We start from the raw sequence: 43,928 nt of genomic DNA on the forward strand, positions 1-43,928 counted from the left end.
CGCAGCCTTCGGCAGCGGCTACACGGCTACTTTTTGCCTAGCGCGAAATTCGGCAGGCTGCCGATGGGCTGGTTGAACTGATAGGGAATCGACACCAGCCCCAGCCCCGTATTGCGCTGCACCACGAAGTGCAGGTGCGGGCCGCTGCTGTTGCCGGTGTTGCCCGACAGCGCCAGCGGGCTGCCCACCACGACCCGCTGGCCTTCACGCACGCATACCGAGCCGCGCTTGAGGTGCAGGTACACCCCCATGGTGCCGTCGTTGTGCAGCACCCGCACGAAATTGCCGGAAGGGTCGGTGCCGCGCCCGCTCTGGCGGTTCTCGGTCTTCACCACCACCCCGCCCCGCGCCGCGATGATCGGCGTGCCCTCGGGCATGGCGATGTCCATGGCATACCGGCTCTTGGGGCCGAAATGGCTGTACCGGCCGTTGGCGCCCTGGGTCAGGCGAAAGGGGCCGCCACGCCAGGGCAGCGGGTAACGATAGGCCTGGGCGGCGCCTGCAGGGTCGCCCAGGGAATAACGGAACTGCGGGACATAGATCAGCGGCTTGCCCGCCTGCATCGCCGTGAGCTGCGCCAGGCGCTGTCGGCTGCGGGCCGGCAGTACCCGGCGAATCGGCTGCCTGGGGGCGCTGCGGATGTTCTTCAGGCCGGTAAACCCCAGCTCGATCTCCACCGGCGCATACAGGTCGTTACGCACAAAGACGCTGTCCACCCCCCAGCTCTTCTCGACGTCCAGACGCACCTGGCGCTCCAGGTGCTCGACCATGCGATCGCGAAACACGAACACCTGGGCGCCCGGCGACGGACGGTCGCTGTAGGACACCACGCCGTTGGCGTCGGTGGACTTGTAGATGGTCATGGCCATGGCCGAGGTGGCAGCCAGCAACAGACCACAGGAAATCAGCAAGTGCGTGAACATGGGCAAGATTCTGAAGAAAGCCTGAAGTCAGGCTAGCAGCCCGACGTGGACTTTGTATGAATCAACCCTGCACCAGAGGTTCCGCTGCCGACGAACTGAAACTGATATCGACACCCAGTTGCGCGGCGTCGGAGAGATTGACCAGCGCATCCAGGGAAAACTTGTTGATCTTGCCGCTGAGCACGTCGTTGAGTCGCGGCTGGGTGATATTGAGCCGCCGGGCGGCCTCCTTCTGCGAAACGCCCCAGGCCTTGATGGTCTTGCCCAGTTCCAGCATGAGCTTGGAGCGCAGGCGCATATTGGCGGCTTCCTGCGGCGAACCTTCGAGCGCGTCCCAGACACTGGCGAAACGCTCGGTATGCATGTGATCGGTCATGGCGTGCACTTATCTCCTGAAGTCTGGCCCGAGCCAGCTCGATGTCCCGCGCTTCGGTCTTGCGGGTGGTCTTGCGCATGGCGTGCAGCACATAAATGGCCGCGGGCCGGTTGGCCACGTAAAACACCCGAAACGCCCCTGAATCCTCACTGATCCTGATCTCGAACACTCCCGGCCCCACGGTTTTCATCGACCGGCAGTCATAGGGCTGCTCGCCCTGCTGCAACAGATCCAGTTGAAAACCTGCGGCCCTTCGCGCATCCAGCGGAAAAGCCCGGAGGTCCCGGAGCGCGCTCCCGACAAACACCACATCCTTGTGCCTAGGCATCGAACCTCTCCCGTGACTGACCCCGGAGAGGTTAAACAACCCGACCGCCACAGCGCGCGGCCGGGTTGTTTCAAAGCGTGGCCAGGCACAAGAAAAGCCGAAAGCACAGACCACAACCTATATCAGTACAGATATAAATCAACCTGAAAAACCGAGAATCGGACACACGGCAGCAAACTACCGTCTCTCCCCCAACACCTTGTGCTGCGTGGCCTGCAAGACATCACAGCCATCCTCCAGCAACGGATGCAAGGCCTGGGTGACACGCCCCAGATCACCTTCGTCAGCGTGCAGAAGCGTGGTACAGGAAAGTGTTTGCAGCAGGTTTCGCTCCGCATTCAAACGCGGACTGGTGCTGGAGTGGGACAGCACTCCGACGAAACGGGCGCAGGGGTTTGAGATCGTTGAAGGCCTTCGGCCTTATCGCAGCCTGCGGCAGCGGCTACAGGGGGCGGGCCAGCAGTCCGGAGAATGTAGCGTCAGAGCGGACGCTATCGCGGGCAAGCCTCGCTCCTACAGAGGCGTGGTTGCCCGTGAAATAGTGGTCAGGAACAGGGCTGAGAGGACTCAGGCGCCGGGGACGAAGTGTTTCTGCGCCGTGCCGCGGGCGATCAGGCGGGAGATGTAATCGAGCTTCTGCGCATCCTGGTCGACGAAGCGGAAGGTCAGCTGCAGCCACTCGCTGTCCGGCTTCGGCTCATACGCCACCACTGCATGCAGGTAGCCGTTCAGGCGCGCCACTTCGGCATTGTCACCCTGCTCCAGGTCCAGCACCGCGCTGTCGAGCACCTGCGGCAGCGTATCGGTACGCTTCACCACCAACAGCGCCTCCTTGATGCTCAGCGCCTTGATCACGCACTGCTGGGTACCGCTGGGCAGGCGCAACTGCCCCTGGCCGCGACCACTGGCAGGCGCAGCGGCGGCAGGAGCCGGCGCCTTCACCGGCGGGCTGTTGAGCAGGCCACGGGACGGCGCAGCAGCGGGAGCAGGAGCAGAGACGACAGCAGGCTTGGCAAACGGATTGACCGCCGCAGCAGCCGGCGCGGCGCCGATGACTTCGGCCTTGCCGCCGGTCAGGGCACTCAGGGAGTCGTTGCCGAACGCCGAGTTCATCTTGGTCGGCGCGCTGTTCATCAGGGTGTCGAGCTTGCCGACCTTGTTCAGCGCCTGCTTGACCTTGGTCAGCAACTGCTCGTTGGTGAACGGTTTGCTGACGTAGCCGGAGACGCCGGCCTGGATCGCCTGCACCACGTTCTCCTTGTCGCCGCGACTGGTGACCATAATGAACGGCATGGCCTTCATCGCTTCCTGGCCGCGGCACCAGGTCAGCAGCTCCAGGCCGGACATTTCCGGCATTTCCCAGTCGCACAGGACCAGGTCGAAGGCTTCACGGGCCAGCAGGGCCTGGGCTTTACGGCCGTTGATGGCGTCCTCGATCTTGATGCCAGGGAAGTAGTTGCGCAGACACTTCTTCACCAGGTCACGAATGAACGAAGCGTCATCCACCACCAACACACTTACCTTACTCATCGACCACCCCTTTAAAAATCCCGGCTAGCATAACGCTTTACTGATGGCACTTTGCCAAAACTCTTCAGTCACGCCAGGACTTTTCGTTCGCGGGCGCTGCTTTTCAAGTTCAATCCCCATAAACGAAAACGCCCGGCCAAAAGGGCCGGGCGCTTCTCTCGGGCAACCTTACTTATCGTCAGCTTCACCCGGAACATTAGCGCTTTCGGCGCTTGTGCCTTCAACTTCTTCCTTCATCCGCTTGAGCCCCAGATGGCGTACATCGGTGCCGCGCACCAGGTAAATCACCAGCTCCGAGATGTTGCGCGCGTGGTCGCCGATCCGCTCCAGGGAGCGCAGCACCCAGATGATGCTCAGAACGCGCGAGATCGAACGCGGATCTTCCATCATGTAGGTGGCCAGCTCGCGCAGCGCGGTCTTGTACTCACGGTCGATGATCTTGTCGTACTGGGCCACCGACAGCGCCAGGTCGGCGTCGAAACGGGCAAAGGCGTCCAGCGCATCGCGGACCATGTTGCGCACCTGGTCGCCGATGTGCCGCACTTCCACGTAGCCGCGCGGGGCCTCGCCTTCTTCGCACAGTTGGATGGCGCGGCGGGCGATCTTGGTCGATTCGTCGCCGATGCGCTCCAGGTCGATCACCGACTTGGAGATGCTGATGATCAGGCGCAGGTCGGAAGCCGCCGGCTGGCGACGGGCGAGAATGCGCAGGCATTCTTCGTCGATGTTGCGTTCCATCTGGTTGATCTGGTCGTCGATCTCGCGCACCTGCTGGGCGAGCCCCGAGTCGGCTTCGATCAGCGCGGTGACGGCGTCGTTGACTTGTTTCTCGACCAGCCCGCCCATCGCCAGGAGGTGGCTGCGCACCTCCTCGAGTTCGGCGTTGAACTGCTGGGAGATGTGGTGAGTAAGGCCTTCCTTCGAAATCATCTTGTTCACTCCGCGAAAGTTGCAAGCTTCAAGCTGCAAGCTTCAAGCAGTTAAATATTGATCCGGTACCGCACCATTTCTGTCTTGCCGCTTGAAGCTTGCGGCTTGCAGCTGCTTCCTAGCCGTAACGACCGGTGATGTAGTCTTCGGTCTGCTTCTTCGCCGGATTGGTGAACAGGGTGTCGGTGTCGCCGAATTCCACCAGTTTGCCCATGTACATGAACGCCGTGTAGTCGGAGACCCGCGCGGCCTGTTGCATGTTGTGGGTCACGATCACGATGGTGAACTTCGATTTCAGTTCGTAGATCAGTTCTTCGACCTTCAGGGTGGAAATCGGGTCGAGTGCCGAGCAGGGTTCGTCGAGCAGCAGCACTTCCGGCTCCACGGCGATGGTCCGGGCGATCACCAGACGCTGCTGCTGACCACCGGACAGGCCGAGCGCCGAGTCGTGCAGGCGGTCCTTGACCTCATCCCACAGCGCCGCGCCCTTGAGGGCCCACTCGACGGCCTCGTCGAGGATGCGTTTCTTGTTGATGCCCTGGATACGCAGGCCGTAGACCACGTTCTCGTAGATGGTTTTCGGGAACGGGTTGGGCTTCTGGAACACCATGCCCACGCGGCGACGCAGCTCGGCCACGTCTTCGCCCTTGCGGTAGATGTTGTTGCCGTAGAGGTTGATCTCGCCTTCCACGCGGCAGCCGTCCACCAGGTCGTTCATCCGGTTGAAGGTGCGCAGCAGGGTCGACTTGCCGCAGCCGGACGGGCCGATGAAGGCGGTCACGCGCTGCTTCGGAATGTTCATGCTGACGTCGAACAGCGCCTGCTTCTCACCGTAGAACAGGCTCAGGCCCGGGACTTCGATGGCCACGGTTTCCTGCTCCAGGCTCAGGCTCTGCTTGTCGCGGCCCAGGGCCGACATGTTGATGCCGTGGGTATGTGCTTCTTGTTGCATGGGTAACTCCCTACGCTAACAAATTCGTTTCAGTGAGCCGCTGGCCTCACAGAATGGGCCAGAGGTGTTGCCGTTTGTAGGAGCGAGGCTTGCCCGCGAAGGCGTCGGCACATTTGACAATGATGCGACTGACAGACAGCTTTCGCGAGCAAGCTTCGCTCCTACAGGGGCGGTGTTAACTATCCAAAGCCTTGTATTTCTCGCGCAGGTGGTTGCGAATCCACACTGCCGACAGGTTGAGCGTCGCGATCACCAGCACCAGCAGCAGCGCCGTGGCGTACACCAGCGGCCGCGCGGCCTCGACGTTCGGGCTCTGGAAGCCGACGTCGTAGATGTGGAAGCCCAGGTGCATGATCTTCTGGTCCAGGTGCAGGTACGGGTAGTTGCCGTCCACCGGCAGCGACGGCGCCAGTTTCACCACACCCACCAGCATCAGCGGCGCCACTTCACCGGCGGCGCGGGCCACGGCGAGGATCATGCCGGTCATCATCGCCGGGCTGGCCATCGGCAGCACGATCTTCCACAGGGTTTCCGCCTTGGTCGCGCCAAGGGCCAGGGAACCTTCACGCACGGTGCGGGGAATCCGCGCCAGGCCTTCCTCAGTGGCCACGATCACCACCGGCACCGCCAGCAGCGCCAGGGTCAGGGAGGCCCAGAGCAGGCCCGGAGTACCGAAGGTCGGCGCCGGCAAGGCTTCCGGGAAGAACAAGCGGTCGAGGGAACCACCCAGCACATAAACGAAGAAGCCCAGGCCGAACACGCCGTAGACAATGGCCGGAACGCCCGCCAGGTTGTTCACCGCGATGCGGATCACCCGGGTCAGGGTGTTCTGCTTGGCGTATTCGCGCAGGTACACCGCCGCCAGCACGCCGAACGGGGTCACGATCATCGCCATGATCAGGGTCATCATCACCGTACCGAAAATCGCCGGGAAGATGCCGCCTTCGGTGTTAGCTTCACGCGGGTCGTCGCTGAGGAATTCCCAGACCTTGCTGAAGTAGAAACCCATTTTGGTCAGGGTGCCCATGCCGTTCGGCTGGTAGGCGTGCACCACCTTGCCCAGGCTGATTTCCACTTCCTTGCCGTTGGCGTCCCGGGCAGTGAGGCTGTCGCGGTTGAACTGCGCATGCAGGTCACTGAGGCGGGCCTCGACGTCCTGGTAACGGGCGTTCAGCTCGGCGCGTTCGCTTTCCATGTCGGCCTGGGCGGCGGCATCGAGCTTGCCGTCCAGTTCCAGTTTGCGACCGTGCAGGCGGATACGCTCGAGGCCGGCGTTGATCGCGCCGATGTCGACTTTCTCCAGGGTCTTGAGCTGGGCAGCCAGCTTGTTCACCCGCTCGATCCGCGCCTGCAGTTCCGGCCAGGCCGCTTCGCCTTCGGCGATGACCTTGCCATCCTGCTTGACGTTGACCAGGTAGCCGTAGAAGTTGCCCCACTCGCGCCGCTCGATGGCCATCAGCTCCGGCGGCGTGGTCTGGTTGGTCAGCCAGTCGCCGACGATCCAGGTGAAGTCGTTGCCGTTCAGGTCACGGTTGCCGACCTTGATCAGCTCGCGGGTCATGAACTCGGGGCCTTCGTCCGGCACCGGCAGGCCGGCGCTCTTCAGGCGTGCCCGCGGCACTTCTTCTTTCTGTACCACTTCGCCGATGACCAGGTGGTTGGCCTGGCCCGGTACGTCGTAGTGGGCATGCACCAGGTCCGCCGGCCAGAAGTGGCCCAGGCCGCGCACGGCGATCACCGCCAGCAGGCCGATGGTCATGATGACCGCGATGGACACCGCGCCACCGCTGATCCAGACGCCCGGGGCGCCGCTCTTGAACCAGTCTTTTAGGGAGTTCTGTTTCACAGACTTCTACCTTTCTTAAAGCGACGAGTATTTCTTGCGCAGACGCTGACGGATCAGCTCGGCGAGGGTGTTCATGACGAAGGTGAACAGCAGCAGCACCAGCGCCGAGAGGAACAGCACGCGGTAGTGGCTGCCGCCGACTTCCGACTCCGGCATTTCCACCGCGACGTTGGCCGCCAGGGTGCGCAGGCCTTCGAACAGGTTCATTTCCATGACCGGGGTGTTGCCGGTGGCCATCAGCACGATCATGGTTTCGCCGACCGCGCGGCCCATGCCGATCATCAGCGCCGAGAAAATGCCCGGGCTGGCAGTGAGGATCACCACGCGGGTCATGGTCTGCCACGGGGTCGCGCCCAGGGCCAGGGAGCCCAGGGTCAGGCCGCGCGGCACGCTGAACACGGCGTCTTCGGCGATCGAGTAGATGTTCGGGATCACCGCGAAACCCATGGCCAGGCCGACCACCAGGGCGTTGCGCTGGTCGTAGGTGATGCCCAGGTCGTGGGAGATCCACATGCGCATGTCGCCGCCGAAGAACCAGTTCTCCATGAACGGGCTCATGTACAGCGAGAACCAGCCCACCAGGATGATCACCGGGATCAGGATCGCGCTTTCCCAGCCGTCCGGCACCTTGAGGCGCACCGACTCGGGCAGGCGGCTGAAGACGAAACCGGCCACCAGGATGCCGATCGGCAGCAGCATCAGCAGGCTGAAGATGCCCGGCAGATGGCCTTCGACATAAGGCGCGAGGAACAGGCCGGCGAAGAAGCCGAGGATCACCGTCGGCATCGCTTCCATCAGCTCGATCACCGGCTTGACCTTGCGGCGCATGCCCGGGGCCATGAAGTAAGCGGTGTAGATCGCCGCGGCAACCGCCAGCGGCGCCGCCAGCAGCATTGCGTAGAACGCTGCCTTGAGGGTACCGAAGGTCAGGGGCGAGAGGCTCAGCTTGGGTTCGAAGTCGGTGTTGGCCGCGGTCGATTGCCAGACGTATTTAGGCTCGTCGTAGTTCTCGTACCAGACCTTGCTCCACAGCGCGCTCCAGGACACTTCCGGGTGCGGGTTGTCGAGCACCAGCGGTTGCAGCTTGCCGCCGGCTTCGACGATCACCCGGTTGGCCCGTGGCGACAGGCCGAACAGGCCTTCGCCCTCGACCACCTGGTCCACCAGCAGGGTGCGGTGCGCGGTGCTGTGGAACACGCCGAGCTTGCCCGAGGCGTCCAGCGCGACGAAGCCTTTGCGGCGCTCTTCGGCGGTGATTTCGATGATCGGCGTGGTGCCCATCTGGAAGGTGCGGATCTGCTTCAGGCGCAGTTCGCCGTCCGGATCGCGGGCCATGAACCACTGGGCCAGGCCGCCCTTGGAGGTACCGATGATCAGCGAGATGCCGCCCACCAGCTGGGTGCTGGCCGTCACTTCGGCATTGGCATCCTCCAGCAGCTTGTAGCGACCGTTGAGGCTCTTGTCGCGCAGGCTGAACACGTCGGCCTGGGCACGCCCGTTGATCACGTACAGCCACTGTTGGCGCGGGTCGATGTACATGGCCTTGACCGGTTCGGTCATCTGCGGCAGCTCGATGCGGTTCTGCTCGCTGGTGACCTCGCCGGTCATCATGTTTTCTTCGCGGGTCAGCTGCAGCACGTGCAGTTGCGCGCCGCTGGAACCGGCCACCACCAGCGCCGAATCGGTGGCGTTGAGGTTGACGTGCTCCAGGGCACCGCCCTGCTCGTTCAGCACGATCGGGGTTTCACCGTAGGGGTATTCGATGGCCGGCGAGATGGTCTTCTTGCCGTCCGGGTAGCTGACCTTATAGGTGTGACGGAACACCAGCGCCTGGCCGTTGGACAGGCCAACCACCACCAGCGGGCTGCCCGGCTGATCCTTGCCGATGGCGGTCACGGTGGCGCCAGCCGGGATCGGCAGGTCGACGCGACGCAGCTCGGCACCGTTGTCGATGTCGAAGAACAGCGCCTGGCCCTTGTCGGAAACCCGCATGCCGACCTGGTTCTGCTCTTCCAGGGAGAACATCAGCGGCTTGCCGGCGTCCTGCATCCAGGCCGGGGTCAGCGGGTCCTTGGCGGTCAGGTCGGCGCCCTGGAACAGGGGCAGCACGACATAGGCGAGGAAGAAGAAGATCAAGGTGATCGCGGCCAGCACGGCCAGACCGCCGACGAGGACGTACCAACGGGTCAGGCGATCTTTCAGCGCGCGGATGCGGCGCTTGCGTTGCAGCTCAGGCGTATTGAAGTCAATGCGCTTGGGGGGAGAAGTCGGAGTCATGGTGGAGTTGGCCAGATCATTCATGCGCACACCCTAGCGATCCTGTATGACAGAAAGATGACAATGCAGTGACGCAACAAATCCGCCGCGTAGCAGAGCTGGCAGCGGATCGAAAATTGGGGGGTGTAGGAGCGAGCCCGCTCGCTCCTACAAGGTCCGGGACTGGCCCGGACCTAGGGTGTTACTTCTTTACGACAGCAGAGCCTTCCTGCAGGCCCAGGTCAGCCAGTGCCTTGGCGGCGACTTTGGCTGGCAGTGGGATGTAGCCGTCTTTCACCACGACTTCCTGGCCCTGTTTCGACAGAACCAGTTTCACGAACTCGGCTTCCAGCGGGGCCAGAGGCTTGTTCGGGGCCTTGTTGATGTACACGTACAGGAAGCGGGACAGCGGGTACTTGCCGTTCAGGGCGTTTTCTTCGGTGTCTTCGATGAAGTCGCTGCTGCCTTTCTTGGCCAGGGCCACGGTCTTCACGCTGGCGGTCTTGTAGCCGATGCCCGAGTAGCCGATGCCGTTCAGCGAGGAGCTGATGGACTGGACCACCGAAGCCGAACCTGGCTGTTCGTTGACGTTAGGCTTGTAGTCGCCTTTGCACAGGGCTTCTTCCTTGAAGTAGCCGTAGGTGCCGGATACCGAGTTACGACCGAACAGCTGGACCGGCTTGTTGGCCAGGTCGCCGGTCACGCCCAGGTCGCCCCAGGTCTTGACGTCGGCTTTGGCGCCGCACAGGCGGGTCGAGGAGAAGATCGCGTCAACCTGTTCCATGGTCAGGTGCTGGATCGGGTTGTCCTTGTGCACGAACACCGCCAGGGCGTCCACGGCAACCGGGATGGCGGTTGGCTTGTAGCCGTACTTCTGCTCGAAGGCCGCCAGTTCGGTGTCCTTCATCTTGCGGCTCATCGGGCCCAGGTTGGAGGTGCCTTCGGTCAGCGCAGGTGGCGCGGTGGCGGAGCCAGCGGCCTGAATCTGGATGTTTACGTTCGGGTATTCTTTCTTGTAGTGCTCAGCCCACAGGGTCATGAGGTTGGCCAGGGTATCGGAGCCGACGCTGGACAGGTTGCCCGACACACCAGTGGTCTTGGTGTAGCTCGGGATAGCAGGGTCAACAGCGGCAACCGCGTGGGCAGTCGCAACGCCAGCAGCGACAAAAGTCATTGCCGCCATCAAACGCTTCAGTTTCATGCCTTACTCCTAGCAGATAGGGTGTGTTAAGTCGGGCCAAGTATCTGTAGGCCGTGTGAACACTCTATGGCTGAAATATGACAATTAGATGAAAGGCCAGCATTCGCGATGGAAGGCTGGCCTTTTTTTATAGAGGGTTTTGTAGCCGCTGCCGAAGGCTGCGATCGACCCGAAGGGTCGCGACGATCGTCAGCGCGCAGAAGGGCCTGCGGCCTTGCGGCAGCGGCTACAGGAAGGCCCGGATCAGCGATCCTTTTTCCACAGGTACAGGCCGACCAGGATCCCGATGCTGCAAATAATTGCAACATAATAGGCCGGGCCCATCGGGCTCTCCTTGAGCAGCGCGGTCACCACCATCGGCGTCAGGCCACCGAAGATCGCGTAGGCCAGGTTGTAGGAAAACGACAGGCCACTGAAGCGCACCACCGCCGGGAACGCCTTGACCATCACATAAGGCACCGCGCCGATGGTGCCCACCAGCAGGCCGGTCAGCGCGTACAGCGGGAACAGCCAGTCTGGATGATCCAGCAGGCTGTGGTAGAAGGTCCAGGAAGTCGCCAGCAGCAGCGCACTGCCGAACACGAACACCCGGCCCGCGCCAAAACGGTCGGCCAGCGCACCGGACGCCACGCACCCCAGGCTGAGGAACACGATCGCCAGGCTGTTGGCCTGCAACGCGGTGGTCGGGCTGAAGTGATAGACCGTCTGCAATACGGTCGGGGTCATCAGGATCACCACGATGATCCCGGCGGACAGCAGCCAGGTCAGCAGCATCGAGAGAATGATCGCGCTGCGGTGGTCGCGCAGCACTGCGCGCAGCGGCACTTCCTCGGCCAGGGCCTTGCGCAGTTGCAGCTCGGCGAACACCGGGGTTTCGTGCAGCCAGCGGCGCAGGTACACCGAGAACAGACCGAACACGCCGCCCAACAGGAAAGGAATCCGCCAGGCGTAATCGGCGACTTCGCCCGGGGTGTAGATGCTGTTGATCGCGGTGGCCACCAGCGAACCCAGGAGGATGCCGGCGGTCAGGCCCGAGGTCAGGGTGCCGCAGGCGTAGCCGATATGCCGCTGCGGTACATGCTCGGAAACGAACACCCAGGCGCCCGGCACTTCACCGCCGATGGCCGCCCCCTGGATCACCCGCATCAGCAGCAACAGGATCGGCGCCCACATGCCGATCTGCGCGTAGGTCGGCAGCAGGCCCATGATCAGGGTCGGCACCGCCATCATGAAAATACTCAGGGTGAACATCTTCTTGCGCCCGAGCAGGTCGCCGAAGTGCGCCATGACGATCCCGCCCAGGGGCCGGGCCAGGTAGCCGGCGGCGAAGATCCCGAAGGTCTGCATCAGGCGCAGCCACTCGGGCATGTCCGCCGGAAAGAACAGCTTGCCGACCACCGTGGCGAAGAACACGAAAATGATGAAATCGTAGAACTCCAGCGCGCCGCCCAAAGCGGACAGCGACAGGGTCTTGTAGTCATTGCGGGTCAACGGACGAGCCGGTTGCGCGGGCTGCGCGACGCTCGAAGGCACAGTGGTCATGGCAAGGGCTTCTCTTATAGTCGGTTCTGGAAGCCGCAACAGCGCTGGTTGTGGCCTGGCAGGTTCGGCACGATAGCAAATTGTTCGAAAAAGCACATAGATGTGCACAATTGACAGTCAAAATCAGAACCGGATGGTCGTCGCGGAGCCTGTCGACCGATATACTCGCAGGCATTGGAGCAAAGCCGCCCCGGCAAGGGTTGCTGTGCGAAAACGCCGCTGGGCGCCCCAGGCGCCGACTCGGCCAGCCGGTTTCGCAGAGTTTCCCTTTAGTACGCCTTACGAAGAACGTGACGAACGTAGTATGTTCGGGCTGAATCGTTTTTCCTCAAGACGGCTATTCACCTGAAGTACCAATGAAGAGTCACGGGTCAGAGGCACCCCCGGCATGATAGAGCTCGAACAAGAAGATCCGATCCCGCAAGGCGACCTGGCCCTGCAAATCACCGCGCTTCCCCGCGAAACCAACGGCTTTGGCGATATTTTCGGCGGCTGGCTGGTGGCCCAGATGGATCTGGCGGGCACCGCAATGGCCAGTCGCGTGGCCGGCGGACGTGTCGCCACCGTCGCCATCGACCGCATGGCATTCCTGGTGCCGGTAGCGGTCGGCGCGCAGCTTTCCTTTTATACCCAGACCCTGGAAATCGGACGCAGCTCGATCCAGATGATGGTCGAGGTCTGGAGCGACGATCCGTTGTCCAGCGAATGGCGCAAGGTCACCGAGGCGGTGTTCGTGTTCGTTGCCATCGACGGCAGCGGCCGCACCCGCTCGGTTCCGCCCAGAGCCCGCTAAATTCGGCGAGGGTTAAACCCGGCGGCTGTTACGTGGTCCATAGCAGCCCTGCTTTTGAACGAGAACAGCACCATGCCTACCCCTCACGTTGAAACGGTGAAACTGGATGAACTGAACTGCTGGCGCATCCGCCACGGTCAGGCCGAACTGCTGGTGGCCCAGCAAGGCGCGCACATCCTCAGCTATCAATTGGCCGGGCAACCGCCGCTGATCTGGCTCAACGACGAGGCCGTGTTCAAGACCGGCAAAAGCATTCGCGCCGGCGTTCCGGTGTGCTGGCCGTGGTTTGGCAATTTCGCGCGCAACCCGCAAAGCGTCCAGGCCATGCGCCAGAGCAGCGAGCCAGCCGGAGCCCACGGCCTGGTCCGCGCCACCGACTGGGAACTGCTGGGCATCCAGAGCGAAGGCGAAAGCCTGCTGGTGGAACTGCAACTGCCGATCCCCGAAGGTGGGCTGCCAGGCTGGCCGCATCAGGTCGAGCTGAAGCTGAGCATCCGTCTCGACGACCAGCTGCACATCAACCTCACCAGCCACAACCTGGGCGACGACAGCGTCACCATCAGCCAGGCGCTGCACAGCTACTTCGCGGTCAGCGATGTGCGCAAGGTGCATGTCGAAGGGCTGGATGGCCTGAACTACATCGAGACCCTGGATGACTGGAAGACCCGGCAGCAGTCCGGCGACCTGCATTTCACCGGCGAGACCGACCGCATCTACCTCGATCCACCACCACAGCTGAGCATCGTCGACCCGGCCTGGGAGCGACGCATCCAGCTGACCAGCAACGGCTCGCGCTCGGCGGTGATCTGGAACCCGTGGATCGCCCGCGCCGAGCAGTTCAGCGACATGGCCAACGATGGCTGGCAACGCATGCTGTGCATCGAGACCGCCAACGTGATGGATGACGTGGTGACCCTGGCGCCGGGCGCCAGTCATACCCTGGGTGTGAGCGTTACCAGCGTGCCGCTGTAACGTCGGGTTCTTTCTGCGCGAGCAGTCGGGTCGAGGCTCGATTGCTCGCGATGAATGACCCACATTGATTCAGTGAAACCGCGTAATCGTTGACGTCCATCGCGAGCAAGCTTCGCTCCTACAGAAGCAAGTATTGCGCCTTACAAATCCGACTCCTGCACCACCCGCACTTTCTGTGCATCCAGCGCATAGGCCGCGTCGGCCAGGTCGTTGCTGACCGTCTCGATCTTCAGGTGGCCGGTCACCCACAGCGGCGTGTAGATATCGTCCAGCTTCACGCCCTTGGGGAAACGCACCAGCACCAGCTGGTTGGGCGGCGGTGGCGGCACATGGATGCAGGCGCCCGGGTAAGGCACGAGGAAAAACAGGGTGCTGCGCCCCTTGGCGTCGGACTCCAGCGGCACCGGATACCCCCCTATGCGGATGTCCTTGCCGTTCATGGCCGGCACGGTCTTGGTCGAATACATCACCGCCGGCAACCCCTTGCTCTGCTTCAGGCCGCCCTTTTCGGTAAAGGTGCCATTGGCTTCGGGGGAGTTGTGATCGATTTCCGGCATTTGCTCGAGGGCTTTCTGGTCCGACTTGGGCATCAGTTCGAGCCAGTCGGTTTCCGGCAGTTCGCCGGCATGGGCCAGGCCTGAGCCCAGCAGAACAAGAGTCAACAGAAGACGGCGCATGGAGGAGCTCGGCAAGAAAGGGACAAGACAACGCCGGGCATTCTAGCCCTCTCTACCTGCGCAGCAGAGAGGGCTTTGTCGCTAAATCAGTTCTTTTTGACCAGGCCGTAGATCACCAGCAGCACGACCGCGCCAACCAGCGCGCCGATGAAGCCCGCGCCCTGGCCCGCCTGGTAGATGCCCAGGGCCTGGCCGCCGTAGGTGGCTGCCAGCGAACCGCCGATACCGAGCAGGATGGTCATGATCCAGCCCATGCTGTCATCGCCCGGTTTCAGGAAGCGAGCCAGCAGGCCAACGATCAAGCCGATAAAGATGGTTCCAATAATTCCCATGGCATTTCCCTCTGTATGAGTTAGGTATGCCAAAGCCTAGTTAGCGCATTGGCATCCTGCCATCAGAGAACGGCGGCCCCGATTGGTTCCACCGCAGCCCCAGGAAGTTATTCGGCGATCAGCGCCTCGACCTTGAGGATCTGCGCCTCGAGGGTCGCCTTGTCCTTGCAGCGCAAGTTGGCGTGACCGACCTTGCGCCCGACCTTGAAGGCCTTGCCGTAGTGATGCAGGTGGCAATCGTCGATGGCGATGACCTTCTCCACCGCCGGCACTTCGCCGATGAAGTTGATCATCGCGCTCTCGCCGACCTTGGCGGTCGAACCCAGCGGCAGGCCGGCGACGGCCCGCAGGTGGTTTTCGAACTGGCTGCACTCGGCGCCTTCGGTGGTCCAGTGCCCGGAGTTGTGCACCCGCGGTGCGATCTCGTTGGCCTTGAGGCCACCGTCGACTTCAAAGAACTCGAACGCCATCACACCGACATAGTCCAGCTGCTTGAGCACGCGGCTGGAATAGTCTTCGGCCAGGGCCTGCAGCGGGTGATCGCTGCTGGCCACGGACAGCTTGAGGATGCCGCTGTGGTGGGTGTTATGCACCAGCGGGTAGAAACGGGTTTCGCCATCGCGGGCGCGCACGGCGATCAGCGAGACTTCGCCGGTGAACGGCACGAAGCCCTCCAGCAGGCAGGCCACGCTGCCCAGCTCGGCAAAGGTGCCGGCCACGTCTTCAGGGCCGCGCAGGACTTTCTGGCCCTTGCCGTCGTAACCCAGGGTGCGGGTTTTCAGCACGGCCGGCAGGCCGATGCTGGCCACGGCGGCTTCCAGGTCGGCTTGCGACTGGATGTCGGCGAACGCCGGGGTGGGAATCCCCAGGTCCTTGAACATGCTCTTCTCGAACCAGCGATCGCGAGCGATGCGCAGGGCTTCGGCGCTCGGGTAGACCGGGACGAACTGCGACAGGAAGGCCACGGTTTCCGCCGGCACGCTTTCGAACTCGAAGGTCACCAGGTCCACTTCGTCAGCCAGCTGGCGCAGGTGATCCTGATCGCCGTAATCGGCTCGCAGGTGTTCGCCCAGGGCAGCGGCACAGGCATCTGGCGCCGGGTCGAGGAAAGCGAAGTTCATCCCCAGCGGAGTGCCCGCCAGAGCCAACATGCGACCCAGCTGGCCGCCACCGATTACACCGATCTTCATCGTCAAAAACCTCAGGCGACGCGTGGGTCTGGATTGTCCAGGACGCTGTCTGTCTGCTCAGCGCGGAATTTTTTCAGCACGGTATGAAATTGCGGATGCTTGGCGCCGAGGATGCTCGCCGACAGCAGCGCGGCGTTGATCGCGCCGGCCTTGCCGATGGCCAGGGTGGCGACCGGAATGCCCGCGGGCATCTGCACGATGGAGAGCAGCGAGTCCACGCCCGAGAGCATCGACGACTGCACCGGAACGCCCAGCACCGGCAGGTGGGTCTTGGCCGCACACATGCCTGGCAGGTGGGCCGCGCCACCGGCACCGGCGATGATCACCTCGATGCCACGCGATTCAGCCTCTTCGGCGTACTGGAACAGCAGGTCCGGGGTGCGGTGGGCAGAGACCACTTTCACCTCGTAAGGGATGCCGAGCTTTTCCAGCATATCGGCGGTGTGGCTAAGGGTGGACCAATCGGACTTGGAGCCCATGATCACGCCAACCAGTGCACTCATCGTCGTGCCTCTTCTCTCTGGGCGCCCGCAGGCGCGTCAAAAAACAACAAGCCACGCAGTATGCGTGGCTTGTTGTACGAATTAGTTTCGGTCCAGAACTGCCTACGCTCGATCAGGCTGCGTTAAAAACAAACTCGGAATGCTCATTGACTGACGTCAACTCCGCTTCCTCGCTTGTTTTTGCCTTGCCTGACCTTCGCTCGGCGAGTTCTGAACTCGAAACGTGACCGGACGAACCGGCCGAAGGCCGCGCAGTATACCGAAAAAGGTGAGCTAAACGCACTTTTGCCGACCATCTGTCATACACCATGTTTCAGGCGCAAAGCGGCGGTTTTATTGACTTCGGGGTCAGTCAGCATGGGCCAGGATCGTTGCCAGATTCCTGTAGCCGCTGCCGCAGGCTGCGATCGACGGCGAAGCCGGCGCAAAGGCGGTATTCCCAATCCTTCAGACAGACCGCGTCGCCAGGTTTTGCGCACCCTGCGACGGAGTGCCGCCCAGAGCGAGCGCAGCCTTCGGCAGCGGCTACAGGTCAGGTGTTGCCTGTGCCCTGCGCCGCGCCACCTTCCAGCTTGCGCCACAGCAACCGGACGTTGGCCTTGCGCACCAGGGCGCAGCGGTACAGGCGGATCTCCAGCGGCACATGCCATTGCGCGCCGCCGCAGACCACCAGTTCGCCGCGGGCCAGTTCGGCGCGCACGCTCAGGTGCGGCACCCAGGCAATCCCCAGGCCTTCCAGGGCCATGCTCTTGAGGCTGTCGGCCATGGCGGTTTCATACACCGTGGTGAACCGCAGGTTGCGCTGGCGCAGCAACTGGTTCACCGAACGCCCGAGAAACGCCCCGGCGCTGTACGCCAGCAGCGGCACGCTGGCCTCGCCTTCCAGGTCGAACAACGGCTTGCCGGCGGCATCCGCCGCGCACACCGGCAGCATCTCGGTCTGCCCCAGGTGCAGCGAAGGAAAAATTTCCGGGTCCATCTGCATCGCCGAATCCGGGTCGTAGAAGGCCAGCATCAGGTCGCAGCCGCCTTCGCGCAGGGCATGCACGGCGTCGCCGACGTTGGTCGCCACCAGCCGCGTGGCGATGTTCAGACCTTCGTTACGCAGTTGGGCGATCCAGCGCGGGAAGAAGCCCAGGGCCAGGGAGTGCGCCGCGGCGACCTGCATCACTTCGCCCTGCCCGCCTTCGAGGTGATGCAAGTGCCGCAGCACTTCACCCAGTTGCTCGACCACCGTGCGCGCGGTCACCAGGAACAACTGCCCCGCCGCCGTCAGTTCGATCGGCGTGCGCGAGCGGTTGACCAGGGTCAGCCCCAGCGCTGCTTCCAGGCTGCGGATCCGCCGGCTGAAGGCCGGCTGGGTCACGAAGCGCCGTTCGGCGGCCTGCGAGAAGCTGCGGGTGGCAGCCAGGGCACTGAAGTCCTCGAGCCATTTGCTTTCCAGATTCATCACGTCCTCCCGGGGAGCGCACCATTTTAGGTCACACGCTTGCCATGCAAGCGGCGTCACATGGGCATTATGCCGTTTATGCATAGGCCAGTGTTTAACAGCATTGGCCCAAATTTTCCCACAGGCCTAGGATTCGCAGCGTTCCGGCACAGACCGGGTCCATATCGAGATGATTTCTATCATGTCCTCCGCTGCATCTTTCCGCACAGAAAAAGACCTGCTTGGCGTACTCGAAGTACCTGCTCAAGCGTATTACGGCATCCAGACCCTGCGAGCGGTGAACAACTTCCGCCTCTCCGGCGTTCCGATTTCGCACTACCCAAAACTGGTCGTGGCCCTGGCAATGGTCAAGCAGGCAGCTGCTGACGCCAACCGCGAGCTGGGTCACCTGAGCGAAGCCAAGCACGCTGCCATCAGCGAAGCCTGTGCTCGTCTGATCCGCGGCGATTTCCACGAAGAATTCGTGGTGGACATGATTCAAGGCGGCGCTGGCACTTCGACCAACATGAATGCCAACGAAGTCATCGCCAACATCGCGCTGGAGGCCATGGGCCACAGCAAGGGCGAATACCAGTACCTGCACCCGAACAACGACGTGAATATGGCGCAGTCGACCAACGACGCCTACCCGACCGCGATCCGCCTGGGTCTGCTGCTGGGCCACGACGCGCTGCTGGCCAGCCTCGACAGCCTGATCCAGTCGTTCGCCGCCAAGGGTGAAGAATTCAGCCACGTCCTGAAGATGGGTCGTACCCAGCTGCAAGACGCCGTGCCAATGACCCTGGGTCAAGAGTTCCGTGCCTTCGCCACCACCCTGAGCGAAGACCTGGCCCGCCTGAAGACCCTGGCGCCTGAAGTGCTGACCGAAGTGAACCTGGGCGGTACCGCCATCGGTACCGGCATCAACGCCGACCCGCGTTACCAGGCCCTGGCCGTTCAGCGCCTGGCCACCATCAGCGGCCAGCCGCTGGTACCGGCCGCCGACCTGATCGAAGCCACCTCCGACATGGGCGCCTTCGTGCTGTTCTCCGGCATGCTCAAGCGCACCGCGGTCAAGCTGTCGAAGATCTGCAACGATCTGCGCCTGCTGTCCAGCGGCCCACGCACCGGGATCAACGAGATCAACCTGCCAGCGCGTCAGCCAGGCAGCTCGATCATGCCCGGCAAGGTCAACCCGGTGATCCCGGAAGCGGTCAACCAGGTGGCGTTCCAGATCATCGGCAACGACCTGGCCCTGACCATCGCGGCCGAAGGCGGCCAGCTGCAACTGAACGTGATGGAGCCGCTGATCGCCTTCAAGATCTTCGACTCGATCCGCCTGCTGCAACGCGCCATGGACATGCTGCGCGAGCACTGCATCACCGGCATCACCGCCAACGAGCAGCGCTGCCGCGAACTGGTCGAGCACTCGATCGGCCTGGTCACCGCGCTGAACCCGTACATCGGCTATGAAAACGCCACCCGTATCGCCCGCATCGCCCTGGAAAGCGGCCGCGGCGTACTGGAACTGGTGCGTGAAGAAGGCTTGCTCGACGACGCCATGCTCGCCGACATCCTGCGCCCGGAAAACATGATTGCCCCGCGTCTGGTCCCGCTCAAAGCCTGACCAACGCCCGCCCTGGCCACAGGGCACCGCTCACCAGGTCGAGGGACTAGACACCTCTCACCTTTTGAGGGCTTGGAGATTCTTCTCCAAGCCCTTTTTTTTGCCTGCTGGAAAACGGCAGGCCGTTTCCATCGATGCTCTTTGCCCTTGAAATCGCCACGCCCGCTTCGTCGGAGTGCCGCCCAAGCCGATCGCAGCCTGCGGCAGCGGCTACACCAACGAGCGTCATCAGCATTAAGATCGCCGCATCCCTCCGACCGATCACAACCCGCGACACCATCGATCCTGGATCGACATTGACCCGTAGCCGCTGCCGAGCCTGCGAGGCTGCGATCGGCACCGCAGGGGCCGCAAAACCTGACAGTACAATCTGCCTGGCAAACCGACTCAACGGTCTCGGCAGGCCGTTTTCCTTACCTGGCAAACCACTCGCTTCAAACAAGCACACTCCCCCAACGCGGAGGATAATCGGCCTCCCGCCCAATCAGACACCGAGGCACCGCCGTCGATGGACCCGACGCAATTCCAGGCCATACAGCAACTGCGCAGCTTGATCCCCGTGGGCCTGCGCCATGCCCAGACCTTGCTCGAACGCTGCGCAGGCAACCCCCAGCAGGCTGCCGAGCACTACAAGAACGAGCTGCTGCAGGTGCTGGCGAGTAAGTCCGGGCTGCCCCTGGAGCAAGTCCGGGAGCCGCTGCACAACGCCGGTTATGACCTGGGCCGCGCCTTGAGCGCTATTGAAGAAGCGCGCTTCACCCTGACCCAGCGCATCCTGCGTAAACATCACCGAGACAAGGGCCGGGCCCTGGACCTGATCGCCCAGGCCATAGAAGTCGCCGAGCAGCTACAACGACAGTACTGGCTGGCCTTCGAACAGCTGGAACGACTGGCACCGGCGCCGCGCTGCTTCATGGTGCTCCACGAGTGGCTGGCCTTTGAGGGCTGGGAAGGCTTTGACAGTGCCCTGCACTTTCACCTGCCCCAGGTCATCGCCCAATTCCGGCACCTGCAACTGGATGCCCTGGCGGACACCCTGGAACAGGCCGACCAGCGACAGAAACACCTGAGGGCGAGCCATGCCGCGAGCGACAGCCCTAGCGCGCTGGCCATACGAGTCAATCAGGACCCGCTCTTCAACAACCACCAGGACGCCTACAACCGTTACCGGCCGCAGCTCGATGAGCGCCTGTTCGAGTGGGTGGAACAGCATGTACCGCAGTTTCCAGCCTGAGCGGCGAGCGGCCGGGCTTTGCCCAAACCGCTGGATTGCCGCCCTCATCCGAACAGGGACATCGGGTTCAGCCCCATCTGCTGGACCTTAGCCCGCTACGTAATAGCTATGTAACCGTTACGTAATCGCTACGTAATCGTTGCCAGGCACAGGCTGCATGAACGGTATGTAACCGCTGCGTAGCCGTTGCCGAGCTTGCGAGGCTGCGATCGGTACCGCAGGGACCGTAATCCAGGCGCTGCAGCACATCGGCCGAATCGCACTGGCAGGTTTTGCAACCGTTTCGCAGGCTCGCGATAGCCGCAAAGCGGCGCTCCAACAGCCCCACCGCATCATCGTCGCCCCCCATCACAGCCCATCGGCCGCGCCTGCGAAAGCGCGCCGAGGCGCTCGCGCAAGAACCGATTCAGCCCCTTTCCCCGCCTGCCGTTCCTCGGCTCGACACGCAACATGCAGACGGCAGGCGCGCGCACCGGTATAGTGCGCCCCCTCTTCACGTGGGCAGCCGTCGGTAACGAGGCTCAACCTCACGGGGAACCCGAACTAATAACAACCCGCGAATTGGAACCGGGACGAACACTCGCCCCACCTGTCGTGCTGCCTGCGCGACGGTGTGTAACGCGATGTTTCGGACCGCCCAGCTTCTGCCTTTACAAAAAACAGCGAGGAATACTCCATGCTCGAAGTCATCAACGACTTCCTCTCAGGGAAAGTACTGATCGTGCTCATTGTCGGGCTCGGTAGCTACTTCACGATCCGCTCGCGTTTCGTTCAATTGCGCCACTTCTTCCACATGTTCGCGGTGTTCCGCGACAGCCTCAAAGGCAGCGCCGGACAACTCAGCTCGTTCCAGGCCCTGATGCTCAGCCTTGCCGGCCGCGTCGGTGCAGGCAACATCGCCGGTGTCGGCATCGCCGTGACCCTCGGTGGTCCGGGTGCGGTGTTCTGGATGTGGGTGACCGCACTGGTCGGCATGTCCAGCAGCTTCTTCGAATGCACCCTGGCCCAGGTCTACAAGCGCGCCGATGGCGACGGCCTGTACCGTGGCGGCCCGGCTTACTACATCCAGCACGGCCTCAAGCTCAAAGGCATGGCGGTGGTGTTCTCGATCCTGCTGCTGGTCACCTACGGCTTCGCCTTCATTGGCCTGCAGTCCTACACCGTGACCCACTCGCTGCAGAACGCCTTTGCTTTTGACCCGCAACACACCGGTATCGTCCTGGCAGTGCTGCTGGCCATCACCTTCATCGGCGGCATCAAGCGCATCGCCTCGGTGTCCGACCTGTTGGTACCGATCAAGACCCTGGCCTATATCGGCGTGACCCTGTACGTGATCGGCACCCAGATCGAACACGTGCCAGCCATGCTGGAAACCATCTTCAAGAGCGCCTTCGGTCTCGACCCGGCCTTCGGCGGCCTGCTCGGCAGCGCCATCATCATGGGCGTGAAGCGTGGCGTGTTCGCCAACGAAGCGGGCCTGGGCAGTGCGCCGAACGTCGCCGCCGTGGCCGCCGTGAAGCACCCCGGCGCCCAAGGTGTGGTCCAGGCCTTCAGCGTGTTCCTCGACACCTTCGTGATCTGCACCTGCACCGCGCTGCTGATCCTGCTGTCGGGCTTCTACACCCCGGGCTTCGAAGGTGACGGCATCGTCCTGACCCAGAACTCGCTGGCCGCCGTGGTCGGTGACTGGGGCCGCATGTTCGTCAGCGTCGCGCTGTCGCTGTTCGTCTTCACTTGCATCCTCTACAACTACTACCTGGGCGAGAACAGCCTGCAGTTCCTCACCCGCAACCGCGCTGCGCTGATGACTTTCCGCGGCCTGGTGCTGGCGCTGGTGGTCTGGGGTTCGATGCAGGACCTTTCGACCGTGTTCGCCTTCGCCGACATCACCATGACCTGCCTGGCCTTCGTCAACCTGGTGGCCCTGGCCATGCTGTTCAAGGTCGGCCTGCGCGTAATGCGCGACTACGACGAGCAGCGCCGCGCCGGCGTCGACCAGCCTGTGTTCGACTCCAGCAAATTTCCCGATCTGGACCTGGACCTGAAGGCCTGGCCGACCAGCCCGTCGGTTGCTGTCAAGGCTGACGCTCAGCCGCAAGGCATTCCCGCAGCGCAACGCTGATCGGGTAAAAACCGGGCGCATGTCTTGCGCCCGACGTGACACTCCCTGCGGTCGGCGTCATGCTCGACCGCACGCTGTCATCGTTCCGGAGACTCCCCAATGAATGCCAACACCTATCCTGCCGCGCAGAACGTCATGGTGCTCTACACCGGCGGCACCATCGGCATGCAGGCCAGCGCCCATGGCCTGGCCCCGGCCTCGGGTTTCGAGGCGCGGATGCGCGACTACCTGCACAGCCAGCCCGAGCTGGAGGTGCCCAACTGGCGCTTTCGCGAAATGGCGCCGCTGATCGACAGCGCCAACATGACCCCCGCCTACTGGCAGCGCCTGCGCGAAGCCGTGGTCGATGCGGTCGACGTGCAGGGCTGCGACAGCGTGCTGATCCTGCACGGCACCGACACCCTGGCCTACAGCGCCGCGGCCATGAGCTTCCAACTGCTGGGCCTGCATGCCCGTGTAGTGTTCACCGGCTCGATGCTGCCGGCCGGCGTGACCGACAGCGATGCCTGGGAAAACCTCGGCGGCGCGCTGGTCGCCCTCGGCCAGGGCCTGGCCCCGGGCGTGCACCTGTACTTCCACGGCGAACTGCTGGCGCCGACCCGTTGCGCGAAAATCCGCAGCTTCGGCCGTCATCCGTTCGCGGCCTTGCAGCGCCAGGGCGGCGCAGCCAAGGCGACGTCGATTCCGCCGCAGCTGGATTACCGCCAGGGCAAGCAACTGGCCAGGGTCGGCGTATTGCCGCTGGTGCCGGGGATCGCCGCCGAACAGCTCGACGCCCTGCTGGGCAGCGGCCTCCAGGCGCTGGTGCTGGAGTGCTTCGGCAGCGGCACCGGGCCGAGCGACAACCCGCAGTTCCTGGCCAGCCTGCAACGCGCCCGGGAACAGGGCATCGTGGTGGTGGCCATCACCCAATGCCATGAAGGCGGCGTGGAGCTGGACATCTACGAAGCCGGCAGCCGCCTGCGCGGCGTCGGCGTACTGTCCGGCGGCGGCATGACCCGCGAAGCGGCGTTCGGCAAGCTCAACGCCCTGCTCGGCGCCGGCCTGGACACCGCCGAAGTGCGGCGCCTGGTGGAGCTGGACCTGTGCGGTGAGCTGAGCTGACAACGCGTCATCGTTCACCGTAATCGCGAGCAAGCTCGCTCCTACAGAAGCTCCACAGCCCTTTGTAGGAGCGAGCTTGCTCGCGATAGCCGCAACGCGGCGATCCAACAACTGCCCCACACCATCATTGGCGTTCGCCGCAGGCGCGGCATACAAATTGCTCCGTTTTCAGCATCCCCCGGGCTGGAAACGGACATGCTGCATTCCCACCTCACCACCCTCAACGCCGTCTCGCTGGTGCTCAATACCTTCAAGGACCAGGGCCAGGACAGCGAAGCGCTGCTGGCTGGCAGCGGCATCAACGCCGCCGACCTGAGCCGCGCCGACACCCGCATCACCACCAACCAGGAAATGCTGGTGTGCGCCAACGCCGTGGCCCTGCAACGGGATATCGGCCTGGAGCTGGGCCGGCGCATGCACGTTTCCAGCTACGGCATGCTCGGTTATGCCCTGCTCACCAGTGCCACCTTAGGTGACGCTTTGCGCCTGGCGCTGCGTTATCCGGCGCTGTTGGGAACACTTTTCGAGCTGAGCCTGGAAGCGGACGGCGAGCTGATCTGGCTGACCGCCGCGGATTACCGCGAGAACCCGGCGCTGGCGACCTTCAATATCGAGTTCTGCCTGGTGTCGCTGAAGGTCATCTGCGACGACCTGCTGAGCCATCCGCTGCCCTTGCGCGGCGCCCGCTTCGACTACCCCGCGCCCGATTACCAGAGCCGCTACGCCGAGCGCTTCGACTGCCCGCTGCAATTCGATGCGGTCTCCAATGCCTTCGCCTTCGACCGGCGCTGGCTCGAGCAGCCGCTGCCCCTGGCGGACGCCATCACCCACCAGGCCATGGCCGAACGCTGCCGCAAGCAGAACACCGAATTCACCGGGCGCCAGGCCTGGCTGGGACGCATCCGCCAGCTGCTGGCGGCGCAACTGGACGCCGCGCCGGGCCTGGAAGGCCTGGCCGAACAGATGAACTGCTCGGCCCGCACCCTGCGCCGGCACCTCAAGGACCTGGGTTGCAGCTATCAGGAACTGCTCGACGAGCTGCGCTTCGAGCGGGCCAAGCAAATGCTCTGCGAGGACGACTTGCCGATCTACCGCATCGCCGAGGCCCTGGGCTTCAGCGAAACCGCAAGCTTCCGCCATGCCTTCGTGCGCTGGAGCGGCGTCGCCCCCAGCCAGTTCCGGCCCTGACACAAACCCCGGCATAAAGCCGCCGATTGCATTACATTGCCGGCCTTTCATACCGGCAAGGGACTGCAATCTTGAAACTCTTCACAGGCGCTGTTGCCAGGCACAACCGCTTTTACGGGGTCTGCCTGACACTGTTGATGCTCGCTGTCGCACCCGCCGCCCAGGCATTCGACCTGGACCTGGCCAAGATCAAATGGTGGCAAGTCTCCCGCGGCATTGTCCTGGACGAACCGGAAACCGCCACCCTGCAGATCAAGCCGTTCCCCCTGCCCGGCCTTGCGCAGCTTCCGGCGCGGATCGTGCTCAGCCAGTACCGCGGGCTGTTCTATCTCAACGCCTATCAGGACGCGCAGTACCAGCAGCGCATCTACAAGTCGCCGCCCTTGCCGCTGTTCAGCCCCGAGGAACTGCGGGCCTGCGTCTCGCCGGACGACCCGATCCAGGTCTCGGACAACTGGCCGCCCAGCAATCAACTCGAAGTCGGGCTGAGCCTGACGCCCTTGAGCTTCAACTGCATCAGCCCGGACTGGCAGCTCAGCCAACGTTATCTGTTGATCGACCAACGTTATCCACAACAGCCGATGCTGGCCATCAGTCACCGCCGCGACCTGACCCAGATGGACTTCACCCCATTGCAACCGATCGGTAGCGAGATCGAGCAACAGTGGTTGTATGCCCTGCAGCGCTTTCCCCAGTGGTTCCGCCCCTTCAGCAGCGGTACGGGGCCGATCACCTTCAATGCCTATTCGCCACCGGCCACGGCGGACGACGTCTGGACCCAGTTCCGCGAGCTCCACGAGCAACTGCGCAAAGCCAAGGACAAGGCGCCGGGCATCCGCCAGGTGGAAGGTTTCTTCGCCGCCCATGACTTTCGCACCATCGCCCAGGACCGCAGCGAGTACCCGGGCCTGCTCAACGATATCGCCTACTGGACCAGTGAGGCCGGCCAGTTGAAAACCGCCCGCCCCTGGCTGCTGGAGGTGCTGCGCCGGGAACCCGGGCGCATGCCGACCTACCTCAACCTGGCCGACCTGGACTGGGCTCAATTCGAACAACGGCCGCTGGACAACATCCACCAGGGCCGCGCCATCGAACGCTATCGGCTGTATTGCGGCATGCGCCTGCAACGCCAATTGAGCGTGCCGCCGCGGGTATTGCAGCGTTTGGGCCTGAAGTCCGCCAACCCACAGGCGTGCCAGGGCTTCTGGCCGCTGGTGGCCGCCGTGGACGCGGGCGACGACGCCGAAGTCCGGCGCTTGCTGGCCGGTGGCGTCAGCGGCGAAGTCATGGCTGATGACGGGCGCAGCGCGCTGCTGCACGCCCTGGACGCGCCAAACCTGGAGATCGCCCGACTGCTGCTGGCCCACGGCGCCCATACCAGCGGCCAGTACAAATGGACCACCCTGGCCCTGCAGGCCATGGAGCGCGACCTCAAGGACAGCCCCGACCTGAACCAGGGCGGGCGCCTGAAGTTCCTGCTGGAAGCCGGCGTCGCCATCGACGAGCAAAACAGCCGGGGCTACACCCCGCTGATGCAACTGGCCGAACAGCCACGCAACCTCGAAGGCTTCACCTGGCTGCTGCAACACCCGCAGGACCTCGAACTGCGGACCGTGAATGACAACGAAACCGCACTGTACCGGGCCTTCTGGGGCAACAATTACGCGGCCATGAGGCTGCTGATAGATGCCGGCGCCAACCTCAACCTGAGCTACGGTCGTGGCACCTGCCATGACCAGCCCATGGGCCAGAGCCTGCTGATGTTCGTCGCCGACAAGATCTCCGCCGACGACAAGTCGCCCACTGTCAGCCAGCAGGAGACCCTGGACATGTTCACCCTGCTGCTGGAAAAAGGCGCCGATCCCGATGTCGGCCAGCGTTGCGAGAAAAAGGGTCGCGTCCTGCTGTTGGATATCATTGCCCGGAAAAAACGCGAGGACATGCTCCAGGTGCTGCAGCGCTTCATTCAAGTACCGTCCGCAAGCTGAACCCGCTGGCGCCCCGCAATGGGGCGCCGTGCTGCTTCAAGGGGCGAATTGCGGACACAGGTTTTGGCCATATCGATCCCCTTTTGGCCGCTCCTGCCGTTCTCCAAAAGGCCCGGCGCCGCAAGACTGTGAGCACCGAACCAGCCTGCGGAGAACAAGAAATGCTGACGATCTACTCGGACGATCACCACCTGCACCACGGCCGCTGCGAACTGATCGACGGGCAACTGATGCCCTGCTTCGAAATGCCGTCGCGCGCCGACCATGTGCTGGACCGCGTGAAATATCGCAACCTGGGCCCGGTCGAGGCGCCCAGGGACTTCGGCCTGGGGCCGATCGAACGCATCCACAGCCGCGCCTACCTGGACTTTTTCAAGGGCGCCTGGGACCGCTGGGCGGCCCAGGGCATCGACGGCGACCTGCTGCCCTACACCTGGCCGGCGCGCACCCTGCGCAGCGTGATCCCCACCAGCCTGCACGGCCAGCTTGGCTACTACAGCTTCGACGGCGGCGCGCCGATCACCGCCGGCACCTGGCAGGCAGCCTACAGCGCCGCGCAAGTCGCCCTGACCGCCCAGGCGGTGATCCAGCGCGGCGCGCGCAGTGCCTTCGCCCTGTGCCGGCCACCGGGACACCACGCCGCCGGCGACCTGATGGGCGGCTACTGCTACCTGAACAACGCGGCCATCGCCGCCCAGGCCTTCCTTGACCAGGGCCACAAGAAGGTCGCGATCCTCGACGTCGATTACCACCACGGCAACGGCACCCAGTCGATTTTCTACGCGCGCAACGACGTGCTGTTCACCTCGATCCATGGCCACCCGGAAGCCGAATTCCCGTTCTTCCTGGGCTATGCGGACGAGCTCGGCGAAGGCGAAGGCGTTGGCTTCAACTTCAACTACCCGTTGCCCGCCGGCAGCGGCTGGGACAGCTGGAGCGCGGCGCTGGAACAGGCCTGTGAGGAAATCCGCCGTTATGGCGCCGACATCGTGGTGGTGTCGCTGGGTGTGGACACCTTCAAGGACGACCCGATCTCGCAGTTCAAGCTCGACAGCCCGGACTACCTGGCCATGGGGCAACGCATTGCCGCCCTGGGCACGCCGACGCTGTTCGTCATGGAAGGCGGTTATGCGGTGGAAGAAATCGGCATCAATGCCGTGAACGTTCTCGAAGGCTTTCAAAGCGCCCAGTGAAGGAAACCCGCAACATGAACAGGCTCAAAAGCTACATCGCGCCCGCGCTCTGCGCGGCGCTGCTGGGCGGTGCCGCACAGGCCGAAGAACGCACCCTGCGCGTCTACAACTGGTTCGACTACATCACCCCCAAGGCCCTGGAAGACTTCAAGGCCGAGAACAGCCAGGTCAAGCTGATCTACGACATCTTCGACACCAACGAGGCGCTGGAGGCCAAACTGCTGACCGGCAACTCCGGCTACGACGTGGTGGTGCCGTCCAACGTGTTCCTCGCCAAGCAGATCGAGGCCGGGGTGTTCCAGCCGCTGGACCGCAGCAAGCTGCCGAACTGGAACCACCTCGATCCCAAGCTGATGAAGCTGATCGAAGCCAACGACCCGGGCAATAAGTTCGCCGTGCCCTACATGTACGGCACCATCCTGATCGGCTTCAACCCGGCCAAGGTCAAGGCCGCCCTCGGCGAGAACGCGCCGGTGGACAGCTGGGACCTGATCTTCAAGGAAGAGAACATCAGCAAGCTCAAGCAGTGCGGCGTGGCCCTGCTCGACTCGCCGTCGGAGATCCTGCCGCTAGCCCTGCAGCACCTGGGCCTGGACCCCAACAGCAAGCAGCCGGCGGACTACGCCAAGGCCGAAGCGCTGCTGCTGAAGATCCGCCCCTACGTCACCTACTTCCATTCATCCAAGTACATGGCCGACATCGCCAACGGCGACATCTGCGTGGCGGTGGGGTATTCCGGCAGCTTCTCCCAGGCCGCCAACCGCGCCAAGGAAGCCAAGAACGGGGTGGTGGTGGACATGCGCCTGCCCAAGGAAGGGGCGCCGATCTGGTTCGACATGCTGGCGATCCCCAAAGGCGCGAAGAACCCGGACGATGCCTACACCTTCATCAACTACCTGCTGCAACCCAAGGTGATCGCCCCGGTCAGCGACTTCGTCGGCTACCCGAACCCGAACAAGGACGCCACCGAGCGGGTCGATCCGGCGATCCGCAACAACCCCAACCTGTACCCGACCGACGCAGCGATGAGCACGCTGTACACCTTGCAGCCGCTACCCCGCAACGCGGAACGGGCACGGACCCGGGCCTGGACCAAGATCAAGGCCGGGACCTGATCGCCCGGCGCCTGTCTGTAGGAGCGAGGCTTGCCCGCGATAGGGACGCCGCGGTGTATCGGCTACACCGCGTTATCGTTCATCGCGGGCAAGCCTCGCTCCTACAGAAGCTAGAAGCTCAAGGTCGATTCAACACCCCGTCAGCCCTTGCGGCTGGCGTTCCTCGGCAAAGAACCACGGCCGCAGGCGCACGCCCACGCCGTTGCCGATAAAGGCCGCCACCAGCCACAACCAGCCGTGCAGGCTGCCGGACGCGATGCCGCTGAAGTAGGCGCCGATGTTGCAACCGTAGGCCAGGCGCGAACCGTAGCCCAGCAGCAAACCACCGATCACCGCCGCCACCAGCGAACGCGCAGGAATCTTCAGGCTCGGCGCGAAACGTCCGGCCAGGCCCGCCGCCAGCAAGGCGCCGAAGACGATGCCGATATCCATCACGCTGGTGATGTCCTGCCACACTGGCGCGGCCAGGGCCTTGGCGTTCGCCGCGCCCTGCCAGAACGCCCAGCTGCCGACATCCACCCCCAGCCCGCTGGCGATCTTGGCGCCCCACAGGGCAAACGCCGAGGTGATGCCCCAGGGCCGTCCGGCCAAGGCCAGGGTGGCGAAGTTCAGCAAGGCCAGGGCGACCGCGCCCCACACCAGCGGCCAAGGCCCGCGTAGCACGCGGCGCCAGCCTTGGTACGCGCTGTCGACCGGTGCTTCCAGGGCGCCGTGGCGACTCTTTTCCAGGCGCACCGTGACCAGGGCAATCAAGGCGAACAGCCCCAGGCTGAGCCCCAGCGCCGGCGCCACACCGAAGCGCTGCACGATGGAAACCGGCGGCAACGACGGCAAGGCAAACCACCAGTCCACATGGTGGGTGGCGATCAGCGAACCGCAGATGAAAAACAGCAGGGTCACCAGCATCCGCGCGTTACCGCCACCCACGGTGAACAGCGTGCCGGACGCACAACCGCCGCCCAGTTGCATGCCGATACCGAAGATGAACGCGCCGACAATCACCGAGACCCCGGCCGGCGCCACCAGCCCCGTGACCGGCAAACCGAACAGACTGCCCGCGCCCAGGGCCGGGAAGAACAGCAGCACCGCCAGTGCCAGCATGACCATCTGCGCCCGCAGGCCGGCGCCGCGACGATCGCGGATGAACACCCGCCAGGCCGAAGTGAAACCAAAGGCCGCGTGATACAGGGTCAGGCCCAGGGCCGCGCCCAGCAGCAACAGCCACACCTGGCGCGAGCCGACCTGGGCCTGCAGGAATACAGCGCCGGCCAGCAGCGCGATCAAAGCGAACAAGGGCGCACCGAACTTGCGTTCGGGCGCCACGGAAAGAGTCAGGCTCATAAGGGTTCTCGGCAAAGACAATGGCCGCGAGTATAGCCATCACACGCCCCAGGCCCGACGCAGACGCTCCAGGGCACAGGCGATAGCGGCCTCGGGCACCGCGGCGAAGCCCAGCACCAGCCCCGCGCGCTGGTCCTGCGGCAGCGGTGAATCCGGCAGCCAGTAGTTGCTCAGGCCATTGATCTCGACATCCACCGCCGCGGCCTGCGCCACCAGTTCCTGCTCCCGGGCCAGGCTGTCCACCGGGATCGTCAGGTGCAGGCCCGCCGCCACGTTCGGCAACTTGCCTACTCCGGGGATATCCACAGGCCAGCCGGCCAATAAGGCATCGCGCCGGCTCAAGGCGGCGCGGCGCATGCGCCGGATATGCCGCTGGAAATGCCCGGCGGCCATGAATTCGGCCATCACCGCCTGGGTGCTGACCTCGGAGTGGCGCACATCCACCGCCCGGCGCTGGGCGAAGGGCTGCACCAGCGCCGGCGGCAACACCAGGTAACCCAGGCGCAAGGCCGGGAACGCGACCTTGCCGAAGGTACCGACGTACAGCACCCGACCCTGGCGGTCGAGGGCCGCCAAGGGTGCCAGCGGCGCCCCGCTGTAGCGGTACTCGCCGTCATAGTCGTCCTCGACTATCCAGCCATTGCTGCGCTCGGCCCAGGCCAGCAGTTCCAGGCGCCGGGCCAGGCTCAGGGTCACCCCGGTGGGGTACTGGTGGGACGGCGTGACATAGGCCAGGCGGCAATCGCTCAGACCCGCCAGGGCTGCACAGTCGAAGCCCTCGTTATCCACCGCCACCCCGTGCAGGCGTGCGCCGGCAATCGCGAAGGCATGCCCCGCCGCCCGATAGCCGGGGTTTTCCACTGCCACACCGTCGCCAGGGTTCACCAGCAACTGTGCACAAAGGCTTATGCCCTGTTGTGCACCACTGGTGATCACAATTTGTTCAGCACTGCACTGCATGCCGCGTGAACTGCGCAGGTAAGCCGCGATCAGCCCGCGCAGACGTTCTTCGCCGGCCGAATCGCCATAACACAGCTGGCCCAGATCCGGCTTGCGCCAGAAAGCCGCATTCAGCTTGGCCCAGACCTCGAACGGAAACAGATCGAAGGCCGGAATCCCCACCCGAAAAGCCCGTGGCGGACCGCTTTGCGGGGTCGACAAATGATGCTGTTCGACCCGCTCCAACGCCTCGCTGTGGATAACTTTACTGGATGTAATCCCAGGTAAATTCGCGCTTTTTGTGGATAACCCTGTGGGTAAGCCTGGTGATAACCCTGTGGATACTTTTGTGGATAAATTTTTCACCGCCTTTTTGATTGGCAACCGGCTCTCGGGCAATTGCGCCACATAGGTGCCGTCGCCGACCCGGCCTTCGATAAAACCTTCGGCGTACAGCTGGTCGTAGGCACGCACCACGCTGTTGCGGGAAATCTCCAGGGCCGCCGCCAGGTCGCGACTGGCCGGCAGGCGCGTGCCGCTGGCCAGCCGGCCGTCCAGCACCCGCTGGCGCAACGCCTGGTACAGCTGGCGGCTGAGCCCCTGCCCACGGTCCAGCTCGATACCGGCGGGGTTGAAGGAAAGCGGCAATGTCGGGCTGTTCATGGGCCTGTCCCCTGAGCGGCGGAATGGAGTGGCCAAATGGACCTATGAAAATGACCAAAGATGGCTCTTACAACAGACCAATAGCCTGCCTAGGATGCAACCATTCGCCAAGGATATTTTTCCATGTACCTACCCCGCGCTTTCGCCGAAGAAGACCTGCCCACCCTGCACCAACTGATCGGCGAAACCCGCCTGGCCACCCTGGTGACCTACGGGGAACGCGGCCTGCAGGCCAATCACCTGCCGCTGTTGTTCGCTCCGGACCAGGGCCCGTACGGCACCCTCTACGGCCATCTGGCCAGGGCCAACCCGCAATGGCAGGAACTGGCCAACGGCGCCGAGGCGCTGCTGATCTTCCAGGGCGCCGAGGCCTACGTCAGCCCGTCGCTGTACCCGAGCAAGGCCGAGCACGGCAAAGTGGTGCCGACCTGGAACTACGTGAGCGTGCATGCCTATGGCGTGGCCGAGGTGTTCCATGAGCCGCAGCGCATCCGCGAAGTGGTCAGCGCCCTGACCAACCAGCATGAAGCCGGCCGCGCCAGCCCCTGGAAATTCGAGGATGCCCCCGCCGAGTTCATGGACAGCATGCTGCGCGCCATCGTCGGCTTCGCCCTGCCGATCCAGCGCCTGGAGGGCAAACGCAAACTCAGCCAGAACCGTACCGCCGCCGACATCGACGGCGTGCGCGACGGATTGGCCGCCAGCGTCGATCCCCATGACCAGAGCATTTCCCAACTGATGCGCCAGGAGCAGCCATGAGCCAGATCCAGATCCGTCCCGTCACCGCCAATGATCACGCAGCCTGGCTGCCGCTGTGGCAGGCCTACCTGCGGTTCTACGACACCGAGTTGGCCGACGCGGTCACCCGCAGCACCTGGCAGCGCTTCCTCGATGCCGCCGAGCCGACCCACGCCGCCCTGGCCTGGGACGGCGAGCAGGCGGTGGGCATGGTGCATTTCATCTACCACCGCTCCAACTGGAGCATCGAGAATTCCTGCTACCTGCAGGATCTACTGGTGATCCCGGAGCAACGCGGCACCGGCGTCGGTCGCCAACTGATCGAATTCGTCTACGCCACCGCCAAGGCCGACGGCTGCTGCAAGGTCCACTGGCTGACCCACGAAACCAATGCCACCGCCATCCAGCTCTACGAACGGATTGCCGAACGCCCGGGTTTCATTCAATTTCGCAAAGCCCTTTAAGCGTTCAAGGAGATTCCCATGCCGACCTCACTCGCTGACTGGCAAGGCGTGCCGCCACCGTCGACCACCCTGCTCGAAGGGCGCTTCATCCGCCTGGAAAAACTCGACCCGGCGCGCCACGCCGACGACCTGTGGCAAGCCTTCCAGGGCCCGGGCGCCGACCCCAAACTGTGGGACTACCTGCCCTACGGCCCCTTTACCGAACGCAGCGCCTTCAATGACTGGCTGAACAACCATGCGGCCAACAGCGACCCGTATTTCTTCAGCGTGATCGACCGGGCCAGCGGCCAGGTGCAGGGCTTGCTCAGCCTGATGTCGATCGTCCCGGCCCAGGGCCGCATCGAGATCGGCCACGTCACCTTCGGCGCGCCCATGCAGCGTTCGCCGAAGAGCACCGAAGCGGTGTACCTGCTGGCCAAGGAAGCCTTCGCCCTGGGCTATCGCCGCCTGGAATGGAAGTGCAACAACGCCAACGCCCGCTCGCGTTATGCGGCCGAGCGCCTGGGCTTCAGCTTCGAGGGGGTGTTCCGCCAGCACATGGTGGTCAAGGGCCAGAACCGCGATACCGCCTGGTATTCGATCCTCGATTCCGAGTGGCCGAAGGTCGGCGCCGGGTTCGAGCGCTGGTTGAGCGAGGACAACCAGAGCGGTTCGGGGCAGTTGAAAGGGTTGGCGGAGTGCCGGGGGTAACGCCCTTGTCCCGTGGTGTTTGATCTGACGTCATCGCGGGCAAGCCTCGCTCCTACAAGGCCGGGTGCTGAACCTGTAGGAGCGGCCGGTCGACGCTCGATTGCCCGCGATGCTTTTAAGCCAGCTTCTGCGCCAGCACGGCAATGTGCTCCGGCCCGATACCGCAGCAACCGCCCAGGTGGCTGGCGCCGCGTTGCCGCCAGTCGGCCGCCCACTGCAGGTAGCCCGGTGGGTCGAGGTCTTCGCGCAGCGGGTCGAGGCCATCGTTGGCCGTGGCTTCTTTCGGCTGCGGCGGGAAGGCGTTGGCATAGGCGCCGATATTGATCTTCACCCCCAGCCGCTCGAAGGTTACCCGCGCCGCGTCGATCGCCGCGCCTATCACTTCCGGCTGGCTGCAGTTGAACAGCAGGGTTTCCACCCCCAGTTCGGCGGCCACCGCCGCCGCGTCCGCCACCGGCTCGCCGGAGCGCAAGCGCGGCACCTCGTCAGGGTTCTCATCGTGCAAGGTGAACGATAGCCAGAAGGCCTTGCCGTCCTTGGGCAGGCCGGCATGGATCGCCCGCGCCTCGACCGTGGAACTCTGGGTTTCCGCCAGCCACAGGTCGACATGCGGGGCCAGGCCGTTGACCAGCGGGGCCAGCAGCTCCGCGGCGCGAGCGGACTCGAACAAGTCCGGGCGATAGGAGCCGAACAGCGGCGGCAGCGAACCGGCGACCCGCACCGGCTTGCCGGAAGCCTGGACCGCTCGCCGCGCCAGCTCACCGGCCAAGGCCGCCAGCGCCTCTCCCTCTGCGGCAAACCGTGCTTCGCCAATGTGGAACGGCACCACCGCGTAGCTGTTGCTGGTGATGACATTGGCACCGCTTTCGATATAAGCCGCATGCACCGCTTCCACCGCCTGCGGCGCTTCACTCAGGGCCAGCGCCGACCACTCAGGCTGCCTGAATGGCGCCCCGCGGCGTTGCAGTTCACGACCCATGCCGCCATCCAGAATTACCCTGCTGTCTGCGCCCATATGCTCTTTACTCATATGCTTATGAAAATAACTCACTATCTGAGTCGTTCTTATAACTATTTAATACGCACCATTCGGTTAATAACAACCTTTTTTCTGCTCGGGACTTCCATGAGTTTCAAACCGCTGCTGGCCCTCGGCCTGACGATTCTCGCTGCCTCCAGCCAGGCCTTTGCCGGCGCTACCCTGGACCGTATCGAACAGAAAAAAGAGTTGGTGGGCGTGCTGATGGAAAGTTACCCGCCCTTCTCCTTCCTCAACGATCAGAACCAGCTCGACGGCTTCGACGTCGACGTGGCCAAAGCCGTGGCTGACAGGCTGGGGGTGAAGCTGCGCCTGGAAACACCGTCCTGGGACGTGATCGCCGCCGGCCGCTGGAGCGGTCGCTACGATATCTGCATCTGCTCCATGACCCCGAGCAAGGCCCGCGCCGAAGTCTTCGACTTCCCGGTGCAGTACTACGCCTCGCCTGCGGTGATCGTGGTCAACGCCAAGGACGACCGTATCCACGGTGCCAAGGACCTGAGCGACAAGAAGGTCGGCCTGACCAGCGCTTCCAGCTACGAGAGCTACCTGAACAAGAACCTGGTGATCGAAGGCGCCGAGGACACCCGGTTGCAGTACCCGTTCGACAACGTACAGATCGCCCCCTACGACACCGACAACGTGGCCTTCCAGGACCTCGGCCTGGGCGCTGGCGTGCGCCTGGACGCGATCCTCACCAACCTGGTGACCGCCCAGCCGCGTCTGGCCCAGGACCCGCGCTTCAAGCTCGCCGGCGAGCCGCTGTACGCCGAGCCCAACTCGGTGGCCATCGAGAAAGGCGACGCCCAGTGGCATGCCAAGGTCCGTGAAGTGTTCGCCCAGCTGAAGCAGGACGGCACCCTGAGCAAGCTCTCGCAGAAATGGATCGGCGCCGACATCAGCCAATGACTTCTTTTTCCCAACCACCTCGGCCACCACAAACGCTGGCCGAGCCGCCGCTCAAACGCCTCTTCGGTTTCCGCACCCGCCTGTACCTGACCTGGGCGGTGCTGTTCGGCCTGTTCGCCAGTTTTTTCCTGAGCTTCGACCTGAAGTTCTCGATCATCCTCGACAAACTGCCCAACCTGCTCGGGGTGACCCTGGCCCCCAACGGCTTTCTGCAAGGCGCGGCGCTGACCCTGTTCCTCTGCCTCTGCTCGATCGCGCTGTCGTCGCTGCTGGGCTTCGTCACCGCCCTCGCCCGGCTGTCGAAAAGCGCCGTGGCCTTTGGCATCGCCAGCTTCTACGCCTCGTTCTTTCGCGGCACGCCGCTGTTGATCCAGATCCTGCTGATCTACCTCGGCCTGCCGCAGCTGGGCGTGGTGCCGGGCGCCATCGCCGCGGGGATCATCGCCCTGTCGCTGAACTACGGCGCCTACCTCAGCGAGATCTTCCGCGCCGGCATCCTCGGCGTGCCTCACGGCCAGCGCGAGGCCTCCCTGGCGCTGGGCATGCGCGACAGCGTGATCTTCTGGCGCGTGACCCTGCCGCAAGCCATGCGCACCATCATTCCGCCGGCCACCAACCAGTTCATCTCGATGCTCAAGGATTCGTCGCTGATCTCGGTGATGGGCGTCTGGGAAGTGATGTTCCTGGCCCAGTCCTATGGCCGCTCCAGCTACCGCTACATCGAAATGCTCAGCACCGCGGCGATCATCTACTGGCTGTTGTCGATCGGCCTGGAACTGATCCAGGCGCGGATGGAAAGGCATTACGGCAAGGCTTACGCCCAGCGCGGTTGAAGCTCAGTTGAGCGCCGAGGGCCCGGGTATGCCCGGGCCCTTTTCCAGGCGCTCCAGATCATTGAGCAGCGAGCGGGCGCGACTGGCTTTCTGCACATTCACCACCCCCATCTGCAAACCGAAGGGCTTGAACACCGCGTTCAGCGACTTGAGGGTCGGATTGCCGTCACCGTGTTCAATGTGGATCAGGGTGCGCAGGGAAAGCCGGCACATCCTGGCGAACTGGCTCTGGTGCAGCCCCGTGACTTCGGTGCGCAGGCGCCTGACCGCATCGCCCAGCGGCAAACGGCCGGCAGCCAGCTCCTGCTGGATGTTGTCGATCAGCGCGCCGCGCTCTTCCAGGGTTGTAGTCATCGCAGTCCCCACTCCTGCAGGCGTCGGTCCAAGTGGCGCAAGTGAATGCGCGGGTGATTCAGGGTGGCATCGGGCAAGCCACTGGCGCTCAACAGGTCCGGCAGGGCCCGCAGCCGTTCGGCATCCTCCCGCAGGCGCGCCAGGGCGGCTTCAGGGTCGATCAGCGGCTTCAGGCTCGCGCACACCAGGCGCCAGTCCACGTCACCCGCCACCTCCATGCGCCCGGGCCATTTGATGGTCCGGGTAATGCCCTCGTCGTCCATGACCATGGGCGCCAGATCGTAGATTGGCGCCAGTTGCACCGCAGCTTCGGTGCGGATGATCGAGATGTTGTGTCCATGGTTGGACGAGTTGCCGAGGATCTTGTTGAGCAGATCCCGGCGCAGGTAATCCGCCACCAGCTCGGGGATCGACGACTCCTGGCCCGTGGACCGCCACAACTCGGCAAGAATCCCCAACACCTCGGTGTGCCGCATTCCCTGTCCATGGCCCACCAGCCCCGCCAGGGAATAGATCGACTCCACCGCCAGGCGCTCGACACCCGCCTGCGTCACCCGGCGGTCAAAGCGCTGCATCCAGAGGCTGGGCCTGGGCCCCTCTTCCAGGGCCAGGCCCTCGGCCGGCAGCGTATCGATGCCCAGTTGCTGCAGCGCCCGGTAATAGTGGAACTCGCTCCTGAGGATGTCGCCGGCATTCTGCGTAGCGGGGTTCCGGGGGAACTTCACCCACCAGTGACGCGCCGCCGAGGCATCGTCGAGCAGCGCGTCGGGGTACAGCAGGCCCTCAGGGTTTTGGGTCAGCAACAGCCTGGGGGCCTGGTCACCGATGCTCGCGGTACCGCCGAAAGCCACGCCCTGCTCATGGGCGTACTCGAGAAAGCGGTTATCGAGGGCGATCACCTGGTCCCGGGAAAACCCCAGCGCCGGACGCCGGCGCAGCCCCGCCAGCGACTCCTTGACCCGCAGGTTGCCGAGGGGCGCCGCCGTGGAGCGGGCCAACAGGAACAATTCGACGCCCATGCCGTCCGGCCGCTCATGGCCGATCTGGCGCAGCAGGAAGCGCCCGGCCGCCGCTGTCGGGGCAAGGTCATAGAGAAAGGCCGGGGCCCGGTCTTCGCGCCAAGGCTCCCAACCCAATGGGATCTGCGCACTGACCGACCGGGCCAGCGGACTGCCAACAGCCTCCAGGTTATCCACCAGGTACTGCTGCACATAACCAAAACTGCAGGGGCTGGCGAAGCCCTGTTCAGGCCTGTCGAAGGTCAGGGTCATGGCGTCGCTCCATGCCCCTGCGCAGTAGAGCTGCAAAGTCAGCCGAAGCACTGTATTACCTGCAATTTAATACACTTTTAATGATCGTTACGGTATCAGCATGAATTGTAATGCAGATATATTCATTTCAGAACGAAATATGTGTATTAAAAAGCACTCAAATTCAGAACTGAAAATGCCCCTCAGGCCGCTTGCAGCGGCACACCGAGCTGTTCCGCCAGCGCCTGGCGACAGGCAAAAAAAAGGGAGGCCGTAGCCCCCCCGAGGTAAAACGTTGCAGATGAAGGCCTGAACTCAGCCTTCGATCTCGATCAGGATTTCGCCCGGGTTGACCCGGTCGCCCTTGGCCACGTGGATGGCGGTGACCTTGCCGGCGATGGCCGCCTGGACTTCGGTTTCCATCTTCATGGCTTCGGTGATCAACACGGCCTGGCCGGCCTTGACGGTGTCACCTTCCTTGACCAGCACATCGACGATGTTGCCCGGCATGGTGGTGCTGACGTGGCCCGGCGCGCTGGCCTGCTTGCGCTTGCTGCTGCCGCTGCCGACGAATTCGTTGAGCGGCTCGAACACCACTTCTTCCGGCATGCCGTCGATGGACAGGTAGAAGTGGCGCTTGCCTTCGGCCTTCACCCCGACACCGGTGATGTCGACGCGGTAGGTCTCGCCGTGCACGTCGATGACGAACTCGGTCGGTACGCCTTCGCCGCCAGCCGAGCTCACGCCGCCCGCTTCCGGAATCGGCAGCAGCACTTCCGGCGTCAGGGTGCCGGCTTCACGCTCTTCGAGGAACTTGCGCCCGATGTCCGGGAACATGGCGTAGGTCAGCACGTCTTCTTCGGACTTGGCCAGGGCGCCGATGTCATTGCGCAACTTGGTCATTTCCGGCTTCAGCAGGTCGGCCGGGCGCACGTCGATCGCATCGATGCTGCCGATGGCCTGGCGCCGCAGCTTCTCGTCCACCGCGCCCGGCGCCTTGCCATAGCCGCCTTGCAGGTACAGCTTCACCTCGTTGGTGATGGTCTTGTAACGCTCGCCGGCCAGCACGTTGAAGAACGCCTGGGTGCCGACAATCTGCGAAGTCGGGGTCACCAGCGGCGGGTAGCCGAGGTCGTGACGTACCCGCGGGATCTCCGCCAGCACTTCGTTCATGCGGTTCAGGGCGCCCTGCTCCTTGAGCTGGTTGGCCAGGTTGGAAATCATCCCGCCCGGCACCTGGTTGACCTGCACCCGGGTATCGACCGCGGTGAACTCGCTTTCGAACTGGTGGTACTTCTTGCGCACGGCGTAGAAGTACAGGCCGATTTCCTGTAGCAGCTCCAGGTCCAGGCCGGTGTCGAATTCGCTGCCTTTGAGGGCGGCGACCATCGACTCGGTGCCCGGGTGGCTGGTGCCCCAGGCGAAGCTGGAGATCGCGGTGTCGATGTGGTCGGCGCCGTTCTCGATGGCCTTGAGCTGGCACATCGCAGCCAGGCCAGCCGTGTCATGGGAGTGGACAAACACCGGCAGCGACTGCTCGGCCTTCAGCGCCTTGACCAGCTCGCCGGTGGCGTAAGGGGTCAGCAGGCCGGCCATGTCCTTGATCGCCACCGAGTCGCAACCCATGGATTCCATCTGCTTGGCCTGGGCCACGAACGCCTCGATGGTGTGCACCGGGCTGGTGGTGTAGGCGATGGTGCCCTGGGCGTGCTTGCCGGCGGCTTTCACCGCTTCGATGGCCACCCGCAGGTTACGCACGTCGTTCATCGCGTCGAAGATGCGGAACACGTCGATGCCGTTGACCGCCGCCTTGGCGACGAAGGCCTTGACCACGTCGTCGCTGTAATGGCGGTAGCCCAGCAGGTTCTGCCCGCGCAGAAGCATCTGCAGGCGAGTGTTGGGCAGCGCGGCGCGCAGTTTGCGCAGGCGCTCCCACGGGTCTTCCTTGAGGAAACGCACACAGGCGTCGAAGGTCGCGCCGCCCCAGACTTCCAGCGACCAGTAGCCGACTTTGTCGAGCTTGTCGCAGATCGGCAGCATGTCTTCGGTGCGCATGCGGGTCGCCAGCAGCGATTGGTGGGCGTCGCGCAGGATGGTGTCAGTAACAAAGATCTTCTTGGACATTCTTATCTCCTCATAGCGACAAGCTTCAAGCTACAAGCCGCAAGAAAAAGCTGATCTGCTTCTACTTGCAGCTTGCCGCTCACAGCTTGCCGCTGCATTCAAAGGCCTGCGTGGGCGGCGATGGCGGCGGCGATGGCCAGGGCCAGCTCTTCGGGTTTGCGCTTGATCGAGTAGTTGGTCAGTTCAGGGTGGCTCTCGACGAAGCTGGTGTTGAACTGGCCGCTACGGAATTCCGGGTTACGCAGGATTTCCTGGTAATAGGCGGCGGTGGTCTTGACCCCTTGCAGGCGCATGTCGTCCAGGGCGCGCAAGCCACGGTCCATCGCCTCTTCCCAGGTCAGGGCCCAGACCACCAGCTTCAGGCACATGGAGTCGTAGAACGGCGGAATGGTGTAGCCGGTGTAGATCGCCGTGTCGGTACGCACGCCAGGGCCGCCGGGCGCGTAGTAACGGGTGATCTTGCCGAAGCTCGGCAGGAAGTTGTTTTTCGGGTCTTCGGCGTTGATCCGGAACTGCAGGGCGAAACCACGGTGATGGATGTCTTCCTGCTTCACCGAAAGCGGCAGGCCGGAAGCGATGCGGATCTGTTCGCGAACGATGTCGATGCCGGTGATTTCCTCGGTGATGGTGTGTTCCACCTGCACCCGGGTGTTCATCTCCATGAAGTACACCTCGCCGTCGGCGAGCAGGAACTCCACGGTACCGGCGTTCTCGTAGCCCACGGCCTTGGCCGCACGCACCGACAGGTCGCCGATGTAGGCGCGCTGTTCCGGGGTCAGTTGCGGGCTCGGGGCGATCTCGATGAGTTTCTGGTTGCGGCGCTGGATCGAGCAGTCGCGCTCGAACAGGTGCACCACGTTGCCGAAGCTGTCGCCGAGGATCTGCGCCTCGATGTGCTTGGGGTTGACGATGCACTTTTCCAGGAACACTTCGGCGGAGCCGAACGCCTTGGTCGCCTCGGAAATCACCCGAGGGAAGGCCTGTTCCAGTTCGTCCCGGCTGTTGCAGCGACGAATGCCGCGGCCGCCACCGCCGGACGTAGCCTTGAGCATCACCGGGTAACCGATGCGGTCGCCTTCGCTCAGGGCTTCGTGGATATCGGCGACGTTGCCTTCGGTGCCCGGGGTAACCGGCACGCCAGCCTTGATCATGCTGCGGCGGGCTTCGGTCTTGTCGCCCATGCGGCGAATCACTTCAGCCGATGGACCTATGAATTTGATTCCACGTTCGGCGCAGATGTCCGCCAGTTCGGCGTTTTCCGAAAGGAAGCCGTAGCCGGGGTGCAGTGCGTCGCAGCCGGTTTCCACTGCCAGGTTCACCAGCTTGCGCGGGTTCAGGTAGCCGGCCAGGGGTTCGGCACCGATGCTGTGGGCTTCATCCGCGCGCTTCACATGCAGGGCATGGCGATCGGCGTCGGAGAAGATCGCGACCGAGCGAATGCCCATCTCGGCGCAGGCACGCACGATTCGTACGGCAATCTCACCACGGTTGGCGATCAGGATCTTTTTTATCACTTGGAGGTACCCTTGAGCCGTTGGAACAAACGACCCGCTAGACCAGGTCGGCGCGTGACCAAATGTTTCAAGCCAGTCGCAGGCCCACACTATTCCTGTCGATGAATTAACAAAAATCAATAATTATTGGGTCGCTCATAAGCAAAGACTTATAGTTGATCCGACAGCCTTCGGCGCGAGACCTTAGATAATGCGTAAGTCCTTGATGCGTATGACATTACGCCAATTGCAGATTTTCAATGAGGTCTGCGATCTGCGCTCCTACAGCCGGGCGGCCGACGAAATGTCTCTGACCCAGCCCGCCGTCAGCCTGCAGATTCGCCAGCTGGAAGAGCTGATCGGCCAGCCCCTGTTCGATTACGTCGGCAAGAAGCTCTACATGACCGAGGCCGCCGAGGCGCTGCAGCGGGCCAGCCGCGACATCTTCGGACGCCTGGAGAACCTCGACATGCAGCTGTCGGACATGCAGGGTTCCTTGCAGGGCCAGCTGAAGCTGGCGGTGGAATCCAGCGCCAAGTACTTCGTGCCGCACCTGTTCGCCGCCTTCAAGCGCCAGCACCCGGAGGTCAACCTGCAACTGACGGTGGTCAATCGGGGCCAGGTGATCCGCCGCCTCTCGGACAACCGCGACGACCTGGTGATCATGTCGATGGTCCCGCAGGACATGGGCCTGGAATTCCTGCCGTTCCTCAACAACCCGATCGTCGCCGTGGCGCCGCCCGACCACCCGCTGTGCCACCTGGGGCCGCTGCGCCTGCAGGACCTGGAGCCCTACAACCTGCTGGTGCGCGAACAGGGTTCGGGCACGCGCCTGGCCTGCGAGGAGTATTTCAAGGAAAAGCGCGTGCACTTCACCCAGACCCTGGAAGTGTCGTCGGCCGAGGCGCAGCGCGAGTGTGTGCTGGCGGGTCTGGGCGTGGCGCTGTTGACGCGCCACGCCCTGAACCTTGAGTTGGCGACCGGGGGACTCGTCGAGTTGCCGGTCGAAGAGCTGCCGTTGTATCGCAGCTGGTGCCTGGTGCAGGCCAAGGCTAAACGCCTGTCACCGGTAGCGCATGCGTTCCTGGGGTTTATCCGCAGCGAACGGGTGCAGATCAGCGGGCTTGTTGAACGTTTTGACGGGAAGCTGCCGAGGCTGCCTGCCAGTAATTGACGGCGTCCAGCTCGGGGTAGTCGTTGATTTCCTGCTGCAGACGGCGCAGCTCACAGCGATGTTCGATCGCGCGGCGAAATTCCATGCGGCGCTGGTCTTCCTGCTGACGACGGGTTTTGACTGCGCTGCTGCTCTCTTCGTAAGGCCGGGCCATTTCGAGTCTCCCAATGCGAGTACGGGAGCTTCACGATGGACGTCAGGCGTTACGGTTTGGCGGCGGCTCCATGACAGGACGATGAAAGCTGCCGTATGACGCCCGATTCCCTTGTAGGAGCGAGCTTGCTCGCGATAGCCGCGAAGCGGCGGTTCATCCCGCGACACCGCATCATTGTTGATGATTGTTCGCGAGCAAGCTCGCTCCTACAGGAGGACGCCCGACGATGAGGTGCAGCGTTCAATCGTCAAGCGCTTTGACCGACTTGGGCGACAGGCGCAGGCTGCGAAGGCTGCGCTTGACGCTCTTGAGGTGGTTGACCAGGCTCGGGCCGCGGGCCATGGCCACGCCCATCGCCAGGACGTCGATCACCACCAGGTGGGCGATACGCGAGGTCAGCGGGGTGTAGATC

General features: G+C 63.6%; 38 protein-coding genes and 3 pseudogenes. 16 read left to right on the forward strand and 25 right to left on the reverse strand.

The features are described 5' to 3' along the window. Nucleotides 1–26: 26 nt before the first annotated feature. The 10 genes and pseudogenes from DK261_RS20115 to DK261_RS20160 form a co-directional block, all read right to left on the reverse strand. Nucleotides 27–923, reverse strand: coding sequence for a M23 family metallopeptidase (locus tag DK261_RS20115; protein WP_009051601.1), 897 nt, complete (start codon nt 921–923; stop codon nt 27–29). Nucleotides 924–984: 61 nt separating this feature from the next. Beyond that, complete coding sequence (locus DK261_RS20120) at nt 985–1,299, reverse strand: helix-turn-helix domain-containing protein (RefSeq protein ID WP_016703130.1); 315 nt, start codon at nt 1,297–1,299, stop codon at nt 985–987. A 7-nt stretch (nt 1,300–1,306) separates the two neighbouring features. Further along, nucleotides 1,307–1,627 (reverse strand): annotated as a pseudogene (locus tag DK261_RS20125) (type II toxin-antitoxin system RelE/ParE family toxin); the annotation flags it as partial. 567 nt (nt 1,628–2,194) lie between these two features. Further along, entirely contained in the window at nt 2,195–3,157 is a 963-nt protein-coding gene (locus DK261_RS20130) for a response regulator (RefSeq protein ID WP_016703129.1), read from the reverse strand. Nucleotides 3,158–3,325: 168 nt separating this feature from the next. Then, entirely contained in the window at nt 3,326–4,087 is a 762-nt protein-coding gene (phoU, locus tag DK261_RS20135; RefSeq protein ID WP_007928528.1) for a phosphate signaling complex protein PhoU, read from the reverse strand. A gap of 118 nt (nt 4,088–4,205) precedes the next feature. Beyond that, entirely contained in the window at nt 4,206–5,039 is an 834-nt protein-coding gene (gene pstB, locus DK261_RS20140) for a phosphate ABC transporter ATP-binding protein PstB (RefSeq protein WP_009051604.1), read from the reverse strand. Nucleotides 5,040–5,214: 175 nt separating this feature from the next. After that, complete coding sequence (gene pstA / locus DK261_RS20145; RefSeq protein ID WP_009051605.1) at nt 5,215–6,885, reverse strand: phosphate ABC transporter permease PstA; 1,671 nt, start codon at nt 6,883–6,885, stop codon at nt 5,215–5,217. Between the two features lie 15 nt (nt 6,886–6,900). Further along, nucleotides 6,901–8,934, reverse strand: coding sequence for an ABC transporter permease subunit (locus DK261_RS20150; RefSeq protein ID WP_172833406.1), 2,034 nt, complete (start codon nt 8,932–8,934; stop codon nt 6,901–6,903). A gap of 409 nt (nt 8,935–9,343) precedes the next feature. Continuing rightward, nucleotides 9,344–10,342: a phosphate ABC transporter substrate-binding protein PstS family protein gene (locus DK261_RS20155; protein ID WP_016703125.1), complete on the reverse strand. Its 999-nt coding sequence runs from the start codon at nt 10,340–10,342 to the stop codon at nt 9,344–9,346. Between the two features lie 243 nt (nt 10,343–10,585). Further along, nucleotides 10,586–11,884 (reverse strand): MFS transporter, encoded by a 1,299-nt coding sequence (locus tag DK261_RS20160; protein WP_028683641.1) that lies wholly within the window; start codon nt 11,882–11,884, stop codon nt 10,586–10,588. Between the two features lie 388 nt (nt 11,885–12,272). On the opposite strand from DK261_RS20160, the gene DK261_RS20165 reads away from it, so the two are divergent. Together DK261_RS20165 and DK261_RS20170 are read left to right on the forward strand one after the other, a co-directional pair. Beyond that, on the forward strand, nt 12,273–12,677 hold the full coding sequence (locus tag DK261_RS20165) for an acyl-CoA thioesterase (RefSeq protein WP_003229628.1): 405 nt from the start codon (nt 12,273–12,275) through the stop codon (nt 12,675–12,677). Nucleotides 12,678–12,749: 72 nt separating this feature from the next. Beyond that, nucleotides 12,750–13,649 carry a D-hexose-6-phosphate mutarotase gene (locus DK261_RS20170; RefSeq protein ID WP_110176212.1) on the forward strand — a complete coding sequence of 300 codons (900 nt, stop codon included), beginning with the start codon at nt 12,750–12,752 and terminating at the stop codon, nt 13,647–13,649. Between the two features lie 140 nt (nt 13,650–13,789). Here the strand turns inward: DK261_RS20170 and DK261_RS20175 are convergent, their stop codons facing one another. From DK261_RS20175 to DK261_RS20200, 5 genes are all read right to left on the reverse strand, one after another. Further along, complete coding sequence (locus tag DK261_RS20175) at nt 13,790–14,326, reverse strand: DUF3299 domain-containing protein (RefSeq protein WP_009051609.1); 537 nt, start codon at nt 14,324–14,326, stop codon at nt 13,790–13,792. Nucleotides 14,327–14,412: 86 nt separating this feature from the next. Next, entirely contained in the window at nt 14,413–14,658 is a 246-nt protein-coding gene (locus DK261_RS20180; protein WP_007928514.1) for a GlsB/YeaQ/YmgE family stress response membrane protein, read from the reverse strand. A 107-nt stretch (nt 14,659–14,765) separates the two neighbouring features. Beyond that, nucleotides 14,766–15,848 (reverse strand): 5-(carboxyamino)imidazole ribonucleotide synthase, encoded by a 1,083-nt coding sequence (locus DK261_RS20185; protein ID WP_016703122.1) that lies wholly within the window; start codon nt 15,846–15,848, stop codon nt 14,766–14,768. Nucleotides 15,849–15,859: 11 nt separating this feature from the next. Then, the gene (gene purE, locus DK261_RS20190; RefSeq protein WP_009051611.1) at nt 15,860–16,351 is read right to left on the reverse strand and encodes a 5-(carboxyamino)imidazole ribonucleotide mutase; all 492 of its coding nucleotides are present in this window, start codon (nt 16,349–16,351) and stop codon (nt 15,860–15,862) included. A gap of 532 nt (nt 16,352–16,883) precedes the next feature. Further along, the gene (locus DK261_RS20200; RefSeq protein ID WP_009041373.1) at nt 16,884–17,801 is read right to left on the reverse strand and encodes a LysR substrate-binding domain-containing protein; all 918 of its coding nucleotides are present in this window, start codon (nt 17,799–17,801) and stop codon (nt 16,884–16,886) included. Nucleotides 17,802–17,982: 181 nt separating this feature from the next. On the opposite strand from DK261_RS20200, the gene aspA reads away from it, so the two are divergent. Beyond that, nucleotides 17,983–19,407 carry an aspartate ammonia-lyase gene (gene aspA, locus DK261_RS20205; protein WP_007928510.1) on the forward strand — a complete coding sequence of 475 codons (1,425 nt, stop codon included), beginning with the start codon at nt 17,983–17,985 and terminating at the stop codon, nt 19,405–19,407. A gap of 46 nt (nt 19,408–19,453) precedes the next feature. Here aspA and DK261_RS33065 read toward each other — a convergent pair whose 3' ends face one another. Next, a complete protein-coding gene (locus tag DK261_RS33065) occupies nt 19,454–19,849 on the reverse strand; it encodes a hypothetical protein (protein WP_158286943.1) in 396 nt (131 codons plus the stop codon). A gap of 66 nt (nt 19,850–19,915) precedes the next feature. Here DK261_RS33065 and DK261_RS20215 point away from each other — a divergent pair, with 66 nt between their 5' ends. From DK261_RS20215 to DK261_RS20245, 7 genes are all read left to right on the forward strand, one after another. Further along, nucleotides 19,916–20,641: a hypothetical protein gene (locus DK261_RS20215; protein ID WP_110176215.1), complete on the forward strand. Its 726-nt coding sequence runs from the start codon at nt 19,916–19,918 to the stop codon at nt 20,639–20,641. Between the two features lie 676 nt (nt 20,642–21,317). Continuing rightward, a complete protein-coding gene (locus DK261_RS20220; protein ID WP_016704014.1) occupies nt 21,318–22,763 on the forward strand; it encodes a sodium:alanine symporter family protein in 1,446 nt (481 codons plus the stop codon). A gap of 99 nt (nt 22,764–22,862) precedes the next feature. Beyond that, nucleotides 22,863–23,867 (forward strand): asparaginase, encoded by a 1,005-nt coding sequence (locus DK261_RS20225; protein ID WP_110176216.1) that lies wholly within the window; start codon nt 22,863–22,865, stop codon nt 23,865–23,867. A 195-nt stretch (nt 23,868–24,062) separates the two neighbouring features. Beyond that, nucleotides 24,063–25,055, forward strand: a complete 993-nt coding sequence (locus tag DK261_RS20230; protein ID WP_110176217.1) for an AraC family transcriptional regulator — start codon at nt 24,063–24,065, stop codon at nt 25,053–25,055. Nucleotides 25,056–25,126: 71 nt separating this feature from the next. After that, on the forward strand, nt 25,127–27,043 hold the full coding sequence (locus DK261_RS20235; RefSeq protein WP_110176218.1) for an ankyrin repeat domain-containing protein: 1,917 nt from the start codon (nt 25,127–25,129) through the stop codon (nt 27,041–27,043). 161 nt (nt 27,044–27,204) lie between these two features. Beyond that, entirely contained in the window at nt 27,205–28,236 is a 1,032-nt protein-coding gene (locus tag DK261_RS20240; protein WP_016704011.1) for a histone deacetylase family protein, read from the forward strand. Between the two features lie 14 nt (nt 28,237–28,250). Next, nucleotides 28,251–29,351, forward strand: coding sequence for a polyamine ABC transporter substrate-binding protein (locus DK261_RS20245; RefSeq protein WP_110176219.1), 1,101 nt, complete (start codon nt 28,251–28,253; stop codon nt 29,349–29,351). A 129-nt stretch (nt 29,352–29,480) separates the two neighbouring features. Here DK261_RS20245 and DK261_RS20250 read toward each other — a convergent pair whose 3' ends face one another. Continuing rightward, a complete protein-coding gene (locus tag DK261_RS20250) occupies nt 29,481–30,692 on the reverse strand; it encodes a YeeE/YedE family protein (RefSeq protein ID WP_110176220.1) in 1,212 nt (403 codons plus the stop codon). A gap of 39 nt (nt 30,693–30,731) precedes the next feature. Further along, the gene (locus DK261_RS20255) at nt 30,732–32,294 is read right to left on the reverse strand and encodes a PLP-dependent aminotransferase family protein (RefSeq protein WP_110176221.1); all 1,563 of its coding nucleotides are present in this window, start codon (nt 32,292–32,294) and stop codon (nt 30,732–30,734) included. 123 nt (nt 32,295–32,417) lie between these two features. Here DK261_RS20255 and DK261_RS20260 point away from each other — a divergent pair, with 123 nt between their 5' ends. From DK261_RS20260 to DK261_RS20270, 3 genes are read left to right on the forward strand one after another with little or no spacing between them, the layout of a single operon-like run. Beyond that, entirely contained in the window at nt 32,418–33,053 is a 636-nt protein-coding gene (locus tag DK261_RS20260) for an FMN-binding negative transcriptional regulator (protein ID WP_110176222.1), read from the forward strand. Beyond that, nucleotides 33,050–33,496: a GNAT family N-acetyltransferase gene (locus tag DK261_RS20265; protein ID WP_009051622.1), complete on the forward strand. Its 447-nt coding sequence runs from the start codon at nt 33,050–33,052 to the stop codon at nt 33,494–33,496. The genes DK261_RS20260 and DK261_RS20265 overlap by 4 nt, the downstream gene beginning before the upstream one ends. 18 nt (nt 33,497–33,514) lie before the next feature. Then, on the forward strand, nt 33,515–34,186 hold the full coding sequence (locus tag DK261_RS20270; protein WP_038574605.1) for a GNAT family N-acetyltransferase: 672 nt from the start codon (nt 33,515–33,517) through the stop codon (nt 34,184–34,186). A 115-nt stretch (nt 34,187–34,301) separates the two neighbouring features. Here DK261_RS20270 and DK261_RS20275 read toward each other — a convergent pair whose 3' ends face one another. Next, the gene (locus DK261_RS20275; protein ID WP_110176223.1) at nt 34,302–35,201 is read right to left on the reverse strand and encodes a homocysteine S-methyltransferase family protein; all 900 of its coding nucleotides are present in this window, start codon (nt 35,199–35,201) and stop codon (nt 34,302–34,304) included. A 111-nt stretch (nt 35,202–35,312) separates the two neighbouring features. Between DK261_RS20275 and DK261_RS20280 the strand changes: the two genes are divergently transcribed. Further along, nucleotides 35,313–36,134: an ABC transporter substrate-binding protein gene (locus DK261_RS20280; RefSeq protein ID WP_110176224.1), complete on the forward strand. Its 822-nt coding sequence runs from the start codon at nt 35,313–35,315 to the stop codon at nt 36,132–36,134. Continuing rightward, nucleotides 36,131–36,967 (forward strand): amino acid ABC transporter permease, encoded by an 837-nt coding sequence (locus DK261_RS20285; RefSeq protein ID WP_028683631.1) that lies wholly within the window; start codon nt 36,131–36,133, stop codon nt 36,965–36,967. The genes DK261_RS20280 and DK261_RS20285 overlap by 4 nt, the downstream gene beginning before the upstream one ends. Before the next feature lie 90 nt (nt 36,968–37,057). Here DK261_RS20285 and DK261_RS20290 read toward each other — a convergent pair. The 4 genes and pseudogenes from DK261_RS20290 to DK261_RS20305 form a co-directional block, all read right to left on the reverse strand. Further along, nucleotides 37,058–37,321 (reverse strand): annotated as a pseudogene (locus DK261_RS20290) (helix-turn-helix domain-containing protein); the annotation flags it as partial. After that, on the reverse strand, nt 37,318–38,592 hold the full coding sequence (locus tag DK261_RS20295) for a type II toxin-antitoxin system HipA family toxin (RefSeq protein ID WP_110176225.1): 1,275 nt from the start codon (nt 38,590–38,592) through the stop codon (nt 37,318–37,320). The pseudogene DK261_RS20290 and the gene DK261_RS20295, both read right to left, overlap by 4 nt. Nucleotides 38,593–38,886: 294 nt before the next feature. Then, nucleotides 38,887–40,695 carry a sodium-extruding oxaloacetate decarboxylase subunit alpha gene (gene oadA, locus DK261_RS20300; RefSeq protein WP_009051629.1) on the reverse strand — a complete coding sequence of 603 codons (1,809 nt, stop codon included), beginning with the start codon at nt 40,693–40,695 and terminating at the stop codon, nt 38,887–38,889. A 98-nt stretch (nt 40,696–40,793) separates the two neighbouring features. After that, complete coding sequence (locus DK261_RS20305) at nt 40,794–42,209, reverse strand: acetyl-CoA carboxylase biotin carboxylase subunit (RefSeq protein ID WP_007927582.1); 1,416 nt, start codon at nt 42,207–42,209, stop codon at nt 40,794–40,796. A 190-nt stretch (nt 42,210–42,399) separates the two neighbouring features. On the opposite strand from DK261_RS20305, the gene DK261_RS20310 reads away from it, so the two are divergent. Beyond that, on the forward strand, nt 42,400–43,362 hold the full coding sequence (locus DK261_RS20310; protein WP_028683627.1) for a LysR family transcriptional regulator: 963 nt from the start codon (nt 42,400–42,402) through the stop codon (nt 43,360–43,362). On the opposite strand, the gene DK261_RS20315 is transcribed toward DK261_RS20310, so the two are convergent. Continuing rightward, nucleotides 43,304–43,516 (reverse strand): PA3496 family putative envelope integrity protein, encoded by a 213-nt coding sequence (locus DK261_RS20315; RefSeq protein WP_007927592.1) that lies wholly within the window; start codon nt 43,514–43,516, stop codon nt 43,304–43,306. The two genes, DK261_RS20310 and DK261_RS20315, sit on opposite strands and share 59 nt — an antisense overlap. 240 nt (nt 43,517–43,756) lie before the next feature. After that, nucleotides 43,757–43,928, reverse strand: a pseudogene (locus DK261_RS20325) (transcriptional regulator); the annotation flags it as partial.

This window comes from Pseudomonas sp. RW409 (assembly GCF_003184125.1).
Classification (GTDB): domain Bacteria; phylum Pseudomonadota; class Gammaproteobacteria; order Pseudomonadales; family Pseudomonadaceae; genus Aquipseudomonas; species Aquipseudomonas chlororaphis_I.

What these genes read in the sequence shown, in the direction of transcription:
- DK261_RS20115 (WP_009051601.1), bottom strand. Translation starts at nt 923, where the DNA reads ATGTTCACGCACTTGCTGATTTCCTGTGGTCTGTTGCTGGCTGCCACC.
- DK261_RS20120 (WP_016703130.1), bottom strand. Translation starts at nt 1,299, where the DNA reads ATGACCGATCACATGCATACCGAGCGTTTCGCCAGTGTCTGGGACGCG.
- DK261_RS20130 (WP_016703129.1), bottom strand. Translation starts at nt 3,157, where the DNA reads ATGAGTAAGGTAAGTGTGTTGGTGGTGGATGACGCTTCGTTCATTCGT.
- phoU (WP_007928528.1), bottom strand. Translation starts at nt 4,087, where the DNA reads ATGATTTCGAAGGAAGGCCTTACTCACCACATCTCCCAGCAGTTCAAC.
- pstB (WP_009051604.1), bottom strand. Translation starts at nt 5,039, where the DNA reads ATGCAACAAGAAGCACATACCCACGGCATCAACATGTCGGCCCTGGGC.
- DK261_RS20150 (WP_172833406.1), bottom strand. Translation starts at nt 8,934, where the DNA reads ATGCAGGACGCCGGCAAGCCGCTGATGTTCTCCCTGGAAGAGCAGAAC.
- DK261_RS20155 (WP_016703125.1), bottom strand. Translation starts at nt 10,342, where the DNA reads ATGAAACTGAAGCGTTTGATGGCGGCAATGACTTTTGTCGCTGCTGGC.
- DK261_RS20160 (WP_028683641.1), bottom strand. Translation starts at nt 11,884, where the DNA reads ATGACCACTGTGCCTTCGAGCGTCGCGCAGCCCGCGCAACCGGCTCGT.
- DK261_RS20165 (WP_003229628.1), top strand. Translation starts at nt 12,273, where the DNA reads ATGATAGAGCTCGAACAAGAAGATCCGATCCCGCAAGGCGACCTGGCC.
- DK261_RS20170 (WP_110176212.1), top strand. Translation starts at nt 12,750, where the DNA reads ATGCCTACCCCTCACGTTGAAACGGTGAAACTGGATGAACTGAACTGC.
- DK261_RS20175 (WP_009051609.1), bottom strand. Translation starts at nt 14,326, where the DNA reads ATGCGCCGTCTTCTGTTGACTCTTGTTCTGCTGGGCTCAGGCCTGGCC.
- DK261_RS20180 (WP_007928514.1), bottom strand. Translation starts at nt 14,658, where the DNA reads ATGGGAATTATTGGAACCATCTTTATCGGCTTGATCGTTGGCCTGCTG.
- DK261_RS20185 (WP_016703122.1), bottom strand. Translation starts at nt 15,848, where the DNA reads ATGAAGATCGGTGTAATCGGTGGCGGCCAGCTGGGTCGCATGTTGGCT.
- purE (WP_009051611.1), bottom strand. Translation starts at nt 16,351, where the DNA reads ATGAGTGCACTGGTTGGCGTGATCATGGGCTCCAAGTCCGATTGGTCC.
- DK261_RS20200 (WP_009041373.1), bottom strand. Translation starts at nt 17,801, where the DNA reads ATGAATCTGGAAAGCAAATGGCTCGAGGACTTCAGTGCCCTGGCTGCC.
- aspA (WP_007928510.1), top strand. Translation starts at nt 17,983, where the DNA reads ATGTCCTCCGCTGCATCTTTCCGCACAGAAAAAGACCTGCTTGGCGTA.
- DK261_RS20215 (WP_110176215.1), top strand. Translation starts at nt 19,916, where the DNA reads ATGGACCCGACGCAATTCCAGGCCATACAGCAACTGCGCAGCTTGATC.
- DK261_RS20220 (WP_016704014.1), top strand. Translation starts at nt 21,318, where the DNA reads ATGCTCGAAGTCATCAACGACTTCCTCTCAGGGAAAGTACTGATCGTG.
- DK261_RS20225 (WP_110176216.1), top strand. Translation starts at nt 22,863, where the DNA reads ATGAATGCCAACACCTATCCTGCCGCGCAGAACGTCATGGTGCTCTAC.
- DK261_RS20230 (WP_110176217.1), top strand. Translation starts at nt 24,063, where the DNA reads ATGCTGCATTCCCACCTCACCACCCTCAACGCCGTCTCGCTGGTGCTC.
- DK261_RS20240 (WP_016704011.1), top strand. Translation starts at nt 27,205, where the DNA reads ATGCTGACGATCTACTCGGACGATCACCACCTGCACCACGGCCGCTGC.
- DK261_RS20245 (WP_110176219.1), top strand. Translation starts at nt 28,251, where the DNA reads ATGAACAGGCTCAAAAGCTACATCGCGCCCGCGCTCTGCGCGGCGCTG.
- DK261_RS20250 (WP_110176220.1), bottom strand. Translation starts at nt 30,692, where the DNA reads ATGAGCCTGACTCTTTCCGTGGCGCCCGAACGCAAGTTCGGTGCGCCC.
- DK261_RS20255 (WP_110176221.1), bottom strand. Translation starts at nt 32,294, where the DNA reads ATGAACAGCCCGACATTGCCGCTTTCCTTCAACCCCGCCGGTATCGAG.
- DK261_RS20260 (WP_110176222.1), top strand. Translation starts at nt 32,418, where the DNA reads ATGTACCTACCCCGCGCTTTCGCCGAAGAAGACCTGCCCACCCTGCAC.
- DK261_RS20265 (WP_009051622.1), top strand. Translation starts at nt 33,050, where the DNA reads ATGAGCCAGATCCAGATCCGTCCCGTCACCGCCAATGATCACGCAGCC.
- DK261_RS20270 (WP_038574605.1), top strand. Translation starts at nt 33,515, where the DNA reads ATGCCGACCTCACTCGCTGACTGGCAAGGCGTGCCGCCACCGTCGACC.
- DK261_RS20275 (WP_110176223.1), bottom strand. Translation starts at nt 35,201, where the DNA reads ATGGGCGCAGACAGCAGGGTAATTCTGGATGGCGGCATGGGTCGTGAA.
- DK261_RS20280 (WP_110176224.1), top strand. Translation starts at nt 35,313, where the DNA reads ATGAGTTTCAAACCGCTGCTGGCCCTCGGCCTGACGATTCTCGCTGCC.
- DK261_RS20285 (WP_028683631.1), top strand. Translation starts at nt 36,131, where the DNA reads ATGACTTCTTTTTCCCAACCACCTCGGCCACCACAAACGCTGGCCGAG.
- DK261_RS20295 (WP_110176225.1), bottom strand. Translation starts at nt 38,592, where the DNA reads ATGACCCTGACCTTCGACAGGCCTGAACAGGGCTTCGCCAGCCCCTGC.
- oadA (WP_009051629.1), bottom strand. Translation starts at nt 40,695, where the DNA reads ATGTCCAAGAAGATCTTTGTTACTGACACCATCCTGCGCGACGCCCAC.
- DK261_RS20310 (WP_028683627.1), top strand. Translation starts at nt 42,400, where the DNA reads ATGCGTAAGTCCTTGATGCGTATGACATTACGCCAATTGCAGATTTTC.
- DK261_RS20315 (WP_007927592.1), bottom strand. Translation starts at nt 43,516, where the DNA reads ATGGCCCGGCCTTACGAAGAGAGCAGCAGCGCAGTCAAAACCCGTCGT.